The 55685-nt window shown below is 63.0% G+C and carries 55 protein-coding genes and 6 pseudogenes (2 of these 61 running past the window's edge); 22 read left to right on the forward strand and 39 right to left on the reverse strand.

Going from position 1 to position 55685, the window contains the following annotated elements; translation table 11 throughout:
• The 8 genes and pseudogenes from NMG70_RS12080 to NMG70_RS12115 form a co-directional block, all read right to left on the reverse strand.
• Positions 1-323, reverse strand: partial view of an extracellular solute-binding protein gene (locus tag NMG70_RS12080; RefSeq protein ID WP_254024726.1) — the start only. The gene continues 748 nt to the left of window position 1, outside the view; only the first 323 of its 1071 coding nucleotides appear in the window; the start codon lies at positions 321-323; its stop codon lies beyond the left edge, outside the window.
• Positions 324-353: 30 nt separating this feature from the next.
• The gene (locus NMG70_RS12085; protein WP_254024727.1) at positions 354-1022 is read right to left on the reverse strand and encodes a helix-turn-helix domain-containing protein; all 669 of its coding nucleotides are present in this window, start codon (positions 1020-1022) and stop codon (positions 354-356) included.
• A gap of 156 nt (positions 1023-1178) precedes the next feature.
• The gene (locus NMG70_RS12090) at positions 1179-2249 is read right to left on the reverse strand and encodes a D-alanine--D-alanine ligase family protein (RefSeq protein ID WP_254024728.1); all 1071 of its coding nucleotides are present in this window, start codon (positions 2247-2249) and stop codon (positions 1179-1181) included.
• Positions 2250-2403: 154 nt separating this feature from the next.
• Entirely contained in the window at positions 2404-3285 is an 882-nt protein-coding gene (locus NMG70_RS12095) for an SMP-30/gluconolactonase/LRE family protein (protein WP_254024729.1), read from the reverse strand.
• Positions 3282-3923 (reverse strand): 2-dehydro-3-deoxy-6-phosphogalactonate aldolase, encoded by a 642-nt coding sequence (locus NMG70_RS12100; RefSeq protein WP_254024730.1) that lies wholly within the window; start codon positions 3921-3923, stop codon positions 3282-3284. The genes NMG70_RS12095 and NMG70_RS12100 overlap by 4 nt, the downstream gene beginning before the upstream one ends.
• A 22-nt stretch (positions 3924-3945) precedes the next feature.
• The gene (locus NMG70_RS12105; protein ID WP_254024731.1) at positions 3946-4890 is read right to left on the reverse strand and encodes a 2-dehydro-3-deoxygalactonokinase; all 945 of its coding nucleotides are present in this window, start codon (positions 4888-4890) and stop codon (positions 3946-3948) included.
• Positions 4887-5654 carry an SDR family NAD(P)-dependent oxidoreductase gene (locus NMG70_RS12110; RefSeq protein WP_254024732.1) on the reverse strand — a complete coding sequence of 256 codons (768 nt, stop codon included), beginning with the start codon at positions 5652-5654 and terminating at the stop codon, positions 4887-4889. Before NMG70_RS12110 ends, NMG70_RS12105 begins: the two co-directional genes overlap by 4 nt.
• A gap of 204 nt (positions 5655-5858) precedes the next feature.
• Positions 5859-5996 (reverse strand): annotated as a pseudogene (locus NMG70_RS12115) (GGDEF-domain containing protein); the annotation flags it as partial.
• Between the two features lie 96 nt (positions 5997-6092).
• Between NMG70_RS12115 and gshB the strand changes: the two are divergent.
• Together gshB and NMG70_RS12125 are read left to right on the forward strand one after the other, a co-directional pair.
• The gene (gene gshB, locus NMG70_RS12120; protein WP_254024734.1) at positions 6093-7034 is read left to right on the forward strand and encodes a glutathione synthase; all 942 of its coding nucleotides are present in this window, start codon (positions 6093-6095) and stop codon (positions 7032-7034) included.
• A 174-nt stretch (positions 7035-7208) separates the two neighbouring features.
• A complete protein-coding gene (locus tag NMG70_RS12125; protein WP_254024735.1) occupies positions 7209-8741 on the forward strand; it encodes a YifB family Mg chelatase-like AAA ATPase in 1533 nt (510 codons plus the stop codon).
• A 351-nt stretch (positions 8742-9092) separates the two neighbouring features.
• Here NMG70_RS12125 and NMG70_RS12130 read toward each other — a convergent pair whose 3' ends face one another.
• The 6 genes and pseudogenes from NMG70_RS12130 to NMG70_RS12150 all read right to left on the reverse strand — a co-directional run bounded on the left by NMG70_RS12130 (position 9093) and on the right by NMG70_RS12150 (position 15585).
• The gene (locus NMG70_RS12130) at positions 9093-9635 is read right to left on the reverse strand and encodes a hypothetical protein (protein ID WP_254024736.1); all 543 of its coding nucleotides are present in this window, start codon (positions 9633-9635) and stop codon (positions 9093-9095) included.
• A gap of 161 nt (positions 9636-9796) precedes the next feature.
• Positions 9797-11971, reverse strand: a complete 2175-nt coding sequence (locus tag NMG70_RS12135; protein ID WP_254024737.1) for a malate synthase G — start codon at positions 11969-11971, stop codon at positions 9797-9799.
• Positions 11972-12487: 516 nt separating this feature from the next.
• The gene (locus NMG70_RS12140; protein WP_254024738.1) at positions 12488-14509 is read right to left on the reverse strand and encodes a hydantoinase/oxoprolinase family protein; all 2022 of its coding nucleotides are present in this window, start codon (positions 14507-14509) and stop codon (positions 12488-12490) included.
• A 32-nt stretch (positions 14510-14541) separates the two neighbouring features.
• The gene (locus NMG70_RS12145) at positions 14542-15117 is read right to left on the reverse strand and encodes a CDGSH iron-sulfur domain-containing protein (protein WP_254024820.1); all 576 of its coding nucleotides are present in this window, start codon (positions 15115-15117) and stop codon (positions 14542-14544) included.
• A gap of 58 nt (positions 15118-15175) precedes the next feature.
• Positions 15176-15295 (reverse strand): annotated as a pseudogene (locus NMG70_RS32915) (hypothetical protein); the annotation flags it as partial.
• A gap of 71 nt (positions 15296-15366) precedes the next feature.
• Entirely contained in the window at positions 15367-15585 is a 219-nt protein-coding gene (locus NMG70_RS12150; RefSeq protein WP_436798374.1) for a hypothetical protein, read from the reverse strand.
• A gap of 150 nt (positions 15586-15735) precedes the next feature.
• On the opposite strand from NMG70_RS12150, the pseudogene NMG70_RS32920 reads away from it, so the two are divergent.
• Together NMG70_RS32920 and NMG70_RS12155 are read left to right on the forward strand one after the other, a co-directional pair.
• Positions 15736-15804: pseudogene (locus NMG70_RS32920) on the forward strand (AAA family ATPase); the annotation flags it as partial.
• A gap of 75 nt (positions 15805-15879) precedes the next feature.
• Positions 15880-17412 carry an AAA family ATPase gene (locus NMG70_RS12155; protein WP_367185524.1) on the forward strand — a complete coding sequence of 511 codons (1533 nt, stop codon included), beginning with the start codon at positions 15880-15882 and terminating at the stop codon, positions 17410-17412.
• Positions 17413-17562: 150 nt separating this feature from the next.
• Here the strand turns inward: NMG70_RS12155 and lepA are convergent, their stop codons facing one another.
• Positions 17563-19368, reverse strand: coding sequence for a translation elongation factor 4 (gene lepA, locus NMG70_RS12160; RefSeq protein ID WP_254024739.1), 1806 nt, complete (start codon positions 19366-19368; stop codon positions 17563-17565).
• Positions 19369-19528: 160 nt separating this feature from the next.
• Between lepA and NMG70_RS12165 the strand changes: the two genes are divergently transcribed.
• The 3 genes from NMG70_RS12165 to msrA all read left to right on the forward strand — a co-directional run bounded on the left by NMG70_RS12165 (position 19529) and on the right by msrA (position 21915).
• Positions 19529-20578 carry a TadE/TadG family type IV pilus assembly protein gene (locus tag NMG70_RS12165; protein ID WP_254024740.1) on the forward strand — a complete coding sequence of 350 codons (1050 nt, stop codon included), beginning with the start codon at positions 19529-19531 and terminating at the stop codon, positions 20576-20578.
• A 215-nt stretch (positions 20579-20793) separates the two neighbouring features.
• Positions 20794-21072 (forward strand): hypothetical protein, encoded by a 279-nt coding sequence (locus NMG70_RS12170; protein WP_254024741.1) that lies wholly within the window; start codon positions 20794-20796, stop codon positions 21070-21072.
• Positions 21073-21174: 102 nt separating this feature from the next.
• Positions 21175-21915, forward strand: coding sequence for a peptide-methionine (S)-S-oxide reductase MsrA (gene msrA, locus NMG70_RS12175; RefSeq protein ID WP_254024742.1), 741 nt, complete (start codon positions 21175-21177; stop codon positions 21913-21915).
• Positions 21916-22107: 192 nt separating this feature from the next.
• Here the strand turns inward: msrA and NMG70_RS12180 are convergent, their stop codons facing one another.
• From NMG70_RS12180 to NMG70_RS12210, 7 genes are all read right to left on the reverse strand, one after another.
• On the reverse strand, positions 22108-22833 hold the full coding sequence (locus tag NMG70_RS12180) for an amino acid ABC transporter ATP-binding protein (RefSeq protein ID WP_254024743.1): 726 nt from the start codon (positions 22831-22833) through the stop codon (positions 22108-22110).
• Positions 22811-23470 carry an amino acid ABC transporter permease gene (locus NMG70_RS12185; protein WP_254024744.1) on the reverse strand — a complete coding sequence of 220 codons (660 nt, stop codon included), beginning with the start codon at positions 23468-23470 and terminating at the stop codon, positions 22811-22813. Before NMG70_RS12185 ends, NMG70_RS12180 begins: the two co-directional genes overlap by 23 nt.
• A 10-nt stretch (positions 23471-23480) precedes the next feature.
• Positions 23481-24152, reverse strand: a complete 672-nt coding sequence (locus tag NMG70_RS12190) for an amino acid ABC transporter permease (RefSeq protein ID WP_027154713.1) — start codon at positions 24150-24152, stop codon at positions 23481-23483.
• Between the two features lie 40 nt (positions 24153-24192).
• The gene (locus NMG70_RS12195) at positions 24193-24963 is read right to left on the reverse strand and encodes a transporter substrate-binding domain-containing protein (protein WP_254024822.1); all 771 of its coding nucleotides are present in this window, start codon (positions 24961-24963) and stop codon (positions 24193-24195) included.
• Between the two features lie 201 nt (positions 24964-25164).
• Positions 25165-26169: a cytochrome d ubiquinol oxidase subunit II gene (locus NMG70_RS12200; protein ID WP_254024745.1), complete on the reverse strand. Its 1005-nt coding sequence runs from the start codon at positions 26167-26169 to the stop codon at positions 25165-25167.
• Positions 26170-26179: 10 nt separating this feature from the next.
• Entirely contained in the window at positions 26180-27538 is a 1359-nt protein-coding gene (locus tag NMG70_RS12205; RefSeq protein WP_254024746.1) for a cytochrome ubiquinol oxidase subunit I, read from the reverse strand.
• Positions 27539-27592: 54 nt separating this feature from the next.
• Positions 27593-27772, reverse strand: coding sequence for a hypothetical protein (locus NMG70_RS12210; RefSeq protein ID WP_143744499.1), 180 nt, complete (start codon positions 27770-27772; stop codon positions 27593-27595).
• Between NMG70_RS12210 and NMG70_RS12215 the strand changes: the two are divergent.
• Both NMG70_RS12215 and NMG70_RS12220 read left to right on the forward strand, forming a co-directional pair.
• Positions 27759-28684: pseudogene (locus NMG70_RS12215) on the forward strand (ABC transporter ATP-binding protein). The gene NMG70_RS12210 and the pseudogene NMG70_RS12215 overlap by 14 nt on opposite strands.
• Positions 28681-29442: an ABC transporter permease gene (locus NMG70_RS12220; protein WP_254024747.1), complete on the forward strand. Its 762-nt coding sequence runs from the start codon at positions 28681-28683 to the stop codon at positions 29440-29442. The pseudogene NMG70_RS12215 and the gene NMG70_RS12220 overlap by 4 nt, the downstream one beginning before the upstream one ends.
• A gap of 113 nt (positions 29443-29555) precedes the next feature.
• Here NMG70_RS12220 and NMG70_RS12225 read toward each other — a convergent pair whose 3' ends face one another.
• The gene (locus tag NMG70_RS12225) at positions 29556-31547 is read right to left on the reverse strand and encodes a PhoX family protein (RefSeq protein ID WP_254024748.1); all 1992 of its coding nucleotides are present in this window, start codon (positions 31545-31547) and stop codon (positions 29556-29558) included.
• Positions 31548-31749: 202 nt separating this feature from the next.
• On the opposite strand from NMG70_RS12225, the gene NMG70_RS12230 reads away from it, so the two are divergent.
• From NMG70_RS12230 to NMG70_RS12240, 3 genes are all read left to right on the forward strand, one after another.
• Positions 31750-32088 carry a hypothetical protein gene (locus tag NMG70_RS12230; RefSeq protein ID WP_077376061.1) on the forward strand — a complete coding sequence of 113 codons (339 nt, stop codon included), beginning with the start codon at positions 31750-31752 and terminating at the stop codon, positions 32086-32088.
• A gap of 120 nt (positions 32089-32208) precedes the next feature.
• On the forward strand, positions 32209-32910 hold the full coding sequence (locus tag NMG70_RS12235) for a phosphatase PAP2 family protein (protein ID WP_254024749.1): 702 nt from the start codon (positions 32209-32211) through the stop codon (positions 32908-32910).
• Positions 32911-32926: 16 nt separating this feature from the next.
• Complete coding sequence (locus tag NMG70_RS12240; RefSeq protein WP_254024750.1) at positions 32927-33568, forward strand: hypothetical protein; 642 nt, start codon at positions 32927-32929, stop codon at positions 33566-33568.
• A 49-nt stretch (positions 33569-33617) separates the two neighbouring features.
• Here NMG70_RS12240 and NMG70_RS12245 read toward each other — a convergent pair.
• The 3 genes and pseudogenes from NMG70_RS12245 to NMG70_RS12255 form a co-directional block, all read right to left on the reverse strand.
• A pseudogene (locus NMG70_RS12245) lies at positions 33618-34429 on the reverse strand (C40 family peptidase).
• A gap of 61 nt (positions 34430-34490) precedes the next feature.
• Positions 34491-35438, reverse strand: coding sequence for a CHAD domain-containing protein (locus NMG70_RS12250; RefSeq protein WP_254024751.1), 948 nt, complete (start codon positions 35436-35438; stop codon positions 34491-34493).
• A complete protein-coding gene (locus tag NMG70_RS12255) occupies positions 35435-35908 on the reverse strand; it encodes a CYTH domain-containing protein (RefSeq protein ID WP_254024752.1) in 474 nt (157 codons plus the stop codon). Before NMG70_RS12255 ends, NMG70_RS12250 begins: the two co-directional genes overlap by 4 nt.
• A 91-nt stretch (positions 35909-35999) precedes the next feature.
• Here NMG70_RS12255 and NMG70_RS12260 point away from each other — a divergent pair, with 91 nt between their 5' ends.
• From NMG70_RS12260 to NMG70_RS12275, 4 genes are read left to right on the forward strand one after another with little or no spacing between them, the layout of a single operon-like run.
• Positions 36000-36728: a CerR family C-terminal domain-containing protein gene (locus tag NMG70_RS12260; protein ID WP_254024753.1), complete on the forward strand. Its 729-nt coding sequence runs from the start codon at positions 36000-36002 to the stop codon at positions 36726-36728.
• The gene (locus NMG70_RS12265) at positions 36725-37678 is read left to right on the forward strand and encodes an HlyD family secretion protein (protein WP_254024754.1); all 954 of its coding nucleotides are present in this window, start codon (positions 36725-36727) and stop codon (positions 37676-37678) included. Before NMG70_RS12260 ends, NMG70_RS12265 begins: the two co-directional genes overlap by 4 nt.
• The gene (locus NMG70_RS12270) at positions 37675-38595 is read left to right on the forward strand and encodes an ABC transporter ATP-binding protein (RefSeq protein WP_254024755.1); all 921 of its coding nucleotides are present in this window, start codon (positions 37675-37677) and stop codon (positions 38593-38595) included. The genes NMG70_RS12265 and NMG70_RS12270 overlap by 4 nt, the downstream gene beginning before the upstream one ends.
• Positions 38596-38603: 8 nt before the next feature.
• Positions 38604-39740: an ABC transporter permease gene (locus tag NMG70_RS12275; RefSeq protein WP_254024823.1), complete on the forward strand. Its 1137-nt coding sequence runs from the start codon at positions 38604-38606 to the stop codon at positions 39738-39740.
• 10 nt (positions 39741-39750) lie between these two features.
• On the opposite strand, the gene NMG70_RS12280 is transcribed toward NMG70_RS12275, so the two are convergent.
• From NMG70_RS12280 to NMG70_RS12295, 4 genes are all read right to left on the reverse strand, one after another.
• Positions 39751-41421, reverse strand: coding sequence for an FAD-dependent oxidoreductase (locus tag NMG70_RS12280; protein ID WP_254024756.1), 1671 nt, complete (start codon positions 41419-41421; stop codon positions 39751-39753).
• A 130-nt stretch (positions 41422-41551) separates the two neighbouring features.
• The gene (locus tag NMG70_RS12285; protein ID WP_254024757.1) at positions 41552-42214 is read right to left on the reverse strand and encodes a glutathione S-transferase family protein; all 663 of its coding nucleotides are present in this window, start codon (positions 42212-42214) and stop codon (positions 41552-41554) included.
• 94 nt (positions 42215-42308) lie between these two features.
• Positions 42309-43286, reverse strand: a complete 978-nt coding sequence (locus NMG70_RS12290) for a threonine/serine dehydratase family protein (protein ID WP_254024758.1) — start codon at positions 43284-43286, stop codon at positions 42309-42311.
• A gap of 189 nt (positions 43287-43475) precedes the next feature.
• Positions 43476-43802, reverse strand: coding sequence for a hypothetical protein (locus NMG70_RS12295; protein ID WP_254024759.1), 327 nt, complete (start codon positions 43800-43802; stop codon positions 43476-43478).
• Between the two features lie 174 nt (positions 43803-43976).
• Here NMG70_RS12295 and mbfA point away from each other — a divergent pair, with 174 nt between their 5' ends.
• The gene (gene mbfA, locus NMG70_RS12300; protein ID WP_254024760.1) at positions 43977-44960 is read left to right on the forward strand and encodes an iron exporter MbfA; all 984 of its coding nucleotides are present in this window, start codon (positions 43977-43979) and stop codon (positions 44958-44960) included.
• A gap of 214 nt (positions 44961-45174) precedes the next feature.
• Here the strand turns inward: mbfA and NMG70_RS12305 are convergent, their stop codons facing one another.
• The 3 genes from NMG70_RS12305 to NMG70_RS12315 all read right to left on the reverse strand — a co-directional run bounded on the left by NMG70_RS12305 (position 45175) and on the right by NMG70_RS12315 (position 46173).
• Positions 45175-45519: an antibiotic biosynthesis monooxygenase family protein gene (locus tag NMG70_RS12305; RefSeq protein ID WP_254024761.1), complete on the reverse strand. Its 345-nt coding sequence runs from the start codon at positions 45517-45519 to the stop codon at positions 45175-45177.
• Positions 45516-45848 (reverse strand): NIPSNAP family protein, encoded by a 333-nt coding sequence (locus tag NMG70_RS12310; RefSeq protein WP_254024762.1) that lies wholly within the window; start codon positions 45846-45848, stop codon positions 45516-45518. Before NMG70_RS12310 ends, NMG70_RS12305 begins: the two co-directional genes overlap by 4 nt.
• 97 nt (positions 45849-45945) lie before the next feature.
• Positions 45946-46173, reverse strand: a complete 228-nt coding sequence (locus NMG70_RS12315) for a DUF1127 domain-containing protein (RefSeq protein ID WP_254024763.1) — start codon at positions 46171-46173, stop codon at positions 45946-45948.
• A 68-nt stretch (positions 46174-46241) separates the two neighbouring features.
• On the opposite strand from NMG70_RS12315, the gene NMG70_RS12320 reads away from it, so the two are divergent.
• Positions 46242-46916 carry an ArsR/SmtB family transcription factor gene (locus tag NMG70_RS12320; RefSeq protein WP_254024764.1) on the forward strand — a complete coding sequence of 225 codons (675 nt, stop codon included), beginning with the start codon at positions 46242-46244 and terminating at the stop codon, positions 46914-46916.
• Between the two features lie 7 nt (positions 46917-46923).
• On the opposite strand, the pseudogene ligD reads toward NMG70_RS12320, so the two are convergent.
• A pseudogene (ligD, locus tag NMG70_RS12325) lies at positions 46924-47983 on the reverse strand (DNA ligase D); the annotation flags it as partial.
• A gap of 44 nt (positions 47984-48027) precedes the next feature.
• Entirely contained in the window at positions 48028-48534 is a 507-nt protein-coding gene (locus NMG70_RS12330; RefSeq protein ID WP_254024765.1) for a YciE/YciF ferroxidase family protein, read from the reverse strand.
• A gap of 414 nt (positions 48535-48948) precedes the next feature.
• Between NMG70_RS12330 and NMG70_RS12335 the strand changes: the two genes are divergently transcribed.
• The gene (locus tag NMG70_RS12335) at positions 48949-49095 is read left to right on the forward strand and encodes a hypothetical protein (protein ID WP_254017643.1); all 147 of its coding nucleotides are present in this window, start codon (positions 48949-48951) and stop codon (positions 49093-49095) included.
• 266 nt (positions 49096-49361) lie between these two features.
• Here the strand turns inward: NMG70_RS12335 and NMG70_RS12340 are convergent, their stop codons facing one another.
• Complete coding sequence (locus tag NMG70_RS12340; RefSeq protein ID WP_254024766.1) at positions 49362-49814, reverse strand: Lrp/AsnC family transcriptional regulator; 453 nt, start codon at positions 49812-49814, stop codon at positions 49362-49364.
• Positions 49815-49932: 118 nt separating this feature from the next.
• Between NMG70_RS12340 and NMG70_RS12345 the strand changes: the two genes are divergently transcribed.
• Complete coding sequence (locus tag NMG70_RS12345) at positions 49933-50928, forward strand: nucleoside recognition domain-containing protein (protein ID WP_254024767.1); 996 nt, start codon at positions 49933-49935, stop codon at positions 50926-50928.
• A gap of 100 nt (positions 50929-51028) precedes the next feature.
• On the opposite strand, the gene NMG70_RS12350 is transcribed toward NMG70_RS12345, so the two are convergent.
• From NMG70_RS12350 to NMG70_RS12360, 3 genes are all read right to left on the reverse strand, one after another.
• Positions 51029-51406: a DUF1850 domain-containing protein gene (locus tag NMG70_RS12350; protein ID WP_254024768.1), complete on the reverse strand. Its 378-nt coding sequence runs from the start codon at positions 51404-51406 to the stop codon at positions 51029-51031.
• The gene (locus tag NMG70_RS12355) at positions 51403-53499 is read right to left on the reverse strand and encodes a TRAP transporter permease (RefSeq protein ID WP_254024769.1); all 2097 of its coding nucleotides are present in this window, start codon (positions 53497-53499) and stop codon (positions 51403-51405) included. The genes NMG70_RS12350 and NMG70_RS12355 overlap by 4 nt, the downstream gene beginning before the upstream one ends.
• A gap of 175 nt (positions 53500-53674) precedes the next feature.
• The gene (locus tag NMG70_RS12360) at positions 53675-54634 is read right to left on the reverse strand and encodes a TAXI family TRAP transporter solute-binding subunit (protein ID WP_254024770.1); all 960 of its coding nucleotides are present in this window, start codon (positions 54632-54634) and stop codon (positions 53675-53677) included.
• 241 nt (positions 54635-54875) lie between these two features.
• Here NMG70_RS12360 and NMG70_RS12365 point away from each other — a divergent pair, with 241 nt between their 5' ends.
• A complete protein-coding gene (locus NMG70_RS12365) occupies positions 54876-55244 on the forward strand; it encodes a YciI family protein (RefSeq protein WP_254024771.1) in 369 nt (122 codons plus the stop codon).
• Positions 55245-55251: 7 nt separating this feature from the next.
• Positions 55252-55685, forward strand: partial view of an RNA polymerase sigma factor gene (locus NMG70_RS12370; RefSeq protein WP_254024772.1) — the 5' portion only. Its footprint extends 817 nt past the window's final position; 434 of the gene's 1251 nt are visible here — the first part of the coding sequence; its start codon is at positions 55252-55254; its stop codon lies beyond the right edge, outside the window.

The raw sequence follows: 55685 nt of genomic DNA on the forward strand, positions 1-55685 counted from the left end.
AGCTTGCCGCAATAGACGTAGGGCGGGAAATCGCCGGTATCGACAACGTCCCAGGTGACATTGCCGGACTCGACCTGCGCCTTCAGTTTCGAGATTTCAGTTGGCCCGTCGCTGAGCAGCGTCACGCCGGACTTATCCACGAACTCTTTCAGCGCGGCGATCTGACCATCCTGGTAAATGCCTCCATACGAGACGAAGGTGAGCGTCTTGCCCTTCAGCGAGCCCTCGGCCACCTCGCCTGCCACGGGCTTGCTTTGCGCAAGCGCTGCGGTCGTGATCATCAGCAGCCCGAGTGCGGCCACCTGTCCGATCTTGGTCTTCATAGTTTTATCTCCCATTTATGTGCACCCGCATTAGTTCGGTTCGCCCGGCTGCGAGCCTTGTCCGGGCGTGTATCGATTGAGTTCCGCCGCGCCGCTGGTCGGGGGCGCGATGATCCAGAGCACCTGCGCCGGCGTCTTGCCGATGTTTGCCGTGCGATGCGGCGTCGAGGTTGCGTATTCGATGCTGTCGCCCTCGTTCATGACGAAACGCTCGCCTGCCAGCGTCAGCTCGACCGTCCCCTTCAGGACGACGAACATCTCGTGCTTGCCGCCATGTGTGTAAGCGTCGTTGCCGGTCGAGCCGCCGACGTCGAAATCCCCCGAATAGACCTCGAATTCATGGATCGGCCGCCGCGACAGCAACGTCTTTCGGCAACCGTGGCTGATCGGCAGCAGAGGGCGGTCGGCCCTCGTGAGCACCTTGTGGAACCCGCCCTCGGTCTGCTCGAACAGGTCGTTGATGCCGAGATCCAACGCAGCCGCGATCCGCATCAGAGTGCTGGCGCTGGCTCCGCTCAGGTTGCGCTCGAGCTGGCTGATGAAGCTCGCCGTCGTGCCGACCATGTCGGCCAGCTGGCGAAGCGAAATGCGCCGGGCTGTGCGAATGGCCTTGATCCGGCCGCCGACATGCTTCGCCTTTTTTGCTTCCGGCGCTGCCAGCGCTGTCATCTCCAGGGATGTCGCAGGGTCGACTTTCACCGATTGCCTCCTCACTTAACACCTTATTAAGTGAGATGTCGGAACGCAAGCCTTTTGTCGAGAAACGATCCTGGGCCGCCGGTCAGCTGCGACACGGGCGCTGCTCATCTTGCTGGCGGACTTGGCTCTCTGGGCAGCTTCGCGCAGGGTTTCTGCTCAGGACGCGGCCAATCGGCTAAAACGGCTCGCGGCGGTCTCGGCCATAGCATCGGCGAGTCCCATCTCCCATTGCGTGCGGCAATAGGCGCGGAAATCGAAGCAGGGCAAGCCGGGGCAGACCTCGAACTCGATGAGATGGACGCTGTCGTCGGCTTCGACCCGGAAATCGATGGAAAATACATCTCGCAGGCCGAGCCCGGTCATCAGGCTTTGCGCGATTTGGCGGATGGTTGCATCGGCTCGCGGCTGGCTGGCAGCGACCGGCAGCAACACGGGCTCGGCGTATGTTCCCGCCGCCCTGGCAGCCTCGCCGGTGTCGCCGTAAAGCGCCAGGCTGTCCGCCATGGTCTGGAAATCACCGCCCGAATCGACAAAGGCGATGCCGAGCGCCTCGATGCCGGTGTCGGGCTTCAGACCCAGAAAACTCGCGCGCGCGTTGCGCCCGGCGACATAGGGCTGCACGACGACGTCGTCGCGATAGGCGGCGAACACGCGCCGGCTAAGCTCAAGCGCATGGCCGAGATCGCTGCTGCGCGAATCCGGCCAGATGCCAATCTTGGCGCCGAGCCGGTTCGGCTTGACAAACCAGCCGGCCGGCGAAGCCGGTGGCTCGACCAGCCAATGACCGTCGCGGGCCAAACCGGATTGCGGCACCGGCAGGCCGAGTGCGCCGAGCACGGCGCCGGAGCGGAACTTATCCTGGCAGAGCGCAAACAGCGCATCATCGGCGCCGAGCAGGTTCAGGCCGTTCAGTCTTGCCAGAGCCGGCGCCGCACCGCCGCGGAAATAGGCGATGCCGTCAGTCAGCGTCCACACCAGGGTCGTGTCCGGGTCCTCACCGGCAAGCATATTTGCGGCATCGTCGAGCGCCACCGGCGCGAAGGACAGGCCGCGCTTCCGGCAGGCTGCGGCCAGCGCATCGAACTCAGAGGCGATATCGGTCGATTGCGCCAGATAGGAGGCGATTTCGGCGGCGCGCGCCGCCACGTGGCCATCGGCGACCAGCCGCTCGAAGCAGGCCTTTTCCGGCTCGTAGACAAGGATCAGCTTCGGCTTGCGGCTTGACATGAGATGAACGATTCCCGGGTATGAACGGGTCCTGGCAGCGCGATTGCCTACCATCGCACGGCTGACGTATCAGGCCTTCGCGGAAAACCGACGTCGGCCGGACGCCTGCCCGACAGTGCTGGTGCAATCTTCTTGTTTGACCATGAATCGTGGTCTAGGCGATCAGCACGCGCGGCTCGAAGCGGCCGTTGACTGGAATGTCGAGCAGAAACGTCATGCCGGCTTGCGGATCCAGCAGGCGCTGTTTCTCATCCTTGCCCGACCAGGCTGAAGTGACCACCAGCCGGTCGGCATTCCTGCCGACAAAGGCCGGGCAAGACGGTTGCGTCACCGGCATCGCGACCGAACGGATGAGCTTGCCGTCAGGCCCGTAAGCCTCAACGACGCTACCGCCCCAGCAGGCGTTCCAAAGAACACCGTCGCGATCGAGCACTGAACCGTCGATATAGCCCTTGGCCTTGCGGTGATCGACGAAGATCTTCGGTTCGCCGACCGGCAGGCCGGTCGCTGGATCGCAGGCGACGCGCATCAACAGGCCGGTGCTGGTATCGGTGTAACAGGCGATCGTTCCATCTTCGGAAAAGCAGATCGAGTTCGACACCGTGATGTCGGAATAAAGCCGGCGCAACTCTCCCCTGAAGAACCAGTAGATCGAGCCGGCGGCCTTTTCCTCGCCCTTGCCCATCGTGCCGACCCAGAAGGCGCCACAGGGATGGACACGCGAATCGTTCGAGCGCGTCACCGGATTGTCGGCCTCGATCGCCGTGTGCAGCGTCATTTTGCCGGTCGCCACGTCGCGGACATGCAGGCCGGTTTCGGTGGCGATCAATTGTCTTTTGTCGTCGATGATGGCGATGGCGCTGGCCATCTGGCCGAGCTCGTGGATTTTGACCGCACCGCCGGACAGCGGCTTTTCCAGAAGCTGGCCGTTGACGATGTCGAACCAGTAGAGCGTATCGGTGGCGGGGTCGTAGCTCGGTCCTTCGCCAAGCTGGCAGACATGGTCGGAAAAAACCGAAACGATGGCTTCCCTCATCCTGCCGCTCCAAACGCTGCATCCCAGGCCGCTGCGGCAGCCCGCGCCCGCACGGCCACCTCGTCGACGCTCATACCAGGCTTGAACAGGCTGGATCCCAGGCCGAAGACGCTGACGCCGGCTGCTTTGTAGCCGGCAAAGTCCTTCTCCGACACGCCGCCGACCGCGCCGACCAGCGTCTCAGCGGGCAAAACGGCGCGCATCGCCGCGATGCCGGTCGCACCGAGCACACTGGCCGGGAAGAATTTCAGCGCCGAGGCGCCGAGCCGGATGGCCTGGAAGGCTTCGGTCGGCGTGAACACGCCCGGCATCGTCACCATGCCGTAATTCATGGCGCGACCCATGACCTCCGCATCGATGTTGGGGCTGACCAGCAGCCGCCCGCCGGCCTTTTGCAATCCGTCGACATCGGCCGCGGTCAGCACAGTGCCGGCGCCGACCAGTGCCGTCGCCGGCAGCGCCTCAACAATCCTCGCGATGGAGGAAAACGGGTCCGGCGAATTGAGCGGCACTTCGATCGCTTCGATGCCGGCCTCGAAGATCGCCCGGCCAATGGCCACCGCCTCGTCCGGCTCGAGGCCGCGCAAGATGGCGACAAGCCCGCGCTCGAGCTTCGGAAATGGTGCGGTCTCGGTCATGCGGCAACTCCGCTGTTGTCGATCATGTCTGGGCAATCATGCCATTTTCGCGCGCCGCTTCGATCAGGCCGAGACGCACCGCCTCGTCGGCATCGACGGCTCTCACCGCAAGTCCGGCAAGGCCGAGCGCGTCCGTGTACAGCGCGCCGAGCGCGCCGGAAGCGACCAGCACGACCGACCCGCCTTTCCCATAGCGCCGGCTGGCCGAGGCGATCTCGCCGCCGATCAGCAGGCCGGACAGGCAGGCAGCGGCATCGTCGGGCTTCAGGTCCTGAAGCAGGCCAGCGGCGCGGATCGAGAACAGTCTCGACGTGACATCGCCGCCCTCGGCCAGCGCTTGCTCGCACCAGCGCCGGAAAAACGGATTGCCTGGGGCAACCGGCTGGGGCTGCTCGCCCAGCGAATGGCGCAGGATCGAATGCGCCGCCAGCACCGAAAACAGCTCGCCGGTCGGCCAGGTGCCGAAACCGGCAACAGCGCCGTCCGCGACCAGCACCCATTTCGAATGGGTGCCGGGCATGCAGACGAGATGGTGGCCATTTGCCGGCAAACCGGCGCCGGCAAGCTGCGTTTCCTCGCCGCGCATAACGTCGGGCGCGTCGGCCTGGCGCTGGGCAAGGCCCGGCACGATCCGGATGTCGCGGCGCTGGCCGGGAACGCGCGCAGCACCGGCAAGGATGGCGCCGATCGGCGCCGGCACGCTGACATAGGGCGCCTCGAGCCAGCCCTGGCGCGAGCCGGCCATGCCGCAGATGATGACGGGCATCGTTTCCGGCGCGCCCATCGCCGCCAGATGTCCTTCGAGGATGGTCGAAAATCCGGCGGCCTGCGCGGTGATCAGCCCATCGTCGCCGCGACGCTCGACGAGAACATTTCCGGTCTCATCGACCAGCCAGACCCTGAGACGGGTCGTGCCCCAATCGACGGCGGCGACAGAAGGCGCGTTGCTCGCGAATTCTGGGCTCACAGGAAGCCCCCATCGACGATCAGCATCTGTGCGGTCAGCATCCGCGAAGCGTCCGAAGCCAGGAACAGCACCGTGCCGACAATGTCTTCCGGCTGCATCATCTGCTTGATGCATTGCTTGGCAACGTGGGCGGCGAGCGCCTGTTCGGTGACCCAGAGCTGCTTCTGCCGCTCGGTAATCACCCAGCCGGGTGCGATCGCATTGACGCGAATGCCGTCGGCGCCGAGCTTGCCGGCGAGCCCCTTGGTCAGGCCGACGATGCCGGCCTTGGCCGCGGTATAGGCCGGCATGTCGGGGTGGTTGATCAGAAACGACGTCGACGTGAAGTTGATGATAGAGCCGCCGCCGGCGCGCTTCATGCCCGGCGCTACGGCTTGTGCGGAGAAGAAGTGCGGACGCAGATTGACCGCCTGGTTGTTGTCCCAGAACTCCACGGTGACATCTTCCACCGCGTGGCGATCGTCAAGTGCTGCATTGTTGACCAGCACGGTCACGTCGCCATGCGCTTCGGCCGCTTTGGCAGCTGAAGCCCGCAGCGCTTCGATGTCGCGTATGTCGGTCTTGAGATAGAGGGGGCGGCGGCCGAGATCCTTCTCGATGCGGTCGGCCAGCGCCAGGCTCGGGCCGTCGGCGATGTCGATGAAGGCGACCTTTGCCCCCTGGCGGGCAAAACCCTCGGTCAGCGCCGCGCCAATACCGGAGCCGCCGCCGGTGATCAGCACCGAAGCGCCCTCTAGGTCGGCAAAGCGCGCCGATGGCATCATTTTTTTCTCCCTGCGCGTGACCCCGAAAATCGGTTTCGACCTTCGGAAAGGATCATGCGCAAAATCAAAGTGCCACAGCGTTCTTTGCGCGGCCAAAAGGACGCGCGGCGCTGTAGGCTCGGTCGGCGCGCATCCTAGCCAGCCCGGTCGGGGGAGCAAGGGAGAAAAAGCAAATTCGCGGGCTTATGTCTGACAAATCGCTCGTCAGATCGCCTTGACGCGCAAGGTGCCACGGAGCGAATTTCTGAGATAGCCGAGCGTGGCATCGGCACACCGGCCTGCCGAACAGGAATCGTTGCCGCCGGCGCTGCCGAACTGGACAAGGCGCTCTGCCTGCGCCTCACCTACGCCCAGCAGGCAATTCTCAAAATGTCGCGATTGGCAGATGACCGTCGAGGTTGTAAGGGCAAGCACAGCTGCCCATCCGGGAGATCCGCCATGCCTCTGAAAATCGCCGTCCAGATGGACCACATCTCCACCGTCTCGATTGCCGGCGACACGTCGTTTGCGCTGTCGCTGGAAGCGCAGCAACGCGGCCACCAGCTGTTCCACTATACGCCCGACCGGCTGTCGCTGCGCGACGGCAAGGTGTTTGCCAGCGTCGAGGAAATGCAGGTCCGTGACGAGAAGGGCAATCACTATTCGCTCGGCGAGAAAGTCCGCACCGACCTGTCGGAGATGGACGTCGTCCTGCTCAGGCAGGATCCGCCGTTCGACATGAACTACATCACCACGACGCACATACTCGAGCGCATCCACCCCAAGACGCTGGTGGTCAACGACCCGGCCTGGGTGCGCAACAGCCCGGAAAAAATCTTTGTCGCCGAGTTTCCCGACCTGATGCCGGAAACGCTGATCACCAAGGATAGCCAAGAGGTTGCCGCCTTCCGCAAGGAGTTCGGCGACATCATCGTCAAGCCGCTCTACGGCAATGGCGGCGCCGGCATCTTCCACCTGCACGAAGCCGATCGCAATCTTGCCTCGCTGCTCGAAATGTTCGGCCAGATGTTCCGCGAGCCCTACATCGTCCAGCGCTATCTCAAGGAGGTGCGCGCCGGCGACAAGCGCATCATCCTGATCGACGGCGAGCCGGTCGGCGCCATCAACCGGGTGCCGGCCGAGCATGATTCACGCTCCAACATGCATGTCGGCGGCCGCGCCGAAAAAACCGAATTGACGGAGCGCGAGCGCGAGATTTGCGCCCGTATCGGCCCGTCGCTGAAAGAGCGCGGTTTCATCCTCGTCGGCATCGACGTAATCGGCGACTACATGACCGAGATCAACGTGACGTCGCCGACCGGCGTGCGCGAGGTGCAGCGTTTTGGTGGCGCAGATATTGCGAGCCTGTTCTGGGATGCGGTCGAGGAGAAACGCAAGTAGCGCCCATGCTTGGCGGAACAGCGGTTTTCCGACCAGTAGCCGAACGCAACGCCATCAGATCAATTGTTCCCGTAATGTTCTTGCCTTCGCTCGAAATCTGTGGTTGTTTCCGGTGACGCCGTTCGCGGCATGATCGCATGGGCTTCGGGCGAGCCCATATCCGGGGGCAGAACAATGGTTGCGCGGGTCCGCACGGTCGCTTTCCAGGGCATCGAGGCCGTGCCGGTCGACGTGCAGGTGATGATCGCGCCCGGCAAGGTCAACATGCACATCGTCGGCCTCGGCGACAAGGCGGTCGCTGAAAGCCGCGAGCGGGTGCAGGCGGCGCTGCATGCGTCGGGCCTGTCGATGCCTTCGAAGAAGGTTACGGTCAATCTGGCGCCCGCCGACCTGCCCAAGGAAGGCAGCCACTACGATTTGCCGATCGCGCTTGGCCTGATGGCGGCGCTTGGCGCCATTCCAGGCGACATGCTGGCCGGCTATGTTGTGCTTGGCGAGCTGTCGCTCGACGGCACCATCGCCGCCGTGGCCGGCGCGCTGCCGGCGGCGATCGGCGCCAATGCCGAAGGCAAGGGGCTGATCTGCCCTTTCGCCTGCGGCCCGGAAGCGGCTTGGGCCGGCAAGGATTTCGACATTCTGGCACCGCGCAGCCTGATCGCCATCGCCAATCATTTTCGCGGCACGCAGGTCCTGTCGCGGCCGGAAGCCGGCATCCATGTCTCGGCGCGCGACATGCCTGATCTCGCCGACATCAAGGGCCAGGAGACCGCGAAGCGGGCACTCGAAGTGGCGGCGGCCGGCGGCCACAATCTGCTGATGGTCGGACCGCCGGGATCGGGAAAATCGATGCTGGCGCAGCGGCTGCCATCGATCCTGCCGCCGCTGGCGCCCAGGGAATTGCTCGAAGTCTCGATGATCGCCTCGGTAGCCGGCGAGCTCGGCGAAGGCAAGCTGACCGACCGGCGGCCGTTCCGCGCGCCGCACCATTCGGCCTCGATGGCGGCAATGGTCGGCGGCGGCCTGCGCGTGCGGCCGGGCGAGGCGTCCCTTGCCCATCACGGCGTGCTGTTCCTCGACGAGTTTCCCGAATTCTCGCCGCAGGCGCTCGATGCGCTGCGTCAGCCGCTGGAGACCGGCGACTGCATGATCGCCCGCGCCAATCATCGCGTCACCTATCCGGCGCGCATCCAGCTGGTCGCGGCGATGAACCCGTGCCGCTGCGGCATGGCTGGCGAGCCGGGCTATCGCTGCCTGCGCGGCGACCGCTGCCGCACCGACTACCAGGCGCGCATATCAGGCCCGCTGCTCGACCGCATCGATCTCCGGATCGAGGTGCCGGCGGTCTCGGCCAGCGATCTGATCCGGCCGGACCGGGCGGAGAAAAGTGCCGATGTGGCGCTGCGCGTCGCACGCGCCCGGACGATCCAGCGCGAGCGTTTCGAACGGCTCGGCGCGACGTCGGCCACCACCAATGCGCATTGCTCGCCCTCGGTCATCGAGGAGATCGCGATGCCGGATGCGTCGGGGCTGTCGCTGCTCAGGGATGCGAGCGAAAAGCTCGGCTTTTCGGCGCGGGCCTATCATCGAGTGCTGAAGGTGGCGCGGACGCTGGCCGATCTCGAGGCCAGCGAGACGGTCGGCCGCATCCATCTGGCCGAGGCGATTTCCTACCGCATGAGCTCGGAGCGGATGGCGCAGGCGGCGTGACGTCCCCCTCCCCCTTGAGGGGAGGGGCGCGGGCGCTACTATCCGTTCGGATTGACCGTCGACGTGCTACCCTGCCCGCTCGCGCGCCTTCAGCTGCAGCTGGCGCGCATGCAGGACCGGCTCGGTGTAGCCATTAGGCTGGACGCGGCCCTTGAAGACGAGGTCGCAGGCGGCGAGGAAGGCGATGGAATCGTCGAAGCCAAGCCCCTATCGCCGCCCTCGCCAGCGGCGATAGGCGTCAACCGGAAACAAGAAATCTGCCCCTCGCCTGCGGGCCGGGAGCGGCCCGCAGGAACTCGACAGTCTGACGCTACGCAGCCTGATCGCTATCGCCAGTCATTTCGGCGGCAGCTACTTAACCGGGATCATGAGATGTGCGTAGGGAGTGCCCGCCCACATCACATATGGTCTGGACGTGTCAGGCTTGGGGTCCGCCGGATAGCCCTGCATCATGTCCATTGCATTGACGACCATCACGTGCGGGCCGGTCTCTATCCAATTGTTGCCTTCCTCGGGCTTCGTCGCAAAAGGATCGGTGTTGCTGCCGTCGCTGCCGCCGGCCAGCATATACATGAAGCCGACCTTGCCCTTGGGCGGTTCCTTCTTTTCCATCCACGCCATTGCCCATTCCATCGAGTTGGCATCGCCACACATTGGATCCGGGCCAGGCGTGGCCGGGTGGTCCGGCATGCACCAGAAGCCGTTTGTACCCTCGCGCAGCGTGCGCATTGCGCCCTTGTCATCCATGGCGTGGATCGCAGCGCCGCTTGCCACAGCGGGGGGTGCGGCGGACTCAGCGCTCTTGATCATCGCAGCGTCATCGGCGGCTGCGCCTTGAATCGCAAACAAACTGGCCGCCGCCAAAGGGGCAGCGACCGTCAGAAGCCGTTTCATGGCCGTTCTCCGGTTTTTGAGTTGGTCTTGTGCATGATGTGGACGCACGGCCTCCCAGAGCCGTTTGTCGGTGATCAAAATCTAGCAGATGGCATGCATCGGGACAACGACGTTTTAGCGATGGCTAATCTCTGTCGGGTGATGCTAAAATTCTGCGCGCGCTATCGAGCTCTTTCCCTCGCCTTCAGCTCCAGCCGCCGCGCGTGCAGCACCGGCTCAGTGTAGCCGTTGGGCTGAACCCGGCCCTTGAATACGAGGTCGCAGGCGGCGAGGAAGGCGATCGACTTGTCGAAGTCAGGGGCCATCGGCCGGTAGAGCGGATCGCCTGCGTTCTGGCGGTCGACGACGCCGGCCATGCGCTTCATCGTCTCCATCACCTGGTCTGAGGTGCACACGCCGTGATGCAGCCAGTTGGCGATGTGCTGCGAGGAGATGCGCAGCGTCGCGCGGTCCTCCATCAGGCCAACGTCATTGATGTCAGGCACTTTCGAGCAGCCGACGCCCTGGTCGATCCAACGGACGACATAGCCCAGAATCCCTTGCGCGTTGTTGTCGAGCTCGTTCTGGACCTCCTCCGGCGACCAGTTCGGCCGCACCGCTACCGGCACCGACAAGATGTCGTCGAGCTTTGCCTTGGGGCGGCTCTTCAGCGCTGCCTGCACAGCGTGGACGTCGACCTTGTGGTAATGGGTGGCGTGCAGCGTAGCCGCTGTCGGCGACGGCACCCAGGCGGTGTTGGCGCCGGCCCTGGGATGGGCGATCTTCTCCGCCAGCATCGCCGCCATCAGATCGGGCATGGCCCACATGCCCTTGCCGATCTGGGCGCGGCCGGCCAGCCCGCATTCCAGCCCGGTGTCGACGTTCCAGGCTTCGTAGGCGGCAATCCAGGCGGCCTGCTTCATGTCGCCCTTGCGGATCATCGGGCCGGCTTCCATCGAGGTGTGGATCTCGTCGCCGGTGCGGTCGAGGAAACCGGTGTTGATGAAGACGACGCGATCTTTGGCGGCGCGGATCGCCTCCTTGAGATTGACGGTGGTGCGCCGTTCCTCGTCCATGATGCCCATCTTGATGGTATTTTCGGCCATGCCGAGCAGCGCTTCGACGCGGCCAAAAATCTCGACGGCGAAGGCGACTTCCTCCGGCCCGTGCATCTTGGGTTTTACGACGTACATCGAGCCCGTGCGGGAATTGGCGCGTCGTCCATTCGCTCCGACATCGTGCAGCGCGATCAGCGCCGTCATCGCCGCATCCATGATGCCTTCCGGCACTTCGTTGCCGTCGCGGTCTGATATCGCGGGATTGGTCATGAGGTGGCCGACGTTGCGGATCAGCATCAGCGAGCGGCCGGGCAGGGTGAGCGCGCCGCCATCAGGCGCGGTGTACGACCGGTCGGGATTGAGTTTTCGCGTAAACGTCCTGCCGGCCTTGGTGATCTCCTCGGCAAGGTCGCCCTTCATCAGGCCGAGCCAGTTGCGGTAGACAAAGACCTTGTCCTGCGCATCGACCGCGGCGACCGAATCCTCGCAGTCCTGGATGGTGGTCAAAGCCGATTCCAGCACGACGTCGGCAATGCCGGCCGGATCGGTCTTGCCGATCTGGTTGCTACGGTCGATCACAATCTCGATATGCAGCCCATTCCTGGTGAGCAGGACGGCTTCGGGATTCTCGGCGTCGCCGCGATAGCCGGCAAACTGTTTGGGGTCGGCGAGCGTTGTGGCGCCGGCGCCCTCCCCCAGCCGCAGCATGCCGTTGGCAACCGAAAGCCCGTTCACCCCAGCCCATTTGCCGGTCGTCAGCGGCACCGATTCGTCGAGAAAACCCTTCGCCCAGGCAATGACCTTGGCGCCGCGCGCGGGATTGAATTTCCCGCCCTTCTCGGCGCCGTCGGTCTCGGGAATGGCGTCGGTGCCGTAGAGCGCATCGTAGAGCGAGCCCCAGCGCGCATTGGCGGCGTTCAGCGCGTAACGCGCATTCATCACCGGCACCACCAATTGCGGCCCGGCAACCACCGAAATCTCCGGGTCGACATTTTCGGTCGCGACTGAGAAGGCCGGCCCTTCCGGCACGAGATAGCCGATCTCCCTGAGAAACGCCTTGTAGGCTTCCATATCGCCAGGCGCGCCATTGTCGCGATACCAGCGGTCGATCTGGTCCTGCAGCGCGTCGCGCTTTTCGAGCAGCGCCCGGTTCTTCGGCGAAAGATCGTGCACGATGGCCGCAAAGCCGGTCCAGAAGGCGTCGGCTGCAATGCCGGTGCCCCGCAGCGCCTCGTTCACGACGAAATCATAAAGCTCGCGGGCAATCCGCAATCCGGCGATTTCGACGCGATCGGTCATCGGGGCTTCTCCAGACGAAAGGCTTTGGCCGGGCCTTTGACATGTCAGGGTGGCAGGGTCAATTCAGCTTAGGGTGAAGGGGAGGATTTAGACCGCAGCGTGGCACCGGCAAGTGGTTTCGCCTGAGCATCCCTTCGCTTCGTCATCCTAGAGCGGTTCATCGTTTCACGGAAACGCCGAACCGCTCTATCTCTTTGTTTTTGCGCAATTCCGGACGGAAAACCGTTTCACACTTTTCCTGGAATTGCTCTAGGGCGGAGCAGGAGCGAAGCGACGTCGCGAAGACCCTAGGATCCATGCCGCGACTTCGGTGTACACGAAGGCATGCCAGAATCGAGTGCCCTTCGTCCCGGCGGTCAGTGTGGGGAAGGCGTGCTGAAGAAGAGTTTGACGCCTGTGTGAATACGAACGCTATTCTGAACCGCAGGATTCTTCGGCTAAGGTAACGGCATGGATCCTACGGTCTGCGCTCCGCTTCGCGTTCGCTTCGCCCTGGGATGACGAAGGCGCGGGTGCTCACACCGCAATCCTTGGCCTTCCCGACGCCACCGCCACGACATGCGCCTCGATGAACATGCGCTGGCCTTCGACGGTCGAGACGCGGAACTCGCTGGCGACCTCGATCTGGGCGCTGTCGGTGCCGGCTTCCTTCGCCCGCCCGGCGGCCAGCGCTCGCACGTCGGCCTCGGCCGCCGCGATCGCCGCAGCCTCGTCTTTGAAATCGCGCACGGTTTCGCCTGAGGCGACGCGAAACAGCCCTTCATTAGGCTGGCTGACGCGCGCCTCCGCCGAGACGCGGACCTGGCCGACGACGGCGCCGAGCGCGTTGGCGGCGTCGGTATCCTCCGGCACGACGCAGTCATTGCCGACCAGTTCGGCGAGGCCGGCATAATGCAGCGGCGCCGAGGCGCCGAGGCCGATGACCGGACGGTCGAGCGCCACGCTGAGCCGGGCGATGCCTGGATGGGAATCGACGGCGCGCTGCACCAGCGCGTGCGCCACGGTCGCGGCGCCGTCCAGCCCGTCCTCGGCAAAGGCGGTTTCGAGGATGTATTCCGCCGACCAGCGCGTCAGCGTCAGCAGCACCCGCTCCGAGATCGCCTCCGGCGTCGCGGCGATGAACTGGCCGCGGCCGTCGCGCTTGCGGGTGAACAGTTCGGCGCCGAGCCTCGCGGTGGCGGCATCCCAGTTGGCCTGCTTGCCCAGCACATGTGCGGCATCCGAGGGAGTGAACCCCGAGATATGCACGAGGCCGCGCGACACCAGCCGGTTCAAGGTGGCGTTCTGGGCGTTCGAGGTGAGCAGCCTGTCGAGGGCGAGCGGCACGCTGCCAATCGCCTCGTAGAGCCTGGCTTCCGGAGCGGTGAGGCCGGCGGCGAGCCGCTCCGGCACGCCGGTGCGCACGGCGAAGCGGCCATCCATGCGGCCGGGGTTCGGCGCGCGCAGCTGGCGCTCCAGTTCTGAAGTGACCGCCTCGCCATGCACCATGCCGGCCAGCGCCAGCGGCACCAGGCGGCGCGGCCCGAGCAGGATTCTTGGGTTGAGCGCGCCGTCCTCCAGCGTCACTTCGGAATCCCCGCCGAGCCCAAAGGTGCGCATGGCCACCGCCTCGACCATGGTGCGGAAGCCGCCGACGGTGGCGCCTTCCGGATCCAGCCTGGGACGGCCCTGGTCGAGCACGGCGACATCAGTGGTTGTGCCGCCGATGTCGGAGACGACAGCATTATCGAGGCCGGTCATATGGCGGGCGCCGACCAGGCTGGCGGCCGGGCCGGAAAGAATCGTCTCGATCGGCCGCTGGCGGGCAAAGGCCGCCGAAACCAGGGCGCCGTCGCCGCGCACCACCATCAGCGGTGCGGCGATGCCGCGCGCGGCGAGAAAACCCTCGGTCGCCGCGACCAGCCGGTCGATCATCGAGATCAGCCTGGCGTTGAGCAGCGTCGTCAGCGCCCGGCGCGGACCGCCGAGCTTGGCCGACAGCTCGTGGCTGGCGGTGACCGGCAGGCCGGTCTTTTCGCGGATGAGGTCGCGGGCGGCGAGCTCATGCGCCGGGTTGCGGGTAGCGAAGTAGGCGCAGACGGCAAAGCCGGATACCGAGGCGCCGAGGTCCGGCAGCGCGGCCTCCAGCCCGGACAGGTCGAGCTTTGCCGCATTGCCGTGGACGTCATGGCCGCCGGGGCAGAACACCACCGGATCGGTGCCAAGTGCCGCCTTCAGCCCGTCGCGGGCGAGGTCGCCTTCGGAAAAGCCGATCATCACCAGCGCCACGCGGCCGCCCTGGCCCTCGACCAGCGCGTTGGTGGCCAGCGTCGTCGACATCGACACCAGTTTTATGGCGGCCGGGTCGGTGGCGGCTTTTTGCAACACCGCATCGACCGCGCCCGATATGCCGACCGCCAGATCATGGCGCGTGGTCAGCGCCTTGGCTTTGGCCAGCACTTTTCCGCTTGGTCCGCCGACTTCCGACCACAGCACGGCGTCGGTGTAGGTGCCGCCGGTGTCGATGCCGAGGAACAGGGGCGAGGGTTTGGTGGTCATTCTGGCGGGTCCGGAGTTTTGCTTCCCCGCCCTTAGCCGATACGGGCCGGCCGATAAAGCCACGAGCGCTGGGCCACGATGAAGTTCGATCTCTCCCCTTGTGGGGGGAGGTTGGCAGCTTTGGCAGCAGCGCCAGACTGCCCTACAAACCCCACCTTCTTATGCGTCCCATCACAAAACGGCTTGTTGGCGGAATGGCCGCAGCGGCAGAGGAAGGTGCGTTGCGTGCGGTCGACCGTGTGGCCGGTGCCGGTGACGATTTCGAGATTGCCCTCGAGCTTGAGCTGGCCGTTCTTCGTCGGCGTCACGGTGAGCGGGCCATTCCTCGCGTCCAGCGCCGGCGTGTCCTTCAGCGCCGGCTCGCCGGTGGCGGCAAAACCTGATTTGTTGTGGCTGCCGTCGCAGAACGGCTTGTTTTCCGAAGCACCGCAGCGGCAGAGCGTGGCGCGAAAAGACGTCTCATCGCCAAGCACGATTTCGGCATGCAGCGCCAGCGAACCGTTTTCGCGGATGCGCACGGTGTTGACCACCGGCGGCTGTTCCTGCGGTCCGGCATCCTTTCTGATGTAGGTGATGGCGCCCGACGGACAGCTTTCGGCGATCGCCACGATCAACGCTGGCCGCCTCGGGATGGATCCACTGGCCCTTCGGATTGGGCACGAAGACACGCGGATCGCCAAGCACGCAGTTGCGCGAATGGATGCAGCGTTTTCCTGAAAAGCCGACATCGATCTTTTCGCCCTTCGACCATGCCTGCCATGGGTGCGCTCCTTGCTGATGCCTCACGCTATGGCGATGGCCCAGGACGGCGTCAAGCCACTAGGCGCCTTACCTTCTCCCCCAGGTAGGGTGCCCCGCTACGGAACCAGATCGATTTCCTCGGTCTCCCCGTCGTTGAGATAATAGTCCTGATCGTCGCCCGGCCAGACATAGTCGCGGTCCTGGCTGTAGAGCTCGACGCGCATGGCGTTGGGATGGCTGTTCTTGATCTCGAAAGTGACGTCGCCGGCATGCGCCGCCGGGCGCAAACAATGCGGCAAGACAGAGCGCGGGGCCGATGCGTTGGGAAGCGCCAATGGACACTTTCATAACCGTTTGGCGATTACGACTCACGAAGAAGTCCAGCTGTCACCTGTTCTGGTGAGGGAGGCGGAAATTCTAAGAAAAATCGAATTCGAAAACTTTCGAAAACACACGAATTCCGCGTTACCTGTAAAGAGAGGAACATCTTTGTAGGCCCCAACAATGCCGGAAAGTCGTCAGTTCTCGATGCACTTCGGTTATTCGCTGACGTCGCGCGATACGCCGAATATCGCCTTCCGGTACTCAAAACCCAAGGGTCGCACGGCGTTTGCGCCACATATGAAATAATGAACAAAAACTTTTGCTTGCCGATCGCAAATATTCCGACCAACGAGTCTGAGCTCGACGTTAACGTGTCGATTTATCACGATAATGGATCTGTACTTCATTTAGTTTTGAGTACGGAGCGTCAGCCGAATGTTTTTATCGAATCGGACAGAAGGGCAAAACGAACAAAAGCTTATTTCAAGGACTGTTTTCCGGAGGCGGTGATCGTTGTGCCCACGCTCGGCCAATTCGAGGAAACCGAAAAACCAAATGATCCCGATTACGTTAGAAGTGTAGAGCATACCAGACTGGCGGCGAGAAACTTTAGGAATATTTGGAGACAGAAATCTCATGCAGAATTCCAGGAATTCTCCGCCTTAGTAGAGAGTAACTGGAAAGATATTGAGGTTCACAAGCCGAAGCCGGTTTTCGGAATTCCGGCCACACTAGAGATGCTGTATCTAGAAGGCGGGCATCCTCGAGAAATTTTCTTATCTGGGTTTGGTTTTCAGGCATGGATGCAAATCATGACCCATTTTCTGAGAGGGTCAGGAGGTGACATCCTCGTGCTAGATGAGCCGGATGTATACCTTCACGCCGACCTTCAGAGGAAGCTATATAGCATCGCTAAAAAGAGATTCTCGCAGATCTTTCTTGCTACGCACTCAGCTGAGATCATGAACGAAGCGAATTCAGGCGATGTGGTCCTTGTAAGACCAGACTTTCAAACTGGAAAGAGAATTACGACAGAGGAGGGCTATCGGAGTGCCCATGCACTCTTAGGCTCCTCAGAAAATGCGGACTTCGCCCGGCTTTCGAGGGCCAAAAGGATTATCGCGTTTGAAGGTAACGACCGCTCCATATACCGTCGATTTGAGCAGATGATAGTCGCTGACGGTATCTTCAGTGATCCCGATACAATGCTTCTCAAGATCGGTGGGTATGAGCAATGGCCGCGAGTTGGGAACTTGCCGTGGGCGTTTCAGGAGCTATTCGGAATTCAACCAAAAATAGCGGCTATTTTCGATAGAGATTATCGGTGCCTGAACGAAATCGAAAGCCATGAGCAAAAGTTGCGAAGCTCCGGGGTCTTTTGCCATGTGCTTCGCCGCAAAGAAATTGAGAACTACGTCATCTCATCGGAGGCGATTTCGAAAGCCGCGCAAAAGGCTGCCAAAAAGAAGGATAAAGTTATCGAACTGGCATGGGTCGATAAAATTTTGGCGGAGACTTCTTTCTCACTACGAGAGGACTCTCTCATAAATGTTCAATCTGCAACGAATAAGTACTATCAGCTTTCCCGCGATAGGCGAGAGATGCAAACTATACTTAAGATGGCCAAGGGTGAGTTCGACCAGGATTGGGGTGAGAGAGGCTACGGGTATCGTATTGCGGGTAAGGAGTTTTTCTCTGCTCTCAATCGAGCTCTCGAAGAGAAGTTCGGAGTCTCTCTTTCTTTATTTCAGATTCTGGACGATTTTCACGTATCAGAAATCGACTCTGAGTTTCGCGATATGATCTTAGATGTAAACCAGTATTTCGCGGAGAAGTAAGGCGCTTTCAGAGTCCGTCGCGTCGCTTCTGAACAGCCGATGATCACCGCAGTGCCTCAGCCCCGGGGTGGGACCGCTGCCTCCGACAGCTGCCATCCGGATTCGCGCCGCATTGACCCAGCGAGTCGGCGCGTCCGTAGGCCGGACCGCTCAATCGCCCATCTTCAGCGCCTGGATAAACGCCTCCTGCGGGATATCCACTTTCCCAAACTGCCGCATCCGCTTCTTGCCCTCTTTCTGCTTGTCGAGCAGCTTGCGTTTGCGCGAGACGTCGCCGCCGTAGCACTTGGCGGTGACGTCCTTGCGCAGCGCCGAGATCGTCTCGCGGGCGATGACCTTGCCGCCGATCGCCGCCTGGATCGGAATCTTGAACAAATGATGCGGGATCAGCTCCTTCAGCTTTTCGCACATCTGGCGGCCGCGCTTTTCCGCCGCCGTGCGGTGGACCAGCATAGACAGCGCGTCGACCGGCTCCTCATTGACCAGGATCGACATTTTAACCAGGTCGCCCTCGCGATAGTCGGTCAAATGATAGTCGAAGGAGGCGTAGCCCTTGGAGATCGACTTTAGCCGGTCGTAAAAGTCGAAGACGACCTCGTTGAGCGGCAGGTCATAAGTGAGCATGGCGCGCTTGCCGACATAGGACAGGTCGGCCTGGATGCCGCGCCGGTCCTGGCAGAGTTTTAGGATGCCGCCGAGATACTCGTCCGGGGTGAGGATGGTGGCGCGGATCCACGGCTCCTCGATGGCCGATATCTTGACCACGTCGGGCATGTCGGCGGGGTTGTGCAATTCCTTCGTCGTGCCGTCGTTCAACAGCAGCCGGTAAACGACCGACGGCGCCGTGGCGATGAGGTCGAGGTTGAACTCGCGCTCAAGCCGCTCCTGGATTATTTCCAGATGCAGCAGGCCGAGGAAGCCGCAGCGATAGCCGAAGCCGAGCGCCGCGCTGGTTTCCATTTCGTATGAAAAAGAAGCGTCGTTGAGGCGCAATTTGCCGACCGCGGCGCGCAGATCCTCGAAATCGGCGGCGTCGACCGGGAACAGGCCGCAGAACACCACCGGCTGCGCCGGCTTGAAGCCGGGCAGGGCTTGCGCCGTCTGGCGCTTGTCCTCGGTGATGGTATCGCCGACGCGGGTGTCGGCGACTTCCTTGATCGAGCCGGTGAAGAAGCCGAACTCGCCGGGCCCGAGCTCGTCGACATTGATGCGGGCAGGGGTGAAGACGCCGGTGCGCTCGACCAGGTACTTGGCGCCGGTGCCCATCATGCGAATGGTCTGGCCCTTCTTCAGCACGCCGTCGATGATGCGGACCAGCACGATGACCCCGAGATAGGCGTCGTACCAGCTGTCGACCAGCATCGCCTTCAACGGGGCAGCAATGTCGCCCTCACGCGGCGGCGGCAAATCGTTGACGATCGCCTCCAGCACATCGGGAATGCCCAGGCCGGTCTTGGCCGAGATCAGCACGGCGTTGGAGGCATCGATGCCGATCACCTCCTCGACCTGCTCGCGGATGCGCTCGGGCTCGGCGGCCGGCAGGTCGACCTTGTTCAGCACCACGACGATCTCGTGGTTGTTGTCGATGGCCTGGTAGACATTGGCCAGCGTCTGCGCCTCGACGCCTTGCGAGGCGTCGACGACCAATAGCGAGCCCTCGCAGGCGGCCAGCGACCGCGACACTTCGTAGGCGAAGTCGACATGGCCGGGCGTGTCGATCAGATTGAGGATATAATCCTCGCCATTGTTGGCGTGGTATTTCAGCCGCACGGTCTGCGCCTTGATGGTGATGCCGCGCTCACGCTCGATATCCATCGAGTCCAGCACCTGCTCCTTCATGTCGCGCAGCTCCAGCCCGCCGGTCAGCTGGATCAGCCGGTCGGCAAGCGTGGACTTGCCATGGTCGATATGGGCGACGATGGAGAAATTGCGGATGTTCTTGATCGGCGTGGTCATGTCGGGCGCTTTAGCAGGGGCAGCTTGCCCGGGCAAGCGGCCGCGCCGCGCATGAGCCGGCCAGCGAACGCAACGTCGTTAAACTTTGCTCCATCAGATTAGGGCATATTTCGCGGCCTGCGTGATAGGCCACAACCTGTTACCGTTTGGGGAACACGAAATGCCACTGTCCGGAAGCCATTTTCTCAGTTCCGAGAGCGGCTCCTTAGCGCCGATACTCGCCATTATGGTTATCCCGATGTGTGCCGCTCTGGGCCTCTCGGTCGACTATAACGCGGCCATTGCGACCAAGGGCTCGATGCAGAATGCGCTCGATGCTGCGACCCTGTCGATCACGACGCTGCCGACCAGCACGTCATTGGCGGACCGTCAGGTGAAACTGCAGGAGTCGTTTGCGGCCAATAGCGGGCAAGGCATCGCCAAGCTCGACGGCTTCGTCGTCGCCGCCGACGGCACCGCCAGCATCAATGCTTCGGCCAGCTTTGCCATGCCGACGAACTTCATGCAGATCGCCCGCGTCGATACCGTACAGATCGGCGTCGCTTCCGCGGTGCGCAAGAGGCCGACACTGGTGCAGACCACGTTCAAGGTCCAAAAGGTGTCGGGCCATTGGAACAAGACGGTGTCGCTCTACGGCACGAAATTCACCGAGACGGCTGTCAACCCGTTGATGAAGATCACCTATGTCTACAACAACTTTGGTGATCCGAAAGGCTACGGCACGTCGACGGTCTATACGGTTAATGGAGCGACGGAGACGAAGGTCCAGGAACAAAAATGCACGACCAAGACGGTGCAGAATTTCCTTAACCTGCCAACCGGGGCGATCACACAGGTTAGCGGCAACAAGAAATACCTGACCACCTGCACCAACACCATGTATCCGGCGAACGGCGCCGGCGCGGTGATCGACGTCAGCCTCATGGATTCACTGTTTCTGCAGATGGATGTGCCGTCGGCTCAGCCAGCCAGACTCAAGTCGAATGACGCAAGCACATCAAACCGGTTGTACATCGACGGCGTCGAGGTCGTGAACGGCGAGAAGGTGGATATCTTCACTGCGGTACCGTGCGGCCAATCCAGCCAGCAGGCCTGGGAGGACGGCGGAAATCCCGTGCCGGCTCCGGTGTCCAACGCCGACTTCTTCTACACCGTGACTGGAAAGTGCGACTTCAATCAACGGCCTTCGCAAACAGTGCTTACGCAATAGCGCTGGACGGGGAACGGCGCTAACGCTTGACCTTGATCGAAGCATGCATTCACAACGCCGCCTGCCACCGGGCGGCGTTTTTATTTGTGGGCCAATTCGAGGATGGGCGGAGGTGGGCGATCACGAAGCGGTGATGGCTGTAACGAAGGCCCAGGCGGCGGCGAAGAGCTGATGTGATCGCCATTCCGGCGCGCCACCAACCCTGGGAGACCATCATGACCAATTTCACCCGCCTGACCTTGCCGGCACTCGCCTTCGGGCTTTGCTCGACGGCGCTTTTTGCCGGCGGCATTGCGCGCGCCGAAGATGCGATGAAGCCGGCCCTTGCGATGGCGACCAATGCCATGAAGCCGGCGACCGACGCGACAAAGCCCGCGGATCCGATGGCGGCCGAAAAGCTGAAGGACTGCATGGACAAGGCTGCCATGGAAACCGGCGCGATGAAAAAGGACGAGGCGACCGAGGCCTGCGACGCGATGGGGACGGCCAAGTAGGCCGCGTCCGGAACGGGGTCGCGGCCGACGCCCGCACGGCAATGTGAGACCGCGACGGACCTATCTGTCGTATAGTCGAAAACTCTTGCATGGAGATCAGAGATGACCGGCATCGAAAAAACCGCCGCGAAACGATTGACGAATGTCGCCTGGGGCGCGCTTGCGGCGCTGATGCTCGCGGCGGCCGGCGCCGCCTTGTGGCAGACGCCGGCGATCTCGGCCGAGGAGGCGGTGGTGATCCCGCCACCGGCGATGGACGAAAAACCCGCCGCCGGCACCGCCAGGGCGATCTTCGCTGGCGGCTGCTTCTGGGGCGTGCAAGGCGTGTTCCAGCACGTCAAGGGCGTGACCAGCGCCGTTTCCGGCTATGCCGGCGGCGACAAGGACACCGCCGTCTACGAGACGGTCGGCACCGGACGGACCGGGCACGCCGAAGCCGTCGAGATCACCTACGAGCCGTCCAAAGTCACTTACGGCCAGTTGCTGCAGGTGTATTTCTCGGTCGCGCACAACCCGACGCAGCTGAACTACCAGGGTCCGGACCGCGGCCCGCAATACCGTTCGACGATCTTTGCCGAAAACGACGCCCAGAAGAAGATCGCCGAGAGCTACATCGCGCAGCTCGATGAGGCCAAGGTGTTTCCGGAGCCAATCGTGACCACGCTGGAGACGGGGAAAAAATTCTATCCGGCCGAGGACTACCACCAGGATTTTTTGACGCTGAACCCGACCTATCCCTACATCGTCTACAACGACTTGCCCAAACTCGAGAATTTGAAGACGCTATTCCCAGACCTCTACAGCGACAAGCCGGTGCTGGTGCTGGCCGCCAACAAGAGCTGATCTTTTGCCAGGGTGTACTTTGTGCATCCAAGTAGACGCACGTCGGCGTAAGGTGTGTTGAGATTCGGGTTAGGCCGAGCAGAAAATGGTGGATTCCGAGAACCGGAACGGAGCGTACTTTCGGGTACGCGAGTACCGGAAGCGCAGGAAGCCGCCGTTTGCAGGCCGGCATCCCCTGAATATCAGTATACCTTATTGCACGCCCAGAAACTGTCGAAGCTCCGGCGTCCTGGGGTTGGCGAAGACGTCCTCGGGGGCGCCGATCTCGTGGACGCGGCCCTGATGCATGAAGACGACGCGCGAGCAGACGTCGCGGGCAAAGCGCATCTCGTGGGTGACCATCACCAGCGTCATGCCTTCCGCGGCCAATTCCTTGACGACGGCCAGCACCTCGGCGACGAGCTCGGGATCGAGCGCCGAGGTGATCTCGTCGCATAGCAGCGCGATGGGCTGCATGGCGAGCGCCCGGGCGATCGCCACGCGCTGCTGCTGGCCGCCGGACAATTCGTCCGGCAACGCATCGAACTTGTGGGCGAGACCGACGCGGTCGAGCATTTTCCGCGCGACCGCTTCGGCGTCCTCTTTCGGCGTCTTCTTCACCACCATCTGCGACAGCATGACATTGCCGCCAGCGGTGAGATGCGGGAACAGGTTGAATTGCTGAAAAATCATGCCGACCTTCAGGCGCAGCGCCTTGAGATGCACCTCGTCGGGCAGGAACTGGGCGCCGGCGACGACGATCGAGCCTTGATCGATGGTCTCCAGCCCGTTGATGCAACGCAGCAGCGTCGACTTGCCCGAACCGCTCTTGCCGATGATGGCGACGACCTCGCCCCGCGCGACGTCGATGGAAATCCCCTTCAGCACCTCGTTGTCGCCGAAGCGCTTCTTCACCTCAGTGATTGCGATGAGCGACATTGAGCTTCCTTTCCAGGAGCTGGCTGGATTTCGACAGCGGCCAGCACAAAGCAAAATAGATGAGCGCGACCAGGCCATAGACGGTGAACGGCTGGAACGTGGCGTTGGTGACGATCGAACCGGCCTTCGACAGTTCGACGAAGCCGATGATCGAGGTGAGCGCGGTGCCCTTCACCACCTGCACCGAGAAGCCGACGGTCGGCGGCACCGCCACTTTCAGTGCCTGCGGCAGGATGACGTAGCGCATCTGCTGGAGATAGCCCATGCCGAGGCTGGCTGACGCCTCCCATTGACCTTTGGCAATGCTCTCGACGCAGCCGCGCCAGATTTCGGCGAGGAAGGCTGCGGTCCACAGGATGAGCGCGATACAGGCGGCAAGCCAGGCGGGAACGTCGATGCCGAACAGGCCAAGTCCGAAGAAAGCCAGAAAGAGCTGCATCAGGAGCGGCGTGCCCTGGAACAGCTGGATGTAGCCGCGTGACAGAACCCGCATCCCACGCCGGGCGCCGATGCGCAGGAAAAGCAGGGCCGCGCCGACGATGCCGCCGCCGATGAAGGAGACCAGGGAGAGGACAACGGTCCAGCGGGCGGCCAGAAGCAGGTTGCGCAGGATGTCCCAGAAGCTGAACTCGGTCATGGCGCATGTCTCATCGCGACGCCTTCCTGGGGAACAGCATCCAGCCCAGGCCGGCCAGCAGCTGGCGCAGCAGGATGGCGAGCGCCAGGTAGATCAGGGTCGACACGATGTAGGTTTCGAAGGCCCTGAAATTGCGCGACTGGATGAAGTTGGCGGCGAAGGTCAGGTCCTCGGCGGCGATCTGCGAAACGACGGCCGAACCCAGCATGACGATGACGATCTGCGACGACAGCGCAGGCCAGATGCGCTGCAGCGCCGGGACCAGAACCACGTGCCAGAAGGTCTGGAACGGGGTCATGGCGAGGCTCGCGCCGGCCTCGAACTGGCCGCGTGGCGTGGCCTGGATGCCGGCGCGGATGATCTCGCAGCTGTAGGCGCCGAGGTTGACGATCATGGCGAGGTTGGCGGCGGTCAGTTCCGACATCCTGATGCCAAGCGACGGCAGGCCGAAGAAGATGAAGAACAGCTGGATGAGGAAGGGCGTGTTGCGGATCAGCTCGACATAGGTCGCGACGACGGGTTTTAGCCATTTCGGCCCCAGCGCCCGTACCCAGGCGCAGGCAATGCCCAATGCCACGCCGAACACCGCGCCGATCAGGATGAGTTGTACGGTGATCCGGATGCCCTTGAGCAGCACCGGCAGAGAACCGATCAGCCAGCCGAAATCGAACTGATAGGTCATGGCTTGCTATCCGACCTCAGCCACACGCGGCGGGCGGCGATCACAGGTCAGCCGGCAGGTCCACCTTCAGCCATTTTTGCGAAATCGCGTTGAGGGCGCCATCGGACCTGGCGGCGGCGATGATGCCGTTGATCTTGGTCATCAATGCCGGCTGCTCCTTGTTCATGCCGATGTAGCAAGGCGAGTTCTTGATCAGGAACTTGAGCTCCGGCCGCTTGGGCGGGTTCTTTTCGAGGATGGCGGCAGCGACGACATTCCCGGTTGCAATCACCTCGACCTGGCCCGAAAGGAAAGCGGAAATAGTGCCGTTATTGTCCTCGTAGCGCTTGATCTCAACGCTCGCCGGCACAACCTTGGTCAGTTCGAGATCTTCGATCGCGCCGCGGGTGACGCCAATGGTCTTGCCGGCGAGGTCTTCCGCTTTTGCGACCGCGACATCCGCCGGAGCGAACACGCCGTTGTAGAAGGGAGCATAGGCTTCGGAAAAGTCGATGACCTTCTCGCGATCGGGATTCTTGCCGAGGCTGGAAATGACCAGGTCGACCTTGTTGGTCTGGAGATAGGGAATGCGGTTGGCGCTGGTGACCGGGACGATTTCGACCTTGGCGCCGAGCTTTTCGCCAATCAGATTTGCGATATCGACGTCGTAGCCTTGCGGCGTCATGTCGGCGCCGACACTGCCGAAGGGCGGGAAATCCTGTGGAACGGCGATGCGGACGGTGCCCCGCGCCGTGATGTCGCTCAAGGCGTCAGCCTGCGCCTGCGGAGACGAAGCCATGGCCATTCCAACGGCGGCAACGAAGGCCAGCATGCAGACATTGCGACGGTTCATTATCTTTCCCTTTGACTAGACAAAACCAATTGGTCGCCAGGGCAAAGCAACAGACATGCCAAACCATCGAAATCGCTGCGAATCGGACTTTCCCGGTGGGATTTGCAAGGCGGTCTTCACGAGCCGATGCCGCCCGACCAGTGGTCTGCCTAAATATTGTGCAGTTCGGCGGTTCACCTGTCAGTCGTAGGTCAGATCCGTCGCCTTGCCGCCGAAGACGCGGTAGGCATAGAACGAATAGAAAATTATGATCGGCAGTACCACCACCGTGCCGGCCAGGATGATGGCGAGGCTTTCCGGCGCGGACGCCGCCTGCCAGATGGTCAGCCTGTCGGGCACGACGAAGGGATAGAACGACCAGGCGAGGCCAGCAAAGCCCAGCGTGAAGATGGCGGCCAGCGTCAAGAACGGCGTCAGCGCATGGCGGTCGTCGGCCTTAGGCAGATGGAAGGTCTGCCGCCACAGCCATGCGAACAGCACCGCCGACAGGACCGGCAGCGGCGACAAATAGAGCATGGCCGGCCAGACGAACCATTTGTCGAAGATGCGCGGACTGGCGAGCGGCGTGGCCAGCGAGACGGCGACCATGCCGAGCGCGGTCAGCACCAGCGCCCAGCGCAGCCATAGCACCGCCTTCTTCTGCAATTCGCCTTCCGTCTTGTAGATGACCCAGGCCGCGCCCATCGCCGCATAGGCGGCGGCAAGGCAGAGCGCCACCAGCGCGCCGAAGGCCATGCCGCCGAGGCCGACATCAAGGCCCAGCACATAGATTCCCAGCATGTAGCCCTGCGCCAGCGAAGCGATGACCGAGCCCAGGAAGAAGATGCGGTTCCAGCGATGCTTCCGACCGGCCGGCACCTTGGCCCGGAAATCGAAGGCAACGCCGCGCAGGATCAGGCCGACAAGGAGCAGGAAGACCGGAATGTAGAGCGCGGTGAGGATGGTGCCGTGCGCCAGCGGGAAGGCGACCAGCAGCAGGCCGACGGCCAGCACCAGCCAGGTCTCGTTGGCGTCCCAGAACGGGCCTATTGCCGCGATCATCGTGTCCTGCTCGGCGTCCTCGGCGGCTGCGAACAGGATGCCGATACCTAGATCAAAGCCGTCGAGGACGACGTAGATCAGGATGGCAAGGCCCATCAGGCCGGCGAAGATGAGGGGGAGCAATGTCGGCCAATCGAGGGTCATCGCCGTTCTCCTATTTCGCCGCCGGCTGCGACAGCGGCGCGTCGAGAACGCCCGGCAGCGGCGAGGTATCGCCGTCCTTCGCCGCCTTCAGCGCCAGATAGACCAGCACGCCGAGATAGGCGATCAGAAGCAGCGCATAGAGGATGAGATAGACCGCAAGCGACAGCGCGACCTGGCTGCCGGCGACCGGGCCGACGGCATCGACAGTCCTGAGCACGCCGGTGACCAGCCAGGGCTGGCGGCCGATCTCGGTGGTGTACCAGCCGGCCAGCGTTGCCAGCCAGCCGGACAGCGCCATCGGCACCATCACCAGCGCCAGCGGTCTCGGCAGGCTGTGGCGCCGCTTGAGGAAAAAGGCGGCCGACCAGGAGACGACGAGCATCAGGACGCCGGTGCCGACCATGATGCGAAAAGCCCAGAACACCGGGAACACCGGCGGGTGGTTGGCGGCATAGTCGTTCAGCCCCGGCACGACGCCGCTGGCGCTGTGCCTGAGGATGAGGCTGGCGCCATCGGGGATGGTGATCTCGTATTTGTTCTCCCTTGCCGCCTCGTCGGGAAGCGCGAAAAGGACCAGCGGCACGTTGGGGCCGGTGTTCCAGTTGGCCTCCATGGCGGCGATCTTCTGCGGCTGATGCTCGAGCGTGTTGAGGCCATGCTGGTCGCCGGCGAAGATCTGGATGGGGATCAGGATCGCCGCGATGAAAACACCGGTGCGCAAGGCCTTCCACATCGATTCCGAACGGTCGCCATAGAGATAGCGCAGCGCCGACAGGCCGGCGATCAGGAACGAAACTGTCAGGCCGGAGGCAAGCAGCATGTGGACGAGCCGGTAGGGCATGGACGGGTTGAAGACGATCGCCCACCAGTCGGTAGCGTGGGCTACGCCGTTGCGCATCTCGAAGCCGACCGGCGTCTGCATCCATGAATTGAGCGCGATGATCCAGAAGGCGGACAGGGTGGTGCCGCTGGCCACCAGCACGGTTGCCAGCGTGTGGATGCGGTTGGAGACGCGGCGGAAGCCGAACAGCATGATGCCGAGGAACGCCGCCTCGAGGAAGAAGGCGGTGAGTATCTCATAGGCGAGCAGCGGGCCGGCGATGTTGCCGACGGTCTCCATGTAGCCCGGCCAGTTGGTGCCGAACTGGAAGCTCATGGTGACGCCCGAAACCACGCCCATGGCAAAGGACAGCGCGAACACCTTCACCCAGGTGAAATAGGCGCGCATCCACGCGGTATCCCCGGTGGCGTTGTAGCGAAGCTTGAAGAACAGCAGCATCCAGCCAAGCGCGATGGTAATAGCCGGAAACAGAATATGGAACGAGATGTTCGCGCCGAACTGGATGCGCGACAGGATGAGCGGGTCCATGGTGGGCTCCGGCTGCTGCTATGTCAGGGAAGATAGGCTGGATGCGCAAAGCGGTCAAAGCGGCGTGGCGTCACGCGAGGCGGAACGCCGCAGGACTGCGGCAGCGGTGGATGCGCCGATATTCAGAACTGTCAGGAGTGCCATTGACTTCCGGCTGCGCGCACCGACATTCAGCGGACTAAAATCAACGGACCTCCTTTCAAGCAGCCGTTTTTCAGCCATGCCATCGATCATTTCCATTTCCGGGGTCACCAAGACCTACGCGACGGGTTTCAAAGCGCTGAAGGAGATCAACCTCGATATCGAGCGCGGCGAGATTTTTGCGCTGCTCGGGCCGAACGGCGCCGGCAAGACGACGCTGATTTCGATCGTCTGCGGTATCGTCAACCGCTCGTCGGGCACGGTCAGCGTGGACGGCCACGACATCAGCCGGGATTATCGCGCCGCACGCAGCCTCATCGGGCTGGTGCCGCAGGAACTGACCATCGACGCGTTCGAGAGCGTGTGGGCGACGGTCAACTACAGCCGCGGCCTGTTCGGCAAGCCGGCCAACCACGCCTTCGTCGAGAAAGTGCTGCGCGACCTGTCGTTGTGGGACAAGAAGGACGCCAAGGCGATCACCCTGTCCGGCGGCATGAAGCGGCGGCTGATGATCGCCAAGGCGCTGTCGCACGAACCGAGGGTGCTGTTCCTCGACGAGCCGACAGCCGGCGTCGACGTCGAGCTGCGTCAGGACATGTGGGCAATGGTGCGCCGGCTGCGCGAGGATGGCGTCACCATCATCCTGACCACGCATTATATCGAGGAGGCCGAGGCGATGGCCGACCGCGTCGGCGTCATCAATCGCGGTGAGATCGTGCTGGTTGAGGACAAGGTGCAACTGATGCGCACGCTCGGCCGCAAACGGCTGTTGCTGGAATTGCGCAGTCCGCTCGCCACGTCCCCGAGACGTTGTCGCGCTACGCGCTGGAGCTTTCGCCGGACGGTGATCGACTGACTTATACCTATGACAACCAGAGCGAGCGGCCGGGCGTCGCCTCGCTGCTCCGCGACCTTGAGACGTGCGGCATCCAGTTCCGCGATATCGACACCCAAAACAGCTCGCTCGAGGAGATCTTCGTCAACCTGGTGAGGAAGGGCGCATGAACCTGCGAGCAGTCTGGGCGATCTACAAGATGGAGATGGCGCGCGCTTTTCGGACCGTGCTGCAGAGCATCGTCTCGCCGGTCATCTCGACGTCGCTCTATTTCGTCGTCTTCGGCTCGGCCATCGGCTCGCGCATCACCGAGATCGACGGCATCAGCTACGGCGCCTTTATCGTGCCGGGGCTGATCATGCTGTCGCTGCTGACGCAGTCGATCTCCAACGCCTCCTTCGCCATCTATTTCCCGAAATTTGTCGGCTCGATCTACGAGCTGCTGTCGGCGCCGGTGTCCTACCTGGAGATCATCATCGCTTATGTCGGGGGTGCGGCGACCAAGTCGATCATACTCGGCCTGATCATCCTGGGGACTGCGTCGCTGTTCGTGCCGCTGACCATCGAGCATCCGTTCTGGATGCTCTCGTTCCTGGTGCTGACGTCGGTGACCTTCAGCCTGTTCGGGTTCATCATCGGCATCTGGGCGAAGAGCTTCGAGCAGCTGCAGCTGGTGCCGCTGCTGATCATCACGCCGCTTACCTTCCTTGGCGGCAGCTTCTATTCGATCGACATGCTGCCCGGCACCTGGCGCACGGTGACGCTGTTCAACCCTGTCCTTTATCTGGTCAGCGGCTTTCGCTGGAGCTTCTACGGCAAGTCCGACGTCTCGATCGGCGTCAGCCTCGGCATGACCGTGGTTTTCCTGCTTATCTGCATAGCGATCGTCGCGTGGATCTTCAGGACCGGCTACCGGCTGCGGAACTGACCGGCCAAAGCACGCTGAGCAATTGGACATAGAAACATGAAAGAAGGGGCTTCGGTCGCGCCAAAACCCCTTCCTCACGATTTATCGACGTGGAACCCTGCAGCGGGATGAGCTTAGACCGCGATCTTGCCACCGCCCTGTTTGGTGATGGCGACGACCGACGGCCGCACCGGCATATCGGGCTTGAAGTCAGGCCAGCGGGTCGAAGGGTCCTCATAGTACGAGGGACGGCCAAAAGCCTCCCAGTCCTCGCCGCCATCGGCGGGATGCTGGACCGCGACGAAGGCGGTCTGGTCGTCGGGCGTGAACAGCGGACCGCAGAGTTCGGCGCCGATCGGCACGCGGAAGAACAGCTTCGAGGTCGCCCGCGCCTCGCCTTCGGTGTCGACCGCCCACAGGCCATCGGTGCGGCCGGTCGCCTTCGGACCCTGGCCATCGGTCGAGACCCAGAGCCGGCCGGCCGCATCGATGGCGCAATTATCCGGCATGCCGAACCAGCCATTGGCGGTGGTTGCGGTCGAGAAGGTGGCGCCGACTTCGGCCACTGAGGGATCGCCGCATTTCAACAGCACTTCCCACTTGCCCTTGGCAGCAGTGAAATCGCCACCGTCCTCGACGATCTCGATGATATGGCCGAAGGCGTTTTCGGCGCGCGGATTGGCGGCGTCGACCTGGTCCGTCTTGCGCTTCGAATTGTTGGTCAGCATGACGTAGACCTTGCCAGTCGTCGGATTGGGCTGGATGTCCTCGGGGCGGTCCATCTTGGTGGCGCCGAGAAGATCGGCGGCAAGCCTTGTCCCGATCAGCACGTCGGCCTGGCTGGCAAAGCCGTTCTCGGTGGTCAACTGGCCCTGTCCGTGAACCAGTGGCAGCCATTCCAGGGTGCCGTCCTCGGCGAATTTAGCGACGTAGAGCGTGCCGTCGTCGAGAAGATCCATGTTGGCGGCGCGATCCTCGGCGTTGAACTTGCCGGCGGTGACGAATTTGTAGACATAGTCGAAGCGCTCGTCGTCGCCGAGATAAAAGACGACACGGCCATCCTTGGCGACGATCGATTCGGCACCCTCATGCTTGAAGCGGCCCATCGCAGTGCGCTTCCGCGGCACCGAGGTCGGATCGTTGACGTCGACCTCGACGATCCAGCCGAAGCGGTTGGGCTCGTTCGGCTCCTTGCCGATGTCGAAGCGGTCATAATGCGCAGCCCATTCATAGGCGCCTTCGGGAATGCCCAGGCGCTTGTAGTTGGCGGCTTCCGCGTGATCGGCCGGCAGTTCGCCGGAGAAATAGCCATGGATGTTTTCCTCGGCCATGACGTAGGTGCCCCAGGGCGTGACGCCGCCGGCACAATTGTTGACGGTGCCGATGGCCTTCGTGCCAGTCGGATCGGCACTGGTCTTGACGCGGTCGTGGCCGGCGACGGGGCCGGACAGTGCCATCTCGGTGTTCGAGGTGATGCGGCGATTGAGCTTGCCGTCGCGCACCACCTGCCATTTGCCTGATACCTTGCGGATCTCGACGATGGTGCCGCCATGGGCGGCCATCTCGACGTCGACCTGTTCCTTGCTCAGTGGGGCCTGCTTGGCCTCGCCATCGACGATGGTGACGAGGCCTGGGAACATCAGATGCGGATTGGTGTATTCGTGGTTGACCACCAGCAGACCATGCTCGGCCGAGCCGTCGATCGGGATATAGCCGACATAGTCGTTGTTGTAGCCAAACTGTCTTTCCTGGGCCTGCGCCGACTGTTTTGTCGGATCGAATTCCGGCGAATCGGCAAACAGCGGATCGCCCCAGCGCAACAGCACGTCGGCGTCATAGCCGGCGGCGACATGGTGCTTGTCGTCGACGCCCGCCTCGACCTCGTCGAAGGCGAAGGCCGAGCCGCCGCCGGCGCGGGCATCGTCGGCGAGGATCAACGCCAGCGGGCTAACGGTGACGGCGATGGCGGTTGCCGCGAGCGATCCCTGCAGGAAACCACGGCGCGAGAACCGCGCGGCGATGATTTCGCCCATCGTCTGGTTGTCGGTGGGATTCGTTCCTGGCCCATCGTTTTCCTCGAGCAGGCTGGTGCGGAAATGGGCGTCGGGGGAGCGATGTTCAGTCATGGGGGCTTGCCTCTGGCTCTTTGGGATGGCTGGAGCGTGTTGCTTGACTACCGCGTATCGCCAGCAGATCACAGTTTGATGACGTTGCCGGCCAATTTCCAGCCCCGATCTCATGTCTTTGATCAGGCCGCTTGACCGCGACCGACGCTTCCGAAACAAGATCTGCGGCAGGCGCGGAAGCACTGCGTCGGAGGGACAAAACGTGAGTTTCTGGGGACTGGGGCAGCTTGGCATTTCGACGGTGATCTTCCTGCTGGCGGCGACGGCGGCCAAGCAATGGGGGCTGGCGCCGAGCCTCGGCAAGATCGTTCTGACTCTGGCGCTCTATTCGCTGGGCAATCTGATCATGCTGAGGCTGATCCGTGAATTCGGCATGTCGGTGTCGTTCAGCCTGTCGGCGGTGATCCAACTGGTGTCGGTGAACGTGGTGGCACTGGTGTTCTTCGGCGAGCGCGTCAATTCGTTGCAGGCGACCGGCATCGTGCTCGCCGTGGCAGCGGTGGCGCTGATCACGCTCGGACCCTATCTGCAAAAACTGTAGTTGCGCATGATCCCGAAAAATCGGAATCGATTTTCGGAAAGGATCATACGCAAAAGTTAAAGTGCTACAGCGTCCTTTGCGCGTCCAAAAGGACGCGCGGCGCTGTAGGACGATGGGCCGATGAATAATACCGCAAACAAGCTGCTCAACTGGATCGAATTCCCGGTGCTGCTGGCCGGACTGGTCATCGCCGGCGGACTGTGGGGGTTCGAGGAACTGATGGAGGTGGCACGAGACACCACGCCGCACGCCTTCGACACGGAAATAATGCTCGCCTTCCGTGAAGCGGGCCAGCCCGACAATCCGATCGGACCGCTGTGGCTGGAAGGGGCGATGCGCGACATTACCAGCCTCGGCAGCGCCATCGTGCTCGGGCTGATCACAGCGGCGGTGATCGTCTATCTGCTGCTTATCCAGAAGCCGGGAGCAGCGTTTCTGGTCTTCGTCGCGGTGGCTGGCGGGCAGGCCCTGTCGAGCACGCTGAAGCTCGGAATCGATCGGCCGCGCCCCGACCTGGTCTCGCATCTCGCCGACGTGGCGACGCTTTCGTTTCCAAGCGGCCATGCGATGCTGTCGGCGGTGACATATTTGACGCTGGGCAGCATGGCGTCGCGTTTCCTGCCTGGGCGAACGACCAAGATCTATGTGCTGGCACTTGCCGTGCTGACAACACTGCTGGTCGGCATCAGCCGCGTCTATCTCGGCGTTCATTGGCCATCGGACGTGCTGGCCGGCTGGTGCGCCGGCTTCGCCTGGGCGATGCTGTGCTGGCTGGCCGCATGGGCGTTCCAGCGATGGCGCGGGCAGCCCGCCGGCGGCTGAACCGGCTGTCCAGAAAGTGGCGATGCTGCTCGCAAGCGGGGTTTCATCCGGACGCGGGGCCGGCTTGCGCTTTCTCCGGCTCAGGTGTGGAATCTGGTGTGTGGGGCTGGCACGAGCTGAAAAGATGGTCCGGGCGATCAGCACGAAGAATTTCGAAGCGGAAACCGGCCGCTCCTGGGAGGAGTGGCTGGTCTTTCTCGGCCGCATCGGCGCGGCCGACCTTTCACATGCCGAGATCGCCCGACGCGTGCGCGAGACGGGACTGGCTTCGGGCTGGTGGTCGCAGTCCATTACCGTCGCCTACGAGCAGCACATTGGCCGGCGCATACCCGGACAGGACAATGACGGCCGCTTCGCCGTCTCCACCACAAAGACCGTGCCGGGTTCCATGGACGAGACGCTGGCACGCTGGGCGACCTTCATGACCGCGCAGAAGGACATTGGGGGCATCGCGATCAGCCGCGGACCGGAGACGTCCGTTTCGCGAAAGTGGCGATATTGGCGCTGTGGTCTAGCGAACGGCACGCGCGTGATCGCCGGCATCGGCGACAAGCCGGGAGGAAAATCATCTCTTGCCGTGCAACACGAGAAACTGGCGACCGCCGATGATGTCGAGTGCTGGCGGAATTATTGGAAGAGCCTGTTGAATAAGTTCTGATCGCCGCTACCGCGAAGGGTCGACGATCGCAGCTAGCATAGGCGAGCTGCTACTCGGCGGCCTTCGCTTCCGGCTTGCTGGCCGTTATCTTATCCTCCCAGAGCATCTGCCGGTAGTCGAACCCGTATTCCAGCGTCGGCTTGACGATGCGGAAATAGGGCGACAGGTCGAAATCGCGCGGCGTGTAGAGCGAATGGTGGCGGATGTGGAGGATTTCCTTTCGCGAATAGTTCGACTGGGCCGAGGCACGACCGGGCGCCCGGGTGATCTCGGGCAGGATCGGATAGCGGATCTGGCCATAGGCCTCGGCAATCAGCGAGGAGCAGATGGCCCGGGTCGGGTCGCCGGAGCCGAAAGCCAGCATGCGGCGCCGCTAGCGTACCGCACCGGCGGCGTCGGGAAGAAATAACGCAGCATGTCGAAGATGTTCTTGAGATCGTATCTTAGGCCGAGCTTGCCGATCATGAACGCAACGACCCCGTCACGATCTTCCGGCGCTAGGCCGCTCGCCCGGCAGATACGCGTGTTGTAGGTGCGGTAGCGCGATAGCGGCACGGCGATGCAGCCATCGCCAAGCGTGACCTCGATGAGGCGCCGCCGTTCCGATCCGTCCGCCGGTTCGGGCAGGGCATCGCCAACATAGAAGGCCGCATGCGACCAAGTCGACTGGGTCAGGTATTTGATCGCCGCCGAGATCTTCTGGTTGCCCTCGATGAGCAGGATGTCGCCGGGTTCGAGCGTCCGGCGCAGCGTTTCGGCATCGGAGGGCGTGTAAGGCTCGTAGCCGGAAGATTTCTCCTGCAGCCGGCCGGCAAGCCAGCGGCCGAGTCGGTCCAGAAGCGTGTCGCCGGCCTCGATCATGCCAGACGGCGATTACCACAAGCCGGCGGACTAGGCCATGATCCCGAACCGAAGAACCGCGTCAGCCAGCGCCGCCGGGCGCGCCGGCGTCTTCGCGCGGCGCCGCGGCCAGATCGTCGCGCGCCTTGCGCGCCAGTTTCCTTGTCGAGCGCCTGGGGCTGTCGCCGAACAGATCGGCTGCCGCGGCGAGACAGGTCTTTTTCAGGCTTTTCTCCGAGCGCTTCAACAGCTTGCTCAGGAGCCGCGTTTCTTGAGGAGAGCCGAGCGGCCGGTCGTCGGCATCGAGAAGCGCACGCAGGACGAACACATCATGCAATTCGCCCAGCTGTTCGCCGAGTTCGTCGACCGCCTTGCGCCGGGCCTTGATCGGCGTCGGCCACAGCCTTCCGAGCAGCGACAGGTGCATGCCGTGAGTCTTTGCCGCCTTGCGCAGATCGTGGAAATCGTTGGCCTCACCGCGGGAGCCTGCCTTGTCCAGCGCCTTTCTGGCGCGACGCAAAGTGATGCGGGCGCCTTCGGCAAGCACATCGGCGGCCTGTTCGGGCTGGTCGGGCAAGGCCAGCATATCGATCCGGCTGATGCCCTCCTGGCAAGCGGCAGTCGCGGCAACTATCGCGGCGCGGAGGCCAGCTCCACCATGCAATGCGTGCTGGCGCGCCACCAGCGTGTCGCGAACGACATCGAGACCGCCGCCAGCGCTTTGCTCGGGAAAGTTTTTTGCCAGTCGGTCGATGGTTTCAACCAGCGCGGCCGCCTCGCGCGGTTCGGCAAGCAGGGCAGCCACCTCTCGGTAGCATTGATTCTCGGTACTGCAAAATGTTTCGTTCCCGGGACGGACCAGGCGCAGCAAGGCACGCACCTTCTTCAGCCGCCTGCGGCATTTGTGCAGCGCCTGCTCCGGCCTGTCATGCGCCGCGTCCAGATGGACGAGCGCCTTGCCTATTTCCTCAGCGAGGATGCGCCTGACCTCGCCAGTCAACGGCAGACGCGGATCGATGCGATAGCTCATGCGGCGATCTCCGGAATCCCCTCGAGGGCGAGCGACGCGTTGTAGAACCTGTGCTCGCCGGTGACTTCGCGGCCGAGCCAATCTGGCAGCATTTCGTCCTGCACGTCCTGCGGCGTCTCAAGCTCGGCGACCACCAGACCGCTAAGCATCCCGCCGAAGACATCGACTTCATAGAGATGGCCGCGGTGCCTAACATGGTGACGTGTCTTCTCGATGACACGTCCGATGGCGAAGGCCAGCATCTCTTCCGCGTCCGCCAGAGCAATTGGATATTCGAATTCGTCGCGTTCGCGGGCCTTGCTGCCGAATTTGAGCGTCAGCTTTGCCGAGGCGCCGTCGCTGATGCGCACGCGGACCGAGCGGTCGGGCGCGGCAACGAGATAGAACTGCCGAATGCGGATGTCCGCTTCGACCAGAGCCCGCCAGCCATCGCCGGAGACCAGGAACTTGCGCTCGACTTCCTTGACCATGGCTTCGCACTAAAGCGCGTGCGACTGGAGATGGCAAGGTGGAGATCGGCAAAGCTTGACTTTAATCATTCGATTGATTAAATTGCGGATCATGAGCAAACCGGCAAACGCCAAAATTCCGCGACGCGAGGCATCCCCCGCCGACATGACGCGCGCGGCACTTGTTCGCGCAGCGCTGAAGCTGTTCGGACGCCAGGGTTTCGACGGCACCTCGACGCGCGAGATCGCGTCTGAGGCCAGGGCCAATATCGGCTCGATCGCCTATCATTTCGGCGGCAAGGAAGGGCTTCGCAACGCTGCGGCCGACTACATCGTCGACACCATCCAGACCATTGCTGGCCAAGCAATCGGCAATCTGCAAGGGCCAAGCGACTCAGAAACGGGCGACTCAGAAACGGGCGACCCCGAAGCGGCGCGGGCACAACTATTCACCGCACTGGAGCGGATGGTGGCTTTCATCGTGGCAAGGCCGGAGGCCGGCGAGATCGTGCAGTTCGTCCTGCGTGAGTTGTCGCATCCGACGGCGGCACTCGACCGCATCTATAATGGCGTGTTCGAGCCGACGCATCGCCGGCTCTGCCTGATCTGGGAGCAGGCGACGGGCGAGCCGGCCGAAAGCGAGGCTACCCGACTCACTGTGTTCACGCTGATCGGCCAGGTCGTCTATTTCCGCATCGGCCGCGAGGCGGTGATGCGCCGCATGGGCTGGCGCGCGATCGGCGACGCCGAGGCCACCAAGATCGCGGCGGCAGTGACGGATAATCTCGGCGCGATTTTGGCTCGGCGTCCTTTAACCGACCGGAAGGATGGTAGGTCATGAGTTTCCTCTGCTCTGTGCCGCTCGCCGCCCTGCTTTTCAGCGCCTGCGCACCGGCGGCGCCGCTCGCCGTCGGCTATGTCGAGGGCGACTATGTGCTGCTCGCGCCGATCGAGGTGGCGCAGGTCGAGACGATTTCGGTCAAGCGCGGCGACCGCGTCGCGCCGGGCACGCCGGTGGTGACGCTGGAAAGCGCCGACGCAAAAATAGCCGTCGCGCAAGCCGAGGCGGCCCTTGCCCAGGCCCAGGCGCAACTTGCCGACCTGCAGGTCGGCAAGCGGCCCGAAGAGATCGAGGTGCTCAAGGCGCAGGTCGACATGTCCAAGGCGCAAGCCGCCGACGCCAAACGCAGATACAACCGCGCCAGCGATTTGTTCAAACGCGGCACCGGCACCCAGGCCGATTATGATACGGCTTCCGCGACGCTGGAAATTGCCAACGCGCAGCTCGGCCAGGCGGAAGCCAATCTTGCGGTCGGCGGCCTTCCGGCACGGCCCGAGACGATCAAGGCCGCCGACAATCAGGTCAGGCAGGCGCAATCGGCGCTGGAGCAAGCGCGGTGGCGGCTGTCGAAGCGTGTGCTGGCGGCGCCTTCGTCCGGCCGCATCAACGATGTGATCCGCTATCCCGGCGACACCGCCGGCCCGACCGCGCCGGTCATTTCGATTCTGCCGGACGGCGCGGTGAAGCTCAGCGTCTATGTGCCGGAAAGCGCATTCTCATCGGTAGCAGTCGGCACGCTGCTCAACGTCCATTGCGACGGCTGCGGGCCGGACGTGAAGGCTCGCGTCAGCTACGTGTCGCCGGACCCGGAATTCACGCCGCCGGTGATCTACTCGCTCGAGACCCGGCAGAAGCTGGTCTATCTGGTCGAGGCTCGGCCGGAGGGTGACGCCGGCGCGCTGCAACCGGGGCAGATCGTCGATGTCGAACTGGCGGATATCGGCAAATGAACGTCATAGACGTCCACGGCCTGGTCAAGCGTTTTGGTGACAAGACCGTCGTCGACCATGTGACGATGACGCTGGCCGAGGGCGAGATCGTCGGCTTCCTCGGCCCCAACGGCTCGGGCAAGACGACGACCATCCGCATCATGTGCGGCCTGCTGACGCCGGATGAGGGCGAAGGCACGGTGCTCGGCTTCGACATCCGCTCAGACAGTCTGAGGATCAAGCGCGAAGTCGGCTATATGACGCAGAAATTCTCGTTCTACGAGGATCTGACCATCGCCGAGAACCTTGAATTCGTGGCGCGGCTCTATGGGTTGAAGCCGCTCAACGAGCATGTGGCTAGGACGCTGGAGGATCTTGGCCTCACCTCGCGCAAGGACCAGTTGGCCGGCACGCTGTCCGGTGGCTGGAAGCAGCGGTTGGCACTGGCCGCCTGCATCATGCACAAGCCGAGATTGCTGCTGCTCGATGAGCCGACGGCGGGCGTCGATCCGAAAGCCAGGCGTGAATTCTGGGACGAGATCCATCGGCTGGCCAGCGGCGGGCTGACCGTGCTGGTCTCCACCCACTACATGGACGAGGCCGAGCGCTGCCACCGCATCGGCTACATCTCCTACGGCAGGATGCTGGCCACCGGCACGGTCGACGAGGTGGTCAGGAATGCCGGGCTGACGACCTTCGTCGTGCAGGGTCCGCGCCTCGACCAGGTCGCTGCCGCACTCAGCGGGCGGTCCGGCGTCGACCAGGTGGCGCCGTTCGGCGCGACGCTGCATGTCGTTGGTTCCGACAAGACGGCGCTTCAGGCAGCCCTCGCCGATGTCGAGAAGGAGCACAAGGGCGTGACGGTTTCGCCAGGCGAGACCAGCCTGGAGGATGTGTTCATCCAGTTCATGTCCGGCTCGAAGGACAATATGGGATGAAAAACGGCATAAACAGCGTCTTTTCCTTCGCCAGGCTCGGTGCGCTGCTGATCAAGGAGTTCATCCAGATGCGGCGCGACCGCATCACCTTCGCCATGATGCTGGGCGTGCCGCTGATGCAGCTGGTGCTGTTTGGCTATGCCATCAACAACGATCCGAAGAGCCTGCCGGCAGCCTTGGTGGCGATGAGCAGCGATCCTTATACGCGAGCCGTGGTTTCGGCGCTGCAGACCACCGGCTACTACCGGTTCGACCATGTCGCGCAAAGTGCCGCCGAGGCGGAATTCCTGATGGCGCGTGGCGACGTCGCCTTTGTCGTCACCATTCCCGCCGATTTTACCCGGCGAGTCGAGCGCGGCGACCAGCCGCAAATCCTAATCGAGGCTGATGCCACCGACCCGGCCGTCACCAGCGGAGCCATTTCGACGCTCGGCACCGTCGCCAACCAGGCGCTGCTCAGGGCGCGCGGCATGCAGGAGGCGGCCGCCGAAGCTGCCCGAGGCCAGCTCGAAGTCGTTGTCCACCGACGCTACAATCCGGAAGGCATCTCGCAATACAACATCGTGCCCGGTCTGCTCGGCGTCATCCTGCAGATGACGATGGTGATGATGACCTCGATCGCGCTGACGCGCGAGACCGAGCGCGGCACGATGGAAAACCTTCTGGCGATGCCGTCCAGCCCGCTCGAAATCATGCTGGGCAAGGTGCTGCCCTATCTGGTGGTCGGCGCCGTGCAAGTGGTGGTGGTGCTGGCGGCGGCCAAGCTGCTGTTTGGCGTTCCCTTCACCGGGTCGTTGTCGCTGCTGCTATCGGCGGTTCTGGTCTTCGTGCTGGCGCTGGTGCTGCTCGGCTACACCATCTCGACGATGGCGCGCACGCAGATGCAGGCGCTGCAGCTCACCTTCTTCTTCTTCCTGCCGTCGATCCTGTTGTCGGGCTTCATGTTCCCCTATCGCGGCATGCCTGGCTGGGCGCAGATCTTCGGCGAGATCCTGCCGCTGACGCATTTCCTCCGCATCATCCGCGCGGTGATGCTGAAGGGCGCCGACCTGCCGGCGGTCGCAACCGAAATCGGCTGGCTGGTGGTGTTCGTGGCGCTGTTTGCCGGCGTGGCGCTGGTGCGGTTCCGCCGGACACTGGACTAATGCATCTCACCTAGCTTTGGCCGCGTTTGGCCTTCTCTTCATTCGCCAGATACTGGTGGACAAACGCAATCGCCATGCTGCCCTCGCCGACCGCTGAGGCGACCCGCTTGACCGGGCTCAGGCGTACGTCGCCGCATGCGAAAACGCCGAGCGCGCTGGTTTCGAGCAAATAGGGGTCGCGGTCGTGCGACCAGCCCCCGGCCTTCTTCACATCGTCCCCGGTCAGCACGTATCCGCGGGCATCGCGCACGACGTCGGCCCGCAGCCACTCGGTCTCTGCGTTGGCGCCAATGAAAACGAACAGCCCGCCGCAATCGTGCCGGCTCACCTCGTTGCCGGCCTTGTCGAGAATGTCGATCGCCGTCAGGTGAGTCTCGCCGTGCACGGCCTGGACTTCGGATCGAAGCTGCACTTTTACGTTCGATTTCGCCCTGAGCTGCTCGATCAGGTAGTGTGACATACTGTCAGCAAGCGACGGGCCCCGCACGAGCAGTGTCACGCTGCGCGCATGGCCCGAAAAATGCAGTGCTGCCTGGCCGGCCGAGTTGCCGGCGCCGATCAGGAAGACATCCAGTCCATGGGTGGTGCTTGCCTCGCTGCGCGCGGCTCCATAATAGACGCCCTTGCCGATAAGCCGGTCGAACCCGTCGATGGCGAGACGACGCCATGTCACCCCGGTCGCAAGAATGAGGCTGCGCGCCCGCACGGCATCGGTGCCGTCGAGAAACAGCTGGTGCGTCGCCGGATCGATGCCGGCGACGGAGCGGGTGACAAGGATTTCGGCGCCCAGCCGCCTCGCCTGCTGCAGCGCGCGACTGGCCAGTTCGTCGCCGGAGATTCCGCTGGGAAAGCCGAGATAGTTCTCGATCCGCGACGATGTCCCCGCCTGTCCGCCAGGCGCCTCGCGCTCGACGACGACGGTGCGCAGCCTCTCGGATGCGCCGTAGACCGCCGCGGCAAGGCCGGCCGGCCCGCCGCCAATGATCGCGACATCGTACTCGGCGCCGCGCGGGCGCGTTTGCAGCCCCAGGCGTATTGCAAGATCGCGCACGAGGGGATTCTCCATGATCTCTCCGTCCGCCAGCCGGGCAACGGGACCATCGAGAGCCGGCCTGCCCAGGGCAGACCAGAAAGCCTCGGCATCGGATGTGTCGGGCAACAGCCAGGTGAATGAGATCTGGTTGCGGGTCAGAAATCGGCGCAGATCACCGCACGCCGTGTCCCAGCGATGGCCGACCAATGTCACGCGCGGCTTCTGCGGCTCGGCAGTGACGCTCTGCAGCCCGCCCATCCGCTCGCGGGCGAGCGCGCCGACCTTCTGGGCCACGTCCTTTGAAACCGCGGCGACGGAATAGTACTGCTGAACCTCGATCCGCATCACGCGGGACGGTTCGGCGGCGCGATACCCGCCCGGAAAACCGGTGCCCAGGGCAATCGGCACCTCACCGAAGATCGTTCCCGGCAGCCGCCAGCCGAGCGTCCGCTCGACGCCGTCGAAGGTCTTTACGACTTCGATCCTGCCGGCGACAACAGCAAACAGCACGGCCTCTCCGCCCTCGTGAACCGCGAACTCTCCGGGGCTGAGATGGAGGTCAGCCGCTGTCCGCGCCAGCCGCTCGAGCTCGCGCGGCGGCAAACCCGAAAACAACGGGATTGCTCCCACTTCATCAACTGTCAGCATGGTCCCTCGCGGGAGCCAGTTAGCGTTGTTTTCCCGTTTTGATCAACTGAAAAAGGGCGGAGTCTCGCCTTGGCGGATAGCGTGAAGCAGTACCCTTTGAAAGCGCATTGGGTTGTGCCGATAGGCATGATCATTCGGATCGAGGTTCATGCGGGCTTCCCGGGACCGGCGGCAACTCAGGCGCGTCCAGTCCTTTGAAGGGATTGCGCCAGGCGTCGATCTCTTCCAACTGGCGGTACCAGCGACTGACCGAAGGATAATCGCCAAGCGGCAATCTGGCGACATCGTTGAAGGGCAGAAACGTCGCCATTCGAAAGTCGGCATAGGAAACCGAATTTTCGACCAGCCAGTCTCGCTCGGAAAGCGCGTCCTCAAGTGTTGCAGCGGCCGTGCGAAAGTCTCTCAGCCCCTCCTCAACCCGGTGCTGATCGATCGGGCCGATCCCATAGCGCTGCTTGGTGCCGCGTTCGAAATGCACGACGTCGCAAGCTCTCGCGAAGTTCTCTTTGCCCCAACTGAGCCATCGGATCATCTCGGGTTCGTCGTCGCCGGTGCGCCAGAGATCCGAATGCGCGTCGCGTGAAAGCCGGCAGGCTATGGCGTCAGCCTCCCAGAGGCTGTTTCCCGAGCCTACGAGTATCGGCAATGAAAGATTGGGATTTAGCGGGCGATATCGCTCAGCCTGCCCGGGAGCGAAGGGGGAGGCAAATTCGAACTCGACCTTTGCGTTGAGATAACGTGCCACGGCGACCGCGAGGCGAGGATTGGGATTGCGGCTGAAGAGCAGTTTCATTCCGTGTCAGCCTTTGAATGGCACCGGATGCGACTGTAGGTCCGAAGGGCGCTTTGACAGTTTGTATCGGCGCTCGACCGGAACTGGTCGCCAACTAGGCCGCGGCCATGATCTCCGCATAGGTGCTGAAATCGACATTGCCCCCTGACAGCACCACGGCGACGCATTTGCCGGATAGCTCGATCTCGCCCGATGACAGCGCGGCCAGCCCGACGCCGCCGCCGGGCTCGACCACCAGCTTGAGATGGGCCATGGCGTCGCGCATCGCCTGTGCCGCCGCTCTGTCGGACACCGCAATGCCGCCGGCGAGATTCCGGCGGTTGATCTCGAAGGTGATCGCGCCCGGCTCGGTGGTTAGGAGCGCGTCGCAAATCGAAGTGTGGCCGGGTTCGATCGGAACCCGGGCACCTCTGGCCAGTGACCGACAGGTGTCGTCGAAATGCTCGGGTTCCACGGCCCAGACTGCCGTGCCCGGCGAGGCGTCCTTGACTGCAATGGAGATGCCGCTGCTCAGGCCGCCGCCGCCGCAGGGAATGACGACTGCGTCGAGGCTCACCCCGAGCGCTTTCGCCTGCGCCATCAGCTCGAGGCCGATCGTTCCCTGGCCGGCGATGATGGCCGGATCGTCGAATGGCGGGACCAGGACCATGCCCCGTTCCATGTACGGGCGAACCACCGCCATGCGATCGTCGCGAAACCGGTCGAACGGAACCACTTCGGCGCCCATTTTCCTGACATTGCCGACCTTCATCGCCGGCGCATCGGTGGGCATGGCGATAACCGCCTTGACGCCGAACATCGCCGCCGACGCGGCGACGCCTTGCGCATGGTTGCCCGACGAAAAGGCGACGACGCCACGGCTGCGCTCCTCGTCGCTCAGCGACGACAGTTTGTTGTAGGCGCCGCGGAACTTGAACGAGCCGGTGCGCTGCAGCGTCTCCGGCTTGAACAGGATCCTGGCGCCGAAGCGCTTGTTCAGCTCAGGCGATTCGATCAGCGGCGTTTCGACGATCAGGCCGGACAATCGCGCTGCTGCGCGGTTGATGTCGGCGATGCCGGGAGGGGTGGTCATGGCGAGGTCCTGCAGAATGAGATCGCCCATGTGCACGGAAAACCAGGCCGCGCACCACTGCAAAAATGTAACCGACACAATTCGTGGATTGAGAGCAGAGCGAGGCGCCTATCAAGCGCCCCGACGTTTGCAATTGGCCGAAGCGTCCCCAACTTCGGTCGAAGGTAGGAGATCTTCGCCGACCGCTCCTCACCCCAAAAGCGTCCGTTGCCGCTTGGCGCCACCCATCTTGCGCCAGGTGTTGAAGCGATGGGTGGCGGCGGCGAAGGATATCTTCATCTGCTGGGCGACCGAATAGCGCGACTTGCCCTCGTCGAACAGGCGGTAGCAGCATTCGACGCCCTCCTCGGTCAGCTTGCCGTCGGGGGCCTTGTTGTGCGGATTGGCCGGGTCGAATTTTTCGACCTGCTGCTCGACCAGGCCCTTCAGGCGCTGCAGATCGGCCTCGATGCTGGCGATCAGGTCGAGAACGGGTTTCGGCTCAAATGCATAATGGGTGGGCTGTTTCGCCGGCATCCGGATTCCTTTCTCTTGGCTTAAGCCCGATATATAGGTGAACATTCGCCAATAATGAAGGGCTGGCGGAGGACCCCCGCAGCCAATAATTTTGAACCACCGGCCACGAGCGCGATTGACCAACGGTGCGCCAAACCATAGTTTAGAATTATTCTAAACTAGGGCGGATTTCTCATGCTTTCCCGTGTTTTTGGTTTTGGTCGCCGTCCGTTCGAGTCGCTCTCGGAGCAAGAGACCCTGGCGCTCGCCATCTCTTCCGAAGAGGATGACGGGCGTATCTACCGCGCCTATGCCGACGGGCTGGCGGATAGGTTTCCGCATTCGGCCAAAGTGTTCGAGGAAATGGCGGAGGAGGAGGACGGCCATCGCGACTCGCTGATCGAGCTTCACCGCGAGCGCTTTGGCGAGCGCATTCCGCTGATTCGGCGCGAGCATGTGAAGGGCTATTACGAGCGCAAGCCCGACTGGCTGGTGCGGCCGCTCGGCATCGAACATGTGCGCCAACAGGCCGAGGCGATGGAGCGTCAGGCCTACCTGTTCTACGTCGAGGCGGCGAAACGCACCAGCGACGCCTCGACGCGAAAGCTGCTCGATAATCTGGCGTTGGCCGAACAGGGCCACGAGACGCTGGCGCAGCGGCTGGAGCAAAAGCATGTGCCGGGCGCGGTGAGGGACGAGGAGGCAGCCGCCGAGCAGCGCCAGTTCATCCTGACCTATGTGCAGCCGGGACTGGCCGGGCTGATGGACGGATCGGTGTCGACGCTGGCGCCGATCTTCGCCGCTGCGTTCGCCACGCACGACACGTTCCAGACCTTCCTGGTCGGGCTTGCCGCCTCGATCGGCGCCGGCATCTCGATGGGCTTCACCGAGGTCGCCTCCGACGACGGCAAGCTGTCGGGCCGCGGCTCGCCGGTGAAACGCGGCATCACCACTGGCGTGATGACGGCGCTGGGTGGCCTCGGTCACGCCTTGCCCTACCTCATTCCCTATTTCTGGACCGCGACAATTCTCGCGGTTGTGGTGGTGTTCTTCGAACTGTGGGCGATCGCCTTTGTGCAGAACCGTTACATGCAGACGCCGTTCTGGCGCGCCGCCTTCCAGGTGGTGCTGGGCGGCGCGCTGGTGTTTGCGGCTGGAGTGCTGATCGGGAATGCCTAGCAGCCCCCTGCCTTCTCCCCTTGTGCGGCCCGAAGGGCGGGCGAGACCCGTGACCTGCCCCGGGCGGTGGATTGGCGCGCAGCGCCAAGACGGAACGGGGGTGTTGGACGGAGTGCCGCGGTTGCCATGCTAGAGCACCCCTCATCCGACCGAGCTTCGCTCGGCCGCCTTCCCCCACAAGGGGAGAAGGAAGAGCCGCTCCACAAAGCAGCTCTCATCCATGCAGGGCAAGGCTGTCCTCAGGCGCCTCGGCCCGTTCGGTCAGGCCATAGTCGCGCACGACATGGGCGATGCGCAGACGGTAGCCGGCAAAGATGCCGCCGCGGCCGGCCTTCTGCGCCTGCCTATGTTCCTCCGTGTTGCGCCAGGCTTTCACCGCCTCCTCGTCGCGCCAGAACGACAGCGACAGGATCCGGTTCGGATCGACGAGGCTCTGGAAGCGTTCGATCGACAGGAAACCGTCCATGCCGTCGAGCAGCGGCCGCAGGTCGGCGGCGATGCCGAGATAGGCGTCGCGCTTGCCTGTTGCCGGCTCGACCTCAAAGATAACGGCGATCATAGCTTCACCAGAGAGGCGTGCGGCCCGGATGCGAGTTTCAGAAAAGTCCGATCCTCTTTCAGGATGAATTTTTCACGCCGGGCGAACTCGTAATTGGCCCTGCCGGCCGGGTCGGCGGCGAGCCGGAAACGGTAGGCTTCGTAAGCCGCCAGGCTGTCGATGTTATAGGCGGCATAGGCTGTCGTGGCCGAGCCCTCATGCGGCGCGAAATAACCGATCAGATCGGCGCCGCAGCGCGGGATCGCCTGGCCCCAATTGCGGGCATATTCCTCGAATGCTGCCTTGCCGAACGGGTCGATCTCGTAGCGGATGAAGCAGGTGAGGGTCATATCTTTTGTCTCCTTTGCTGAAATTGATTCGTTGCGCCGTAGTTCGAGCGGGGTCGAAACGTTCAGCGGAGCGATATGCTAGGCGATTTCTCCAGTGTCATGCTTGCCAGAAGGATTTCGCGCATTCGCGGCGAACGTCTTCCGGCGTCAGGCCAAGGTCGGACAAAAGGTGCTCGTCGATCTCGGCAAGGTCGAGGCGCTGCAGATGACGATCGTACCACCGCGCCAGCAGCCGCAGATGCCACCCCCGCAAGATAATGAACGGAAACGGCCGGCGGCCGAAGCCGCTGACAAACACGGTGTGGGGAACGGTTCTTGCGGTCATCGTCGTCTCCTTGATCTCAGCAGAGGATAGTGGTTATCTGACGTCAATGCTTCGATGAGGGACGAACTATGCGTGAAGGACCAGACATAGCCCGCATCGCCAGCCTGGTCGGCGATCCGGCGCGGGCAAACATGCTGACCGCGCTGATGGGTGGCACGGCACTGACAGCTAGCGAACTGGCGCTCGAGGCCGGCGTCTCGCTGCCGACCGCCAGCTCACATCTGTCGAAACTGATGGAGGGCGGGCTGCTGACGCTGGCAAGCCAGGGGCGGCATCGCTACTACGGGCTTGCTGGGCCGCAGGTCGCAGGCATGATCGAGACGATCACCGGTGTCGCCGCTGCGGTCGGGCCGCAGCGGGTCCGGCCCGGTCCGCGTGATGCGGCCATGCGCGTGGCGCGGGTCTGCTACGACCACCTCGCCGGCGCACAGGCAGTGGCGATGCTGGATCGTCTTGTCGCTCGACAAGTGCTCCTGCGCGACGACAAGGAGATCAGGCTTGGGCCGTCAGCCGCCGCGCATTTCGCCGGGATCGGCATCGATGTCGAGAGCAAGGCGCGGCGCCCGGTGTGCCGGGCCTGCCTCGACTGGAGCGTGCGGCGCACGCATCTGGCCGGCACGCTCGGCGCGGCCATCCTCGACAAGATCCTTTTGGAAAAATGGGCGCGGCGCGAAAAGGACAGCCGCGCGGTGATCTTTTCGCCGATGGGCAAGCAGGCGTTCGAGAAGGTGTTTCTCGGCTGAAAGATGATCAGCCGCGCTTGAGCAGCTTGCCCTGCTTGAAAAAATCCACCCAGGGATCGGCTTTCGCCAACTGTTTTAGCGTCGTCTTGTCGCCGATCGGAAATGCGTTCGGCGCTAACCCGGCTTCAATTTCCGCCCAGGTCGCCGGCATCGATACTGTAGCGCCTTTCTTGGCCCGCGACGAATAGGATGCCACCGTGGTCGAGCCGCGGCCGTTGCGCAGATAGTCGACGAAGATCTTGCCGGTGCGGGCCTTCTTCGACAGCGTCGCTGTATACCGATCAGGGGCGGCCTGCTCGAGGGCGCGGGCGAAATCATGGGCGAAGTCCTTCGCCTCGTCCCAATCCGCCGACGGTTTCAGCGGAACCACGACATGATAGCCCTTGCCGCCCGACGTCTTGACGAAATTCGGCAACGACAGCTCATCGAGCCGGCCGTGAATTTCAAGCGCCGCCGCGCGCACCGCTTTCACGTCGACGCCTTCGTCGGGATCGAGATCCAAGATGATCTGGTCCGGCTTGTCCAGTTCGTCGACGGTGCAGCCCCAAATGTGGATCTCGACCACCCCGAGCTGGACCAAGGCAGCGACACCGTCGAAATCACGGATGAACAATATCTCCTCGCCGTCCGTCGGATCCTTCATCCTGGCGATCTTGTCATGCATGCCGGCCGACGCATGCTTCTGGAAGAAGCGTTGGCCGTCGACGCCGTCCGGCGCGCGCACCAGGCTGAGCGGCCGATTGACGACGAATTGGTGCATGCGCGGCCAGACCAAAGCGTAATGGTCGAGCAGGCTTTGCTTCGACACTTTCTCCTGCGGCCACAGAAGCTTGTCGGGATGAGAAAGCTTTACGACGGTGTCTGCCGCCACGGCGGATTTGACAGAGGTGGATATCTCGCCATTGCCGCTGGCAGGCTTTGCCTTGCTCCCGGCAGGCTTTGCCTTAGTGTCGGCCTTGCCTGCGGGTGCTTTCGGCTTTTCCTGCACGACTTCCTCCGCCAGTTTATCCTCGCGCAATCCCTGGAACGAGCGTGGCGCATTATATGGTCGACGTCCAGGAACGGAAAGTGAGGCAAAGCAGGGTTGCCCCGGCTTTGCCTCTCAAGAGTGCTATTCGGCGGCCTGAAGGTTGACCTTGGCTTCCGCGATCTCGGTAAGCTTGCGGTCGGTCGCCTGCTCTTCCTTGATGTTGTTGGTCAGGACATTGGCGCAGTCGGTGCGGCCAAGCTGCTTGGCCCAGGCGATCAACGTGCCGTAACGGGTTATCTCATAGTGCTCCACCGCCTGCGCGGATGCGATCAGGGCGGCGTCGAGGACGTCCTTGTCGTCGATGTCGCCGCTGACTTCATCGGCTTCCTCGAGAATGCCGTCGATGGCCGGACAGTTGACCGTCTTGGCCTTCACGCCATGCAGTTCGAACACCTTCTCGACCCGCTCGATATGACCTTTGGTCTGGCCGAGATGCTTCTCCAGGCCGGCTTTCAGCTGCGGGTCGGTCGCCTTGTCGATCATCTTCGGCAGCGACTTCTCGATTTGTTTCTCGGCGTAATAGATGTCGCGCAGCGTGTGGACGAAGAGGTCGTCCAGCGTCTTGATGTCTTTCGAAAAGAAACCCATGGCTTTGCCTTTCCATTGTTCTTGCTGTGTTGGGGGTTCCGGCGGCGGTTCCGCTCGGAGCCGCTGGGCGGGTGGTCCCGGCCCTCAGCGTCAACGTGCTTCTATCGGACGGGTTCCTGGCTTTCCCGAATAAGCAGGGAAATTTGACCAAGCACGGAAATTTCGCGGAACCGGCAAAATTGAAACACAAGCGCGTCGGAGCGACATCCAAACGAAACATATGTGATGCAAAAGTCACACTAGCCGGAATGCCGACGAACTGCATGGAAAGACCCCGAATCAGCCGCATTCCAGCCACGAACCAAGGCCTTTTTGACCAAAGATTAACATCGTGTTCACCGAGTATTCACGCCTCGACGCTATGATCCCACGAAATCGGAAGGGACATCCGAAATCGGGACAGGGACAGGGAAAATGAACTTCTTGACGCGCCTCATCGGCTACGCTGCCGCCATCCGCGAATTCGTCGCGCCGACCTATCGGCCGGAGCGCTATTACATGCGCGGCCCAGGCCCCGCTTGCGCACGCCGCGGCCACACGCTCGGCATCAGCGCGCACTGATGACGACCATGGAAAGCCGTCACGACAGCCGGATATGCAGGCCGGCCGCCGATCACCGTGGGACCACCTATCGCACGGAACGTCCTGGGCTCGCCGACAGGCGTGCGACAACACCAAGGTTCTGAGATTCTAGGGGCTTCGAGATTCTGGGGCTTCGATCTCGCCGCCGGCGAGCTTAGCTAGTGTCGTTTGACACCAAGCAGCCGGGACTCGCGTGACCGCCCAGTGGCTGCGAGATCCCTTCCGCCGAGTTGGCCTCCGAAAATCTAGAGCGGGATTGCGGTCGTCTCCTTGGCGGTTCGAATTACAAACATGGTGTAGTACCGCGCAACATTCGTCCGATCTCGGAACAACCGCTCGCACAAAGTGTCAAACTCGTCCATATCCATCAGGCGCAGCATAAGGACAGCGTCGGTCGAGCCGCTTACACTGTAGGCCTGGATCACCGCTGGTTCCATGACGGCAAGCTCGAGGAAGCGGCGCATGTGTTGCTCGCCGTGGCGCTCCAGCTCGACCGTGACGATAGCCTTCATCCCCCTGCCGGCCTTGGCTGGATTAAGTAGCGCGACAACGCGGTCGATGACACCGGCTGACTTAAGCCGCCGTATACGGCGCAAGCAGCTGGACGGCGAAAGCCCGACCTCCGCCGCCAGGTCGGCATTGGTTCGCGAAGCGTCTTCTTGCAAAAGCTTGAGAAGCTTGCTGTCGACCCGTTCCATTCCGGTCCTCCGTTGTCGCCTACCGGCTTGCAATATTATTGCACAAGACCGCAAATTTTGACCACAAATGCGAACCGTCTCACGGTAGTCATTTGGCGTCAATCACGGAGACATCGCCATGGCAGTGCAGGCCGCCCTCTATCGGAAGACGCTGGAATCGCTTGAGATCTATTGGGAATTGGTTCGCATCATCGTTCCGGTCACGATAGTCACACAGATCCTGCAGGATCTTGGTGTCATCCGGGCGATCTCTCCGTTCTTCGCGCCTCTCATGACGCTGGTTGGACTGCCGCCCGAGCTCGCCCTTGCCTGGCTGACAGGATTGCTGGTGGGAATTTGGGGCGCGGCGGTGATCGTGTTCACGCTGGCCCCGGTTTCAACGCTGAGCACTGCCGACATGACCGTTCTTTCAACCCTTTTGCTATTTGCGCATGCCATTCCGATTGAACAACGCATCATTCAGAAGGTTGGACCAAGCTTCGTGATCACTGCGGCGCTTCGTATTGGCGGTGGATTGATCCTTGCCATGCTCCTGCACCAGATATTCGCAGCAACCGGATGGCTATCCGAGCCGCTGAAGCCGGCGTGGATACCAATGGGCGAAGGCACTGATTGGAGCAGTTTTTTTCTAAGCATGCTCAAAACCCTGACAACCATGCTCGTCATTCTCCTCGCACTAAGCTGGCTGATCGAGCTACTCAAGATGGCGGGCATCCTGGGTTGGCTGAACAAGGGGCTTGCACCGCTCTTTCGTCTTGCCGGCATCCAGTCACAAGCGATACCGTTCACTGGGGTCGGTCTGCTTCTTGGAATTTCCTATGGCGCGGGACTGCTGATCCGCGAGGCGCGCACGACCAGCGTAGAGCCGCGCCAGATCTTCCTCGCTTGCGTGTTTATGGGCTTTGCCCACAGTCTCATAGAGGACACACTGGTTGTCATCGCTCTGGGTGCAGACTTCACCAGTGTGTTTTTCGTTCGCCTGATCTTTGCCGTGCTCGCAACCGCGTTGATCGCCCGGGCAATCAGTTCGGCTTCCGACATTCTGTTTTTCAAAGCATTCTTCCGCAAGGAGGAACGTCGGCTTGCTCAGTCGGAATCCGGGTTTGGCGGGTAACGATGGAGCGTCTTCGGCCCGCGGGATGTGGTGTGCCCGGCACTCGACATCCGACAAAGCCCTGGAGGATGAGGTCCCGCACCCCCTTGCCGATCGTCCGCTACCGCGGCTGGCTCGAACCTTCGCACGGCTCCAGCACGGTCGTGTCGCCTGCCGCATTGCCCAGTTCGCGGCAGCCCTGAACCGTGCACAGCGTCCAGCCTTCATCCGTCGCGCCAGAGGCCGCGAGCACGAGGCGCCGCTGCGGCGCCATCTTGGGTTTATAGACCCACCAACCGTCCCGCAGCACCGAGCCTTCCGGCGGTTCCATGCCGGCGCCCGAGCCCTTGATCCGTGCCTCGGCGACCTGCAAGCCGGAAGGCGTCACCTTCCAGTTCTCCTGCCAATGCGTCTTTTCCACCGAATGCGTCCAGGCGAGCGTGAAGGCGGCCACCGTGAGCGTCACCGTCTTGCCGGCGGCGATGATACAGAGGCTCATGCGGTGGCTTGCCGCGCCCGCCAGCAGTGCCAGCCGATCCAGGCGACAGAGAGCGCCCAGCCGGCTTCGTCGGTGACAGGCAGTGCGGCTACCAGCAACACGCCGGCGGCGAAGGCGACGAGACGTTCCCACCAGGCCATGCGCCGGGCGAGGAACCCGACGGCGGCTGCGCCCCACAGGGCAATGCCCATGCAGGCCTTGGCGACGATATAGGCGACCTCGACGGGATAGCCGAACTGAGCGGCGATCGGGCCAGGATCCTGCAGCATCAGCGCCGGGGTATAGACCGCCATGAACGGCACGACAAAGCCGGCGACGGCAAGCTTGGTGGCCTGGATGCCGATCCTGAGGCCGCTTTCCTTGGCCATCGGCGCGGCGGCGAAGGCGGCCAGCGCCACCGGCGGAGTGAGGTCGGCCATGATGCCGAAATAGAAGACGAACATATGGCTGACCACCAGCGGCACGCCGAGTGACAGCAGTGCCGGCCCGGCCAGCGACGAGGTTATGATGTAGTTGGGGATCGTCGGTATGCCCATGCCGAGCACCAGGCAGGTGAGCATGGTCAGCACCAGCGACAGGAACAGATTGTTTTCGCCGATTGAGATGATCCAGCCGATGAAGGTGGAGGCGATGCCGGTGAGCGTCAAAGTGCCGATGACGACGCCGACGATGGCGCAGGCGATGCCGACCGGCAACGCGTTCTTTGCGCCCTCGGCAAGCGAATCTATGCATATCTGCAGCGTCTCGCGTCCGCCCCTGAAGGTGACGCAGGCGATGACGAGCCCGGCGATGACAAAACTGAGGATGTTGACGCCGAACCTCATGAAGGAGGCTGCGGCAAGCCCTAGCGCCAGCCAGAAGACGATGCGGAAGGCAAGCGGCCCGATCAACGCCGCCAGCGGCGTGCCGAGGATGAGCACGATGGTCAGCGCCAGCCCCATGGTGCCGGCGAAGATCGGCGTATAGCCGGCAAACAGCAGATAGATGAGCGCGGCCAGCGGCAGCACCAGCGGCCAATGTCTTCTCACCGCGTGCCACGGATTGGGCAGGTCAGCCTTGGCCATGCCCTGCAGGCCGGCCTTGCCGGCTTCCAGGTAGACCTGCCAGAAGCAGGCGCCGAAATAGAGCAGCGCCGGGATGATCGCTGCCTTGACCACCTCGGCATAGGGAATGTTCAGCGTCTCGGCCATGATGAAGGCGACCGCGCCCATCACCGGCGGCATGATCTGGCCGCCCATCGAAGAGGTCGCCTCGACCGCGCCGGCGAAAGCCGAACGGAAGCCGAAGCGCTTCATCAGCGGGATGGTGAACTGGCCGCTGGCCACCACATTGGCGACGCCGGAGCCGGAAATGGTGCCCATCAGCGCCGAAGATAGAACGCAGACCTGGGCCGGGCCGCCGCGCCACGTGCCGACCAGGCCAAGCGCGAAATCGTTGAACAGTGCGATCATGCCGGCGCGTTCGAGAAAGGCGGCGAAGACGACGAAGATGAAGATATAGGCGGCCGAGACGTAGACCGGCGTGCCGTAGATGCCTTCGGTGCCAAAGGCGAAGGTGTCGATGAGCTGTGTGAAATCATAGCCGCGATGGATGAAGGGCGGCGGCAGGTGATTGCCGAAGAAAGCGTAGGCGAGAAAGATCAGGGCGATCAGGGCAAGCGGCAGCCCCATCAGCCGCCGCGCGGCCTCGAAGACCAGAACGACCAGCACCGTGCCGATGATCAGGTCCGGCGTGGTAAGGAAGCCGGAGCGCCGGATGAGGTCGGCATAGAACACCCAATTGTAGAGGCCGGTGGCAAAGCCGACCAGGCCGAGCGTCCAGAACGCTGCTTTGGCCGGTATGCTTGTGGCGCGCAGGTTGGCGACCAGGCCGAAGCCGAGCAGCAGCAAGAAGCCAACATGCATGGCGCGCACCACCTGGCTCGGCAAGCTGCCATAGGCGGCGATGTAGATCTGGAAGACGGAGAAGGCGATGGCGATGAGAAAGGCGGCCGTGCCGGCGATGCCTTCGCCGAAACCCGGCGGCAGGCCTTCGACCGGGGCTTCGGCGGTTGGGGAAAGAACGGTCGGGGTTTCGGGATGGGCGTCGGTCATTGGCGGGTTCCTGGCGGGGCGCCCCTCCGCCTCGAGGGGAGGGTGGACAGCCGCCGAAGGCGGATGGACGGGTGGGGTAACCTCAACTGCCTCGGCCTTTGCCTGAATATGGAGCGCGTCGCCGAGGACCCCTCCCGACCCTACGGGCCACCCTCCCCTCAAGGGGGGAGCGGCCCTACTTCACCAACCCCTTTTCCTTGTAATACCGCTCGGCGCCAGGATGCAGCGGCACCGGCATGCCGTCGAGCGCCTTGGCCATGTCGATCGCCTTGGCGGCGGCGTGGGCAGCAGTGAGCTGGTCGAGATTTTCGAACAGCAGCTTGGTCATCTGATAGCCTGTCTCGTCGGAGACGTCGGCGTGGGTGATGAGGAAATTGCCGACGGCGGCGGTCGCAACGTCCTCGGTCTGGCCTTCATAGGTGCCCTTGGGAATGGTCACCGAAAGATAGGGCGAGCCGATCTTGGCGACGTCCTGCGCCGGTACGGCGACGACGTTGATCGGCACCGACGTGGCAAGGTCGCGGATCGAGGCGACGCCGAGGCCGGCCGATTGCAGCGTGGCGTCGAGCTGGCGGTTCTTGATCAGTTCGACCGATTCGGCGAAGGGCAGATACTCGACCCGTCCAAGATCCTCATATTTCAGCCCGGCGGCGGCGAAGATGGCGCGGGCGTTGAGCTCGGTGCCGGAAGCCGGCGCGCCGACCGACAGGCTCTTGCCCTTGAGGTCGGCAAGCGTCTTGATGCCGGACTCCTTGCTGGCAACGATCTGGATATAGTTGGGATAGATGGCGGCTATGCCGCGCAGCTTGTCGAGCTTGCCCGGGAAGCCGGCTTCGGTGTTGCCCTCGGCGGCCAGTTTGACGGCATCGCCGAGCGCGAAGGCGATCTCGCCCTTGCCCTGCTGCAACAAATTTAGGTTCTCGACCGAAGCCTTCGTCGCCTGCACCTGGGTGCGGGCGCCCTCAATGCCCTTGCCGTAGATTTCCGACAGTGCGACGCCGAGCGGATAATAGACGCCCGAGGTGCCGCCGGTCAGCACGTTGATGAATTCCTGCGCCTTGGCCGACGCCGCGCCAAGGCCCAGCGACAGCGCCAGCGCACCGGCGGCAATAAACTTCGTCCTGAAATTATGCATGTGATCTCCTCCCTGAAATATCTGCCACCGCACGACCCAAGGCGAGTTTAGACAGCGGGCAGGAAATGCCAACCCGCAATTGCGCCGATTAGACCAACGGTCGACGCCGCTGGACATGCAGGCTTGCGCGAGATGCCATCCGAGCCGAAAGATTTTTGCAGCGCCTGTCGAAATCGGGCGAGGACGCGCGACTTTGGATCGGCCGGCAACGACGCGGCCTTCGAAACCACGGGAGAAGACCATGCGATACATGCTTTTGATCTACAATGACGAAGCCGCAATGGCGAATGCGCCGCGCGTGAGCACCGAGCAGACCCTCGCGGCCTACGGCGCTTATACCGAAGCGTTGAAGAAATCCGGCGCATGGCTGGCCGGCGACCGGCTGCGCCCGACCCAGGCGGCCACCTCTGTGCGGATGGCCAACGGCAAGACCAACGTGCTCGACGGCCCGTATGCCGACACCAAGGAGCAACTTGCCGGTTTCTACATGATCGAGGCGACGGACATCGACACGGCCATCGAATGGGCTGCGCGCTGTCCGGCAGCCAGCACCGGCACGGTCGAGGTGCGACCGATCTGGGAAATGACGGAGTACTTATCTGAGAAATGACCATGTGATGGACAGTCGCCCGGAGATCGCGCGGGCGGCGGCGGAAGCGGCCGCCCGGCAAAGCTACGGCAAGCTGATCGCCTACCTCGCATCGCGCATGCGTGACGTGGCCGGCGCCGAGGACGCGCTGGCCGACGCCTTTGCGGCGGCGCTGGAGCGCTGGCCGCAAACCGGCGTGCCCGAGAAGCCGGAAGCCTGGCTGCTGGCGGTGGCGCGCCGACGCCGCGTCGACGCGATCCGGCGGCGGCTGACCAGCGAGACGGGCCGCGACCATCTCAGGCTGATCGCCGAGGAGATCGAGGCACGCATGGCCGACGAAGACCTGCCCGACGAGCGGCTGCGGCTGATGTTTGCCTGCGCCCATCCGGCGATCGAGGCCGGCGTGCGCGCGCCGCTGATCCTGCAGACCATTCTGGGCTTCGACGCGGCGACGATCGCCTC

The sequence above is a fragment of the Mesorhizobium ventifaucium genome (genome assembly GCF_935822925.1).
GTDB lineage: Bacteria > Pseudomonadota > Alphaproteobacteria > Rhizobiales > Rhizobiaceae > Mesorhizobium > Mesorhizobium ventifaucium.

Coding starts and splice junctions, on each gene's coding strand:
- NMG70_RS12090 (WP_254024728.1), bottom strand. CDS start 2,249: ATGTCAAGCCGCAAGCCGAAGCTGATCCTTGTCTACGAGCCGGAAAAG.
- NMG70_RS12095 (WP_254024729.1), bottom strand. CDS start 3,285: ATGAGGGAAGCCATCGTTTCGGTTTTTTCCGACCATGTCTGCCAGCTT.
- NMG70_RS12100 (WP_254024730.1), bottom strand. CDS start 3,923: ATGACCGAGACCGCACCATTTCCGAAGCTCGAGCGCGGGCTTGTCGCC.
- NMG70_RS12110 (WP_254024732.1), bottom strand. CDS start 5,654: ATGATGCCATCGGCGCGCTTTGCCGACCTAGAGGGCGCTTCGGTGCTG.
- gshB (WP_254024734.1), top strand. CDS start 6,093: ATGCCTCTGAAAATCGCCGTCCAGATGGACCACATCTCCACCGTCTCG.
- NMG70_RS12125 (WP_254024735.1), top strand. CDS start 7,209: ATGGTTGCGCGGGTCCGCACGGTCGCTTTCCAGGGCATCGAGGCCGTG.
- NMG70_RS12130 (WP_254024736.1), bottom strand. CDS start 9,635: ATGAAACGGCTTCTGACGGTCGCTGCCCCTTTGGCGGCGGCCAGTTTG.
- NMG70_RS12135 (WP_254024737.1), bottom strand. CDS start 11,971: ATGACCGATCGCGTCGAAATCGCCGGATTGCGGATTGCCCGCGAGCTT.
- NMG70_RS12140 (WP_254024738.1), bottom strand. CDS start 14,509: ATGACCACCAAACCCTCGCCCCTGTTCCTCGGCATCGACACCGGCGGC.
- NMG70_RS12155 (WP_367185524.1), top strand. CDS start 15,880: ATGAACAAAAACTTTTGCTTGCCGATCGCAAATATTCCGACCAACGAG.
- lepA (WP_254024739.1), bottom strand. CDS start 19,368: ATGACCACGCCGATCAAGAACATCCGCAATTTCTCCATCGTCGCCCAT.
- NMG70_RS12165 (WP_254024740.1), top strand. CDS start 19,529: ATGCCACTGTCCGGAAGCCATTTTCTCAGTTCCGAGAGCGGCTCCTTA.
- NMG70_RS12170 (WP_254024741.1), top strand. CDS start 20,794: ATGACCAATTTCACCCGCCTGACCTTGCCGGCACTCGCCTTCGGGCTT.
- msrA (WP_254024742.1), top strand. CDS start 21,175: ATGACCGGCATCGAAAAAACCGCCGCGAAACGATTGACGAATGTCGCC.
- NMG70_RS12180 (WP_254024743.1), bottom strand. CDS start 22,833: ATGTCGCTCATCGCAATCACTGAGGTGAAGAAGCGCTTCGGCGACAAC.
- NMG70_RS12185 (WP_254024744.1), bottom strand. CDS start 23,470: ATGACCGAGTTCAGCTTCTGGGACATCCTGCGCAACCTGCTTCTGGCC.
- NMG70_RS12190 (WP_027154713.1), bottom strand. CDS start 24,152: ATGACCTATCAGTTCGATTTCGGCTGGCTGATCGGTTCTCTGCCGGTG.
- NMG70_RS12195 (WP_254024822.1), bottom strand. CDS start 24,963: ATGCTGGCCTTCGTTGCCGCCGTTGGAATGGCCATGGCTTCGTCTCCG.
- NMG70_RS12200 (WP_254024745.1), bottom strand. CDS start 26,169: ATGACCCTCGATTGGCCGACATTGCTCCCCCTCATCTTCGCCGGCCTG.
- NMG70_RS12205 (WP_254024746.1), bottom strand. CDS start 27,538: ATGGACCCGCTCATCCTGTCGCGCATCCAGTTCGGCGCGAACATCTCG.
- NMG70_RS12210 (WP_143744499.1), bottom strand. CDS start 27,772: ATGATCGATGGCATGGCTGAAAAACGGCTGCTTGAAAGGAGGTCCGTT.
- NMG70_RS12220 (WP_254024747.1), top strand. CDS start 28,681: ATGAACCTGCGAGCAGTCTGGGCGATCTACAAGATGGAGATGGCGCGC.
- NMG70_RS12225 (WP_254024748.1), bottom strand. CDS start 31,547: ATGACTGAACATCGCTCCCCCGACGCCCATTTCCGCACCAGCCTGCTC.
- NMG70_RS12235 (WP_254024749.1), top strand. CDS start 32,209: ATGAATAATACCGCAAACAAGCTGCTCAACTGGATCGAATTCCCGGTG.
- NMG70_RS12250 (WP_254024751.1), bottom strand. CDS start 35,438: ATGAGCTATCGCATCGATCCGCGTCTGCCGTTGACTGGCGAGGTCAGG.
- NMG70_RS12255 (WP_254024752.1), bottom strand. CDS start 35,908: ATGGTCAAGGAAGTCGAGCGCAAGTTCCTGGTCTCCGGCGATGGCTGG.
- NMG70_RS12260 (WP_254024753.1), top strand. CDS start 36,000: ATGAGCAAACCGGCAAACGCCAAAATTCCGCGACGCGAGGCATCCCCC.
- NMG70_RS12265 (WP_254024754.1), top strand. CDS start 36,725: ATGAGTTTCCTCTGCTCTGTGCCGCTCGCCGCCCTGCTTTTCAGCGCC.
- NMG70_RS12270 (WP_254024755.1), top strand. CDS start 37,675: ATGAACGTCATAGACGTCCACGGCCTGGTCAAGCGTTTTGGTGACAAG.
- NMG70_RS12280 (WP_254024756.1), bottom strand. CDS start 41,421: ATGCTGACAGTTGATGAAGTGGGAGCAATCCCGTTGTTTTCGGGTTTG.
- NMG70_RS12285 (WP_254024757.1), bottom strand. CDS start 42,214: ATGAAACTGCTCTTCAGCCGCAATCCCAATCCTCGCCTCGCGGTCGCC.
- NMG70_RS12290 (WP_254024758.1), bottom strand. CDS start 43,286: ATGACCACCCCTCCCGGCATCGCCGACATCAACCGCGCAGCAGCGCGA.
- NMG70_RS12295 (WP_254024759.1), bottom strand. CDS start 43,802: ATGCCGGCGAAACAGCCCACCCATTATGCATTTGAGCCGAAACCCGTT.
- mbfA (WP_254024760.1), top strand. CDS start 43,977: ATGCTTTCCCGTGTTTTTGGTTTTGGTCGCCGTCCGTTCGAGTCGCTC.
- NMG70_RS12305 (WP_254024761.1), bottom strand. CDS start 45,519: ATGATCGCCGTTATCTTTGAGGTCGAGCCGGCAACAGGCAAGCGCGAC.
- NMG70_RS12310 (WP_254024762.1), bottom strand. CDS start 45,848: ATGACCCTCACCTGCTTCATCCGCTACGAGATCGACCCGTTCGGCAAG.
- NMG70_RS12315 (WP_254024763.1), bottom strand. CDS start 46,173: ATGACCGCAAGAACCGTTCCCCACACCGTGTTTGTCAGCGGCTTCGGC.
- NMG70_RS12320 (WP_254024764.1), top strand. CDS start 46,242: ATGCGTGAAGGACCAGACATAGCCCGCATCGCCAGCCTGGTCGGCGAT.
- NMG70_RS12330 (WP_254024765.1), bottom strand. CDS start 48,534: ATGGGTTTCTTTTCGAAAGACATCAAGACGCTGGACGACCTCTTCGTC.
- NMG70_RS12335 (WP_254017643.1), top strand. CDS start 48,949: ATGAACTTCTTGACGCGCCTCATCGGCTACGCTGCCGCCATCCGCGAA.
- NMG70_RS12340 (WP_254024766.1), bottom strand. CDS start 49,814: ATGGAACGGGTCGACAGCAAGCTTCTCAAGCTTTTGCAAGAAGACGCT.
- NMG70_RS12345 (WP_254024767.1), top strand. CDS start 49,933: ATGGCAGTGCAGGCCGCCCTCTATCGGAAGACGCTGGAATCGCTTGAG.
- NMG70_RS12350 (WP_254024768.1), bottom strand. CDS start 51,406: ATGAGCCTCTGTATCATCGCCGCCGGCAAGACGGTGACGCTCACGGTG.
- NMG70_RS12355 (WP_254024769.1), bottom strand. CDS start 53,499: ATGACCGACGCCCATCCCGAAACCCCGACCGTTCTTTCCCCAACCGCC.
- NMG70_RS12360 (WP_254024770.1), bottom strand. CDS start 54,634: ATGCATAATTTCAGGACGAAGTTTATTGCCGCCGGTGCGCTGGCGCTG.
- NMG70_RS12365 (WP_254024771.1), top strand. CDS start 54,876: ATGCGATACATGCTTTTGATCTACAATGACGAAGCCGCAATGGCGAAT.